Source organism: Streptomyces roseicoloratus, from assembly GCF_004117935.1.
Lineage (GTDB): Bacteria > Actinomycetota > Actinomycetes > Streptomycetales > Streptomycetaceae > Streptomyces > Streptomyces roseicoloratus.
In genome coordinates, this window is sequence record NZ_SDOY01000140.1 from 1 (window position 1) to 56,535 (window position 56,535).

The window sequence follows — 56,535 nt, forward strand, 5'->3', positions numbered from 1 at the left end:
GGGCGTCACACCCCGCCGTGCGCGCCCCGCACCCCCGCTGGGCGGTACGGGCGTCGCACACCTCCGTGTGGGCAATCGTCCCGCAGGGCGGGACGGGTGGGCACACGGGACGGCGCCCTCAGCGGCGCCTCCGCGCCCCGCGCCTGCCCGCAGCACCAGGGCGCCGCGCCGTATCGGTGACCGTCAAGGCGCAGGAAGCCTGGGCCCGGCAAGGGGCGTCGTCCCGTTGTGCCCACCCGTCCCGCCCCAGCGGGACGAATGCCCACAACGAGACGACGGGCAACGCGCGCCACCGCGTGACGACAGGCCACGCGCGTCACAACGAAACGACAGGCCACGAACCGCGCCGCGAAACCACAGGCCACGCACGCCACCACGAAACGACAGGTCACGATCGGCACCGCGAGACGAGGGCCACGCACGCCACCGCGAAACCACGGGCAACGCGCGCCACCACGAAACGACAGGCCACGCACGCCACCGCGAAACCACAGGCCACGAACCGCGCCGCCCAAGCGGGCAGGCGCCGCTTCGCGGGTGGGAGGTCGCTACGGCGCGGTGGCGACAGACCGGCTTCGGGTCGTCAGACCGCGTCCACCAATGCCAGCGAGCGGATGCGGTCCGGGGCCCCCGGGCGGGCGTAGTACCAGCCCTGGGCCGTGTCGCAGCCGAGGTCGCGCAACTGCTGGGCCTGCGCCCCGGTCTCGACGCCCTCGACGGTGACGGCCAGCTCCAGGCTGTGGGCGAGCTGCACGATCCCTTCGACGATCTTGAGGTCGACCGGGTCCACCGGATGCTGCTGCATGCCCTGGGTGAAGGAACGGTCCAGTTTGAGGACGCTCACCGGGAGCCTGCGCAGGTTGGCCAGGTTGGAGTAGCCGGTGCCGAAGTCGTCGAGCGCGATGTCCACGCCCATCTCGGCCAGCTGCCGCAGCGGCTTGAGCAGGTCGTCGTCCGCGCCGATCAGCGCCGACTCCGTCACCTCCAGGCACAGCGCGCCGGGTTCGAGGCCGGAGCGCTCCAGGACGTCGACCGTCTCGGCGACCAGGCCGGGATGGTGCAGCTGGGTCGGCGAGAGGTTGACGTTGATGCGAAGCGGCCCGGTGGCGGGGTGGCCGCCGGGTGCCTCGTCCTGCCAGAACCGGGCCTGGCGCACGGCCTCCTGGAGCACCCAGCGGCCCAGCGGCACGATGAGACCGGTGTTCTCGGCGAGCGGGATGAACCGGTCGGGCCCGAGCACGCCGTGCTGCGGATGGCACCAGCGGACGAGCGCCTCGGCGCCGTACACGCTGCCGTCGCCGAGGTGCACCAGCGGCTGGTACTCGATGAAGAACTCGCCGCGCTCCAGGGCCGCGGGCAGCGCGGTGGTCAGCCCGTGCCGGGTGATGGCCCGTGCGTCGGCCTCCTCGTCCGCGTACTCGAAGCGGTTGCCGCCGGCCGACTTGGCCCGGTACATGGTGATGTCGGCACTGCGCAGCACCTCGGCGGCGGTCCGCTCCCCGGCCGGTCCCTCGACCACGCCGACGCTGCCCCGTACGGTCAGTTCGCGGCCGTCGATGCTGATCGGGGTGGCGAGGGCGGCCAGCATCCGGTCGGCGAGCTCGGTGACCTGCCGCTCGCTGCCCGGCCCGGTGGTGAGGGCGACGAACTCGTCGCCGCCGAGCCGGGCGACCATCTCGCCGGGGGCGGTGACACAGCTCTGCAGCCGGTCCGCGACCTCGACGAGCAGCCGGTCGCCGGTGGAGTGGCCGAGGCTGTCGTTGATGACCTTGAAGCCGTCGAGGTCGAGGTAGGCGAGGCCGAAGCGGCTCTCGCCGCCGGGCAGCAGCGTCTTCTCCAGGCGTTCGAAGAACAGGGTGCGGTTGGGCAGGCCGGTGAGGGCGTCGTGGGTCGCCTCGTACCGCAGCCGCAGGTTGAGCAGCCGCCGTTCGGTGGTGTCCTCGAGCAGCGCCAGCTGGTACTGCGGGGCCCCTGCGGCGTCGCGCAGCAGCGAGACGGTGAGGTTGGTCCACAGGACGGTGCCGTCGCCGCGGTAGTACGGCTTCTCGACGCGGTACGACTCGCGTTCGCCGCGCACCAGCTCGTCGTACAGCCGCCAGACGTGCGGGCCGTCCTCGGGGTGGGACCATTCGAGGAGGTTCTTGCCGGTGACGGTGTGCTCCAGGCCGCCGAACATCCGGGTGAGGGTCTCGTTGACCTCCAGCACGTTGCCGTCGAGGTCGGCGATGCCGATGCCGATGGCGGCGCCGTCGAAGATCGCGCGGAAGCGGCTCTCGGTGGCGTGCAGGGCGAGTTCGGCGGCGCTGCGCGCCGACAGTGCGGAGTGCGCGATGGACTCCTGCTCGGCGAGCGTGCGTTCGCGCAGGGCCTGGGCGAAGCCGGCGGCCATGGCGTGCTGCAGCCGGGAGCAGCGGGCCCGCAGCTCCTCGGCGTCGGTGCCGCCCTCGTCGCCGCAGTACAGCACCAGGTACGCGTCGACGACGCCGAGGCTGCGCGAGAGCGCGTCCGGGTCGGTGCAGTGGGCGGCCACCAGGGCCTGGCCGACGCGGTGCGCGGGTGACGTGTCGAAGGGCCGGGCGTGCAGCGCGTCGCACAGCTCCCGCGCGGGCGGCAGCAGGTGCCGCTCGAACTCCTGACGGGTCATCGAGGTGGCGGTGACCGGGAACACGGCGCGGCTCCAGATGGTCACGAACCGCCTGAGTCTGTCCTCCGGTCCGTCGGCGTCTGCGCCGGAGCCGGCGGGCTGGGACGGCAGCTTCACGCCTTGCGCCCCACCCCTGCGAACCCGGAGAAGGAGTAGGAGTCCTCCTCCTCGTCCAGGCTCTCGGGCCGCCACAGCGGCATCGGCACGACACCCGGTTCGACGATCTCGGTCCCGTCGAGGAAACGCGTGATCTCCTCGCGGGAGCGCATCACGAGCGGGTTGCGGATGTCGCGGTAGACGCCGACGGCGCCGCCCGCCCGCTCCTCGGGCACCGGGATGCCCTCGTAGGAGGCGTGGGTGAGGATGACGAGGCTGCCGGGTGCCAGGCCGTCCAGCAGTTCGGAGACGGCGGCGTACGGCTCGTCCGCGTCCTCCAGGAAGTGGAGCACGGCGACGAGCAGCAGGGCCACCGGCCGGTCCAGGTCGAGCAGTTCGCCGACCTCGCGGCTGTGGAGGATCTCGCGGGGCTTGCGCAGATCGGCGGCGACCACGGCCGAGCGGCCGTCGCCCTCGAGCACGGCGCGGCTGTGGGCGACGGCGACCGGGTCGTGGTCGACGTAGACGACCCGGGCCTGGTCGCTGGCGGCCTGGGCGACCTCGTGCACGTTGCCGAACGTCGGTATGCCGGAGCCGATGTCGAGGAACTGGGTGACTCCCTCGTCCACGGCGTGCCGGACGGCACGGCGCATGAAGGCACGGTTCGCCTGCATGATCTTGGGGAGCCCCGGCAGGAACTCCATGGCCTTGCGGGCCGCTTCCCGGTCCACTTCGAAATTGTGCGAGCCGCCCAGATAGAAGTCGTACATACGGGACACGCTCGGCACCGAAATATCGATACCCGGCGGGGCCCAGGCGGGACGCTCCATCAAAGTCTCCAACAAGTCGCCACGGGGGTGCGGCCATGAGTGCGTGGCCTACGTTCGAGCTGAGGCTACTGATCGCCCGCCGAGAGAGCGAGTAGAAACGGAAATTAACGATCCGTTCTTGGTCACACGCCATTGGCACGTGCTCGGGGTAACGAAGACTTCACGCCTTCGGCCCGTGCACATTCACGTGCATTCGGCCGTGCGCCGCCGATGCGGGGACTCCGGCGCAGCCCGCAGGCCGCAAACGCGGTACGCCGGGCCCAACGGGCGGCGAGTATCGGCCAGTTCACGGATTCGACCCCGGACGGCACCTCGGCGGAATCCTTTATTCCGGCCATTCCTCGTGAATCCCCCGCAACGACCGGGGCGTTGGCGCGTTGGGCAGGCGTGAGACGACAGAGTCGGCGGAAACGTCAAACCACTGCACACCCGGATCCGCACCACCGGGGGAATCGGAGGCCGTTCCGGCCCGCCCTCGGTCTGCGCGTGATCACGCTGTTCGGCGTGTCCCTCCTGCCTCGGCACGGGTTGTCCCGCTGTCGGAAGCGGCTGGCGCGCCCGCTGGCGGCCGGGGCACTGGTGTGGCTGCTCGCCGCACCGGCGGCGCCCGTCGCCGCGGACGCGTGCGCCTGGGCGTCGACCGGCCCCGGCGGGTCGAGCGGCGTGGCCGTCGCGGGATCGGGCCGCTGCTTCCCGACGCATCCTCCGCACCCGACCCATCCCCCGCATCCCTCTCATCCCCCGCACCCGTCCAAGCCCCCCGAGCCGCAGCCGAAACCGACACCGAAGCCCCCGCCGAAACCGGCACCGCAGCCCGCGGAGCCTCCGCCGCCCGTGCGGACCGCTCCCCCGCCCCGGCCCGCCCCGGCTCCGGAGCCCGCGCGACCGAACCCCGCGCCGCCTCCGCCCGCCCCGGCACCGGAGCCCCGTGGTCCGTCCCCGGCGCCGGCGCCGCGCGCACGGCCCACCACCCCGGTGGCGCTGCCGCACTACCGGCGTACGGCCCGGGTCAAGCCGAAGAGCGCGCCGAACGTGCTCACCACGACCCTGCTGGTCACCGCCCCCGCAGTGCTCGCGACCGCGATCCTGCGCCCCCGCTCCCGCTGAGCCCGAGTCACCGGAGGAACTCCCTTGTCCGAATGGGTAGTGCTCACCCTCGCGATGGCCGCCGCGTGCGCCGTCGTGCTGACCATCGTCGTCATCAACCACCGGCGGATCCCCGAGGACGACGACCCCAACGAGACCCCGGACGTCATCGAGTACATGACGATGATGATCGGCGTGGTGTACGCCATCGTCCTGGGGCTCGCCATCGCCGGTGTCTGGGAGGCGCGCAGCGCCGCCCAGGAGACGGTCCGTCAGGAGGCCCAGGCCCTGCACGAGATCTCGGCGCGGGCCGAGGTGTATCCGCAGGCCACCCGGGAGCGGATCAGGGCCGACGTCGACGCGTACGTCAGGTACGTGGTCGAGGAGGAGTTCCCGTACATGGGGGAGCACGACGCGCTCAGCGAGACGGGCACCGAGCTGCTGGAGAAGGTGCGCCGGAGCGTGACCGACTACCAGCCGGCCAACGACTTCGAGGGGCAGGCCTACCAGCCGCTGGTCGACCAGGTCGCGGTCGTCGACGACGCCCGCGGGTCCCGCGGGCAGAACGCCGGGCCGACCATGCCGGGCGTGGTCTGGTTCGGGCTGATCATCGGCGCGCTGGTGACGGTGGGCCTGATCTTCACGCTGCAGATCCGGCGCACCGGGCGCGAGGTGCTGCTGGCCGGCCTGTTCAGCGCCCTGATCGCCTTCCTGCTCTTCCTGATCTGGGACTTCGACGCGCCGTTCAGCCGGGGCATCGCGGCCACCTCCGCCCCCTTCGTCGATCTGTTCCCGCAGGTCACGGGCTGAGCGGAGGTCCACGCGGGGGCCGCGAGCGGCCCCTTCGGCGGCCGTTCGGGTGACCCGGGTGCCCCATTCGCGCGCCTGGGATCGCGGCTGTGATAGAGGGCTCCTAGCGTTTCGGGCATCGAGGTGCATGTCCTGCCTTTTCGCGGACAGCCGTCCGCGACTGCGCCTCGGGGACCCGGAGGATCCACCATGCGCGCGATACGTGCCGCGTCCACCGCTCTGCTGGGGGCGGCCACCCTCGCCCTGGCCGCCCCCCTCGCCGTCGCCGTCGACGGCGTCCCCGCCCCGAACCCCAGGGCGCCCCGAGCGAAGCAGGTGGGCGACTTCGTCGTGTCTCCCGGGGTCGTCGCCCCCGGCGGCCGGATCACGCTCAGCGCGCCCGGCTGCCCGAGCACGGCCACGGCCTCGGCCGGCATCTTCGACACCGTCACCATCGCCCCGGGATCGGCGGCCACCGCCACCGTGGACGCCGACGCCAAGCGCGGCGCCGTGTACACGGTGTCGTTCAACTGCACCGGAGGCGTGCAGGGCACCGTCGACCTGACCATCAGCGGCGGCGTCACGGCCACCCCGACGGCCCGCTCGACCGTGCTCACCACCCCGCGCGGGGTGCAGGGCGGTCTGGGCGGCTCGTTCGACTCCACGGACGCCTGGACCCTCGCGGCCGGCGGCGGCATGGTGCTCGCCTCGGCCGTCGGCCTCGTCCTGGTGATCCGCCGCCGGTCGTCGTCCGACGGCCGGCGCCACTGACGGCGCGGCGGGGGTGCCCGCCCCCCAGGTCCGCGGAAAGCCCGTCGCCCCCGAGTCCCGGCCGGACTCGGGGGCGACGGGCGTTGCGGGCCGACCGGGAGGTTCGGCCGGTCAGGCCCCCGCGCCGGACACGCGGCGCCGGCGGGCGATGAACAGGCCACCGCCCAGCGCGGCCGCGGCGACGAGGCTGCCGCCCACCGCCATCTCGGTGGAGGTCGGGGCGAGCGATCCGCCCAGACCGCCCTGCGCGCCGCGGCCCGCGAGGACGCGGAACGGGTGGGTGACCACCTTGCTGTTGTCGCTGCACTTGACGGCCAGGTTGTAGCTGCCGGGCGTCGCGTTGTTGTAGACGCGGGCGATCGCGCTGGAGAGCCCGTTGGAGTTCACCGACAGGTTGGTCCCGGGGAAGGCGTTGGACGTGACGGTGCCTCCGTGACCGCAGCCCTTCGCGGTGATGGTGATCGTCGAGCCCGCGTGGACGTCGAACGGATTCACCTGGACATTGCTCGGCCCGTTGGTGGCGGTGGCGAGGGGGGCCGCGAGCCCGAGCGCCGCGAACGCGGTCGCCGTCACCGCCAGAGTGCGTGCAGCACGCATGGTTGAACCTCCAGTGGAAGACGCCCCAAAGCGGTGCTCCGGGAGATTCGACGAGTACGCCTTCCATGACGAACCATCACAAGTCGGGAAGGTGCCCGCACGTCGGGTTTGAGCCGGTCCGGTGACGGCCGGCACCGGCCGAACGGGGTGGGTTTCTGACGGACGCGCAGGTCACACAGCGTCAGGGCGATGATCTGACGATTACTCGGATGGCTGATCACCCGTTCCGCCCGGTCGGCGGCCGCCGGTGGCCCCGTCGGCGGCCAGGGGCAGCCGCCGGCCGCCGCACGGGGCGCCCGCGAGAGACCCGCGCGAGAAGTCACCGCCGGGGCCCGCGCCGGGGGCCCCGGGCACGGTCCCGCTCTCCGGGCCGCCACCCGTTCGCCCCGCCCGGCGCGCCGGATCGCGTGCGCGCCCTTACCGTTCCCGTGACGCCACCAAGGGAGAACCATGAGCCCCAAGGACTTCAGCCTGTTCGACGCCGCCAGGAGACGCCAGCCCTGGGGCGCCCTGGCTCTCGTCATGCTGTCCGGCCTGGCGATAATGCGCAACGGCGTCGGTTTCGAGTCCGGCCCGCCGCAGCCCACCGCCGCCGCGCGTCCGGTAGCCCGCCCCGTCGCGCCGCCCGCCGTGAGCACCGGCGTGGAGCCGCTGCCCTTCGCCCCGGCCTCGCGCATCCGCATCCCGGCCATCCGCGTGGCCGCCCCGGTCATGGACGTGGGACTGGACCAGAACGGCTGGATCGCCGCGCCGCCGCCGCAGGACGCCAACATCGCCGGCTGGTACCAGAACGGCATCGCGCCGGGTCAGCGCGGCACCGCCGTCATGGTCGGCCACGTCGACAACATGGCGGGCCCCGCGGTCTTCTACGGCCTCGGCTCGCTGCGGAAGGGCCAGCACGTCGAGGTCGACCGGTACGACGGCCGGGTGGCGGTGTTCGAGATCTACGGGGTCGAGGTGTACGCCAAGAACGACTTCCCCGGCGTGCAGGTGTACGCGGACACCGGCCAGCCCGAACTGCGCGTCATCACCTGCGGCGGCGGCTACTCGCGCGCCCACGGCTACGACGGCAACGTGGTCGTCTACGCCCGGCTGGTCCGTACCCGCTGAGGGACTCCGGCGGGACGAGCCGGAGGACGCGTCCGAGGGCCCCGGCACCGAGGCGGTGCCGGGGCCCGTCGCGTACCCGGGTGCCGGTCAGCGGCGCGGGACGGTGATGCTGTAGCCGAGGTCGAGCAGCTCGGGCAGATAGCGCTTGAGCGCGGCGACGCTGTGCGAGCGGTTGCCGCCGGCGTCGTGGTTGAGGACGACGACTCCGGGCCCCGCGCCGTCGAGCACCCGGCGGACGATGCCGTCGGTGGGCGGCTCCTGCCAGTCGAGGGTGTCGACGGTCCACGCCAGCGGCTCCATGCCGAGTTCGGCGCCGATCTCGAACGACAGCCTGTTCCAGGCACCGTAGGGCGCCCGGTACCACAGCGGCGGTGCGCCCAGGGCCTGTTCGATGACGTCGCTGGTGGATCCGAGCTCCTGGCGGATCAGCGAGGGCCGCAGCTTCGGCACGAGCGGATGGGACCAGGAGTGGTTGCCGACGACATGACCGTCCTCGGCCATCCGCTTGAGCAGGTCCTGGTTGTCGACCGCCATCTCGCCGCAGACGAAGAACATCGCCCGGCAGCCGTAGCGGCGCAGGGTGGCGAGGATCTCCGGGGTGTAGCGGGGGTCGGGGCCGTCGTCGAAGGTGAGCACCATCGAGCGCCCGACGCCCGTGAGGTGGAGGAAGGGCCGGGTCCTGACCGGCGGGACGGCCCGTCGGAAGGCGGGCGGCGCGTAGCCGGTCATCGGCTGGAGCCGGTACGCGGCGGGCCCCTGCCGGGCGGCCTGGGCCTCCGTCCGGGCCTGCGGCCCGGCGGCGCCGGACGTGGGTCGCGGGGACGGCCCGGCCGGGGGAGCGGCGCCGGTGGCGGGGCCGGCCCCGCCGTCCGTGCCGGCCAGGCGGTCCGTGGCGAAGACTCCGACGGCGGCGGTGGCCCCGAGGGCGGCGGCGAGCCGCAGCAACGACCGGCGCCCTGTGGTCGTCTCATCCTTTTTCATGACCAATGGTTCGTCCGGAGGACGGCGCGCGCGGCGCAGCGACACCGGCCGCCCGTCGGAATCCACCTGTTGAGCGGATAGCCTCGAGGGGTGAGTGGTTTCGAACGGGGCACGGACGGCCCGAAGGTGATCGTCGCCGGGGTCGACGGCTCGGCGTCCTCGCTGCGGGCGGCGGCCTACGCGGCCGGGCTCGCCCGGCGCCAGAACGCGCTGCTCGCCCTCGTCTACGTCCAGCCCGTGCTCGCGGCGGGCGCGGCGATGGGCGCCCCCGTCGCCGTGGCCACGGACGAGATCGCCGAGGGCCTGGTGGCCGAGATCCGGGAGTCCGCCGAGCGGGTCAAGGAGATCTTCCAGGTGCGCTGGGAGTTCCACACCTTCCGCGGGGACGCGTACGCGGGTCTGGTCTCGGCCGCCGACGAACTGAAGGCGGACGCGGTGGTGGTCGGGGCCTCGGAGTCGGCCGGTCACCGCTTCGTGGGTTCGGTCGCGGTCCGCCTGGTGAAGGCGGGCCGCTGGCCGGTCACGGTGGTGCCGTAGACCGCGAGGCCCCGGGGGGACTACTCCCCCGCCACCAGTCCGTCGCGGGCCGCGCCGCGGGCGAGGACCACCTCGCGGATGGCGTCGCGGGTCTCGGTGTACTGCGCCTCGCCCTTCCGGACGGCCGCGTTGAGGTTGACCACGCGGCCGCGCGCGGTGTCGAAGAACTGCGGGACGAACTCGGCCTTGCGCACCTCCCAGCGGCCGCCCGGCGCGGCGGGCGGGGCGAAGGTGAAGCGGGCGAGGGTGCCCTGGTTGCCGCGGCGGTCGTAGGAGCCCTCGTAGTTGATCATGTCTCCGGCGATCTGGTCGCCCATGCCGTAGACGATCCAGGTGCCGTTGACCTTCTCGTAGGCCTGGGGCACATGGGCGTGCGTGCCGATGATCAGGTCGATGTCGGGGCGGCCGCCGGTGCGGGAGGCGGTGAGGGCCTTGCCGAGGGAGAGCTGCCGCTCGTCGGGCGCGGTCTGCCACTCGGTGCCCCAGTGGACCGACACCACGACGACGTCGGCCCCCGCCTTGCGGGCGGCGCGGGCGTCGGCGACGATCCGCTGCTCGTCGATGAGGTTGACGGCCCAGGGCTGTCCCGCGGGCAGCGGGTAACCGTTGGTGTCGTAGGTGTAGGCGAGCTGGGCGACGGTCGCGCCGCCCGCCTTGAGGAGGGTGGGCCGGGCGGCCTCCTCGGCGCTGCGGGCCGAACCGGCGTGCCGTACGCCCGCCTTGTCCAGGGCGTCGAGGGTGCGGCGCAGTCCGGCGGCGCCGTCGTCGAGGGTGTGGTTGGAGGCGGTGGAGCAGGAGTCGTAGCCGGTCTCCTTGAGCGCGACGGCGACCTCGGGCGGCGACTTGAAGGCCGGGTAGCCGGTGTAGGGGCCGCCCTCCGCCCCGTACACGGTCTCCATGTGGCAGATGGCGAGGTCGGCGGCGGAGACCACGGAGCGGACGCCGGCGAGCATGGGCCGGAAGTCGTAGCCCGCGCCACCCGCGTCGGCGGCGGCCTGCCGGATGATCGAGTCGTGCGGCAGGACGTCGCCGGAGGCGACGAGGGTGAACGGTGCCGGGCGGGAGGAGGCCGCTCCGGGCGCGGCGGGCGGCTGGGAGGCCGTGCCCGGTGCGGCGGGGCCGCGGGCCGAACGGTCCGCGGCGGCGCAGCCGGTGGCCGCGGCGAGCAGGAGGGCGGCGAGGGCCGCCGCGCCGGTTCTGGTGCGTGGGGTCATCTGCCGAACTCCGCTGCTTCATAGGATGAACATCTGTTCATGCGAATTCACAGCGGACGAAGCCCCCAGTCAAGGGTCAATGCCGCACACCGCATGAAACCCCGCTGAATCGGACGCACCGCTTCCGCCCGAGCGCACCCGGGCGCCGGGCCCCTCGCCCGCCCGCCGGTCCCGGGCCGCTCGCCGACCGTTCGCCGGACCGTTCACCGCGCGGTGCGACCGTTCGTCGCAGACCGGCGTCCGCTCCCTGTGCGCCGTCGTCCGGATGCGTTCGGATACGGCACCATGACCACGGCACTGACGGCAGCGGCGACCACCGACGAGCGGGCCCTGAGGGAACTCCAGCGCGAGCACGGCCCGGCCCTGTTCTCCTTCCTGCTCGGCCTGACCCAGGGCGACCGGCAGCGCGCCGAGGACCTGGCGCAGGAGACCCTGGTCCGCGCCTGGCTCCATCCCGAGGCCTTCGACTCCGCGTACGCGTCCATGCGGCCCTGGCTGTTCACGGTGGCCCGGCGGCTCGCCATCGACGCGCGCCGTTCCCGGCTCTCCCGGCCCGCCGAGGTCGGCGACGAACTGCTCGCCGTGACCGCGGACCCGGCCGACGCCACCGAGTCGACCGTCGCCGCGCTCGACGTCCGGGCGGCGGTACGCGGGCTGCGCCCGGAGCACCGGGCCGTCCTCGTACGGCTCTACTTCCACGGACTGACGGTCAACGAGGCCGCGGCCGAGCTCGGCATCCCGGCCGGCACCGTCAAGTCCCGCTCCCACTACGCGCTTCGTCAGCTCGGCCACCGGCTGCCGGGCTACCGGCCGCCGCGCCGCACGGCCGTTGCCCGGCCCACGGCCGGCGCCCCACAATGACGGGCGTGACGCTGACTCTCATCGCCGCCGAAAAGGTCCTCTCCGACAACTTCGCCCCCTGGGTGCTCGATCTCGGCCTCTCGGTGGCCTCGGTCGAGGCCCACGAGGCCGTCCTCCGGCTCCCCTGGTCCGACCGGCTGGCCCGGGAGGGCGGCGGCCTCTCCGGCCAGGCGCTGATGGCCGCCGCCGACACCGCCACCGTGATCGCGGTGGCCGCCGCCCGCGGCGGCTTCGTCCCGATGACCACCGTGCAGCAGTCGATCAGCTTCCAGCGGCCGGTGGTCGGCACGGACGTCCTGGTGCGGGCGCGGCTGACCAAGGCGGGCAAGCGGATGGCCTTCGCCGACATCACCATGACGGCCGAGGGCACGGAGGAACCGGCCGCGCACGCGACGGCGGTCTACGCACTCCTCGGCTGAGCCGCCCGCGTCCCGCGCTTCACCCTCGCCACAGCGCTCCCACCAGCACCGATGTGGCGAAGAAACGTATCCGAAAGCGGCCGGGCCAGTTGAGCGAACTGGCCCCGCGGACGCCCTTCTCGGAGGAGGCTCGTCCCCGGGGGCCTCGTCCAGGACGTCCGGGAGAAGGTGGGATCGGTGCTGCCCGAAAGCACGAACGGAGGCGGCGGGGGCGGACTCGCCGTCCCGATGGACTGGCTGTGCGCCGAGTACGTCGCCGACGAGGTGATGCGCACCGGCGGACTCGTCGCGCCCGGTTCACTGGAGTTCCGGGCCGGGATGCGGACCCTCGCCCTCACGGTGCTGCTCGACGGCCGCGGCCCGGACGGCTGGCTGCGGCGCACCGCGTACGACCATCCCTGGTCGTCCTGGGTCGGCGGACGCCTGGCGGCGTCCGTTCCGCACACCCCGGCGCCCGACCTGGCGCTGGCCCGGGACACCTGGCGGCGGCTGCGGGCCACCGAGCTGCGCGCGGCCGACCTCGCCGGGATCGCCGGGGCCCGCACGGTCGACGAGGACCGTCAGGTGTGGCTGCCCGCCTGGCGGTTGGGCACCGCCCTGGCCCATCTCGCGCTGCACCTGTACTGACGCGTCCCGGCCCCGCCGCGCCGGCCGGCGGCGCGGCTCGGCGGCGCGGCTCAGCGGCGGGCGCGGCGCATCAGCAGGTCCCGCAGCTGGCGGGCGTGGCGCCGGGAGACGGCGAGGACCGCGTCGCCGACCCGGACCGAGGTGGCGCCGCCGTCGAGCCGGAGCTCGTCGATGCGGCCCAGGGCGACCAGATGGCTGCGGTGGATGCGGACGAAGCCGCGGTCGGCCCACCGCTCCTCCAGCACGGACAGCGGGATGCGGACGAGGTGGCTGTCCTGGTCGGTGTGGAGGCGGGCGTAGTCGCCGTGCGCCTCCACGTACGCGATGTCGTCGACGGACACGAAGCGGGTGACGCCGCCGAGCTCGACCGGGATCTGCTCGGGCAGCGGCTGTGCGGGCACGTGCGCGTGCACGAGGTCGTGGACCCGGCGTACGGCCTCGGCGAGGCGTTCGCGGCGTACCGGCTTGAGCACGTAGTCGACGGCCTCCAGGTCGAAGGCCTGGACGGCGAAGCCCTCGTGGGCGGTGACGAAGACGATGTGCGGCGGGCGGGCGAAGCCGGCGAGCAGCCGGGCCAGGTCGAGCCCGCCGAGGCCCGGCATGTGGATGTCGAGGAAGACCACGTCGATGCCCTCGTCGCCGTCCGGTCCCGCCTCCACGGCGCGCCCGATCCTGCGCAGCGCCTCGGTGGCGTCGCCGGCGCCCTCGGCGGTGCGCACGCGGGGGTCGGCGCGCAGCAGGTAGAGCAGTTCCCCGAGGGCCGGCGCCTCGTCGTCGACGGCCAGTACGCGCAGCATGCGCGGGAGTCTATTTCAGGAGTCGCGACATGCGGCGGTCGGCGAGCGGTCTGCCGCCGGTCTGGCAGGTGGGGCAGTACTGGAGGGAGGAGTCGGCGAAGGACACCTCGCGGACGGTGTCGCCGCAGACCGGGCAGGGCTCGCCGGCGCGGCCGTGGACGCGCAGCCCGCTCTTCTTCTCCGCCTTCAGCCGGCCCGCGGCGACTCCGTGGGAGCGTTCGACGGCCTCACCGAGGGTGGTGCGCATCGCCTCGTACAGGGCGGCGGTCTCCTCGCGCGTGAGGTTCTGGGTGGGTTTGAAGGGCGACATCCTGGCGGCGTGCAGGATCTCGTCGCTGTACGCGTTGCCGATGCCCGCGATCAGGCTCTGGTCGCGCAGGGCGCCCTTGATCTGGCGGCGTTCGCCGGAGAGCAGTGCGGTGAAGGCGGCCAGGTCGAAGTCCTCGGCGAGCGGGTCGGGCCCCAGGCGGGCCACGCCCGCCACCTCCTGGGGGTCGCGGACCACGTACACGGCGAGCCGTTTGGTCGTGCCCGCCTCGGTGAGGTCGAAGCCGTCGCCTCCGGTGAGCGCGGCCCGCAGGGCGAGCGGGCCCTTGCCGGGCTTCGGGAATCCGGAGGGCAGCACGTCCTTCCACTGCAGCCAGCCGGCCCGGGCGAGGTGGGTGACCAGGTGCAGTTCGCCGGCCGGGCCCTCGGTGGCGACGTCGAGGAACTTGCCGTGGCGGGCGACCCCCGTCACCCGCGCGCCGTCGAGGGCGCCGGGCGGCGGGTCGTACGTCTTGAGCACGCTGATCGCGACGGGCAGCACGCGGGCGATCTCCTTGCCCACGAGATGCTCGTCGAGGAAGGCGCGAAGGGCTTCGACCTCGGGCAGCTCGGGCATGCCCCCACCTTGCCGCACCCGCGTGACCCGCGCCCGTCGGACCGGACGCACGGCGGGGCGGGGCGGGGTGGGCCCGGGCAGGCCGGTCAGCAGGGCCCGCCTGGACGGGCCGACGCGGCCCGTCGGGACAGGCCCGCCGGCGGCGGCCGGGATGGGCCCGTCGGCCGGGGCGATCCCGTCGGCCGGCGGCGGCCGATCGCGGCCGGGTCAGAGCAGCCCGGTCCACTCCCCCGTCAGTTCGCCGCTGCGGTCCGGGGTCCACTCCGGGGGGCGTTCGGTCACGAACTCGCACCACACGCACTTGCCGCCGCCGCGCGGCTCCACGCCCCACAGGTCCGAGATCCGGTCGACCAGGAGCAGTCCGCGGCCGGAGACCCCGGCGTCGCCGGCCTCCCGGCGGCGCGGCAGCGCGCTGGAGCGGTCCTCGACCTCGACGCGCAGCCGCCGGTCGGGCCCGGCCAGCATCCGCAGGGTGACGATCGCGCCGCCGTCGGTGTGCATCAGGGCGTTGGTCACCAGCTCGTCGGCGACCAGCTCGATCTCGTCGGACCGCTCGCCCGCGCCCCAGGCGCGTACGGCGGCGCGGATCATGTGGCGGGCGGAGCGGAGCGCCTCGGGATCGTTCTGGCCGACGTGCTGCTGGAGCCGGCCGCCGGTCTGCGGCGGGTGCGCGTCGGCGCGGCGCAGCAGCAGGACGGCGACGTCGTCCTCGCCGCCGCGTTCGTCGACGACGTCGCAGAGGTGGTCGGCGAGCTGGTCGAGGTCCCGCGGCCCGCGCTTGACCAGGGAGGAGAGCCACTGCAGGCCCTCGTCGAGGTCGGCGCCCGGTTTCTCGACGAGGCCGTCGGTGTAGAGCATCAGGGTCCGGCCCGGGTCGAGCTCGACCGCGGTGACGGGGTAGTCGAGCCGGCCGAACTCGGCGGAGAGGCCGAGCGGGAGGCCGCCCTCGACGGGCAGCCGGTGCGCGGTGCCGTCCCGGTCCTGGATCATCGGGTCGACGTGGCCGGCGCGGACGATCTGGACGAGCCCCGTGGCCGGGTCGGCCTCGGCGTAGGTGCAGGTGGCGAAGCGGTCGGTGTCGAGCTCGTGGAGGAAGACAGAGGCCCGGGCCATCACGGTGGCGGGCGTGTGCCCCTCGGCGGCGTAGGCGCGCAGCACGATGCGGAGCTGTCCCATGACGGCGGCGGCGTGGGTGTCGTGGCCCTGGACGTCGCCGATGACGGCGCCGAACCGGCCGCCGGGGAGCGGGATGAGGTCGTACCAGTCGCCGCCGATGTCGCGGCCGAGCCGGGCCGAGCGGTAGCGGACGGCGATCTGGGCGCCGGGCACGTCGGGGATGCGGCGGGGCAGCATCGCCTGCTGAAGGCCCTCGGCGAGGTCGTGCTCCTGCTCGTACAGCACGGCGCGCTGGAGGCTCTGGGCGATGGAGCTGCCGAGGGCGACGAGCAGGTTGCGTTCGTCGGGGCTGAAGCCGGTGCGGTCGCTGTAGAGCAGGCCGAGGGCGCCGATGGGGCGGGCCTGGGCGATGAGCGGGAGGTAGGCGGCGGAGGTGATGCCGAGCCCGCTGATGTGGGGCCACAGGAGGGGGTAGGACTCGGCGAAGTCCTCGGGGGACTCGATGAAGCGGGGCCGCAGGGTGCGGATCACCTCGCTCATCGGGTACGGCTCGTCCACGCGGGTGAAGCGGGTGCCGGGCACGAAGGCACCGTCGGGGCCCTCGGCGACCAGGTGGATGCGTCCGGACTCCATGAGGCCCATGACGAGGCTGGCGGCGCCGAAGTGTTCCAGGCCCTGGGAGTCGTTGAGCAGCCCGATGATGTCCTGCACGGTGCGGGCGTGGGCGAGGGCGGCGGTCATGCCCTCGACGACGCTGGTGCGCCGGCGGCGGCCCTCGTCGAGGCCGAGCCGTGCCGCGGACTCGGAGAGCTCCTCGGAGGCGTCCCGGACGATGCCGACGATACGGACGGGGCGGCCGTCCGGCTCGCGGCGGACGACGCCCTGGGTGTGGGTCCAGCGCTGGACGCCGGCGCGGGTGCGGATGCGGAAGTAGGCGCCGTAGCGCTCGCTGCCGTCCTTGAGGGCCTGGGCGACCAGGGCGTCGAGCCGGCGGGCCTCGTCGGGCAGGACGCGGGAGCCGAGGGTGGCGGGGTCTCCGTCGTAGTCGGCGGGGTCCATGTCGAAGACGTTCAGGGCGCCGTCGTCCATGACCATCCGGCCGGTGAGCAGGTCCCAGTCGAAGCCGCCCATGCGGAACTCGTGGCCGAACTCGTGGAGGAAGCAGCAGTCCTGCCCCTCCGGTCCCGCCGTGCAGCGGCACCGTCCGGCCGCCTCCCCGCCCCCGCTGCCCGCAGTCATGGGGCCACGCTAGGCGCAGCACCGCCCGTGCGCACGGGGAAGATCGGCACAGATTCGCAACAACCCGCGCTCGGACCGGCGGCGGGGCACGGCACGGACATCATCAGCCCTCGAAGGTCTCCGGCTGGTCGGGCACGGTCTCGGCCGGGAACGCCTCTTCGAAGGAGGGCGGTGGCTCCGGCACGGGCTGTTCGCCCGGGCCGTCGGGCACACCCGGGACGTCCGGCTCCGCGGGTGCGTCCGGGGTGGGGACGGTGGTGCCGCCGTCGGGGGCCGGCGGGGCGACGGGCTCGTCGTGCGGAGCGGGTTCCCCGGGCGCCTCCGGGGTGGCCGGCGAGGGCCGGTCGGAGGGGCCGGTGGGGCGGCCCGGGCCGGGCGGGCGGGTGGTGGCCGGCGGGTCGGCCGGGGCGGGGCCGTCGGGCAGCGGTGCGGGCGGGTCGGCGACGAGGTCGCAGGAGGCGGGGGCGCACGGCGGCAGGACGTCGGGCCTGCGGTCCTGCTCGCCGTCGCTGCCGGTCCTGCGCTCCAGCCAGGTGTTGTCGGCGGCGCTGGCGATCACGAGGCGGGTGACGACGGTGCTGGTGGGGGTGATGACGACGACGCGGTCGGGGCGGTAGCCGGCCCAGGGCTCGCCGGTGTGCCGGGCGTCCCGGGCGTCGGCCGGGGAGCGCAGCGGGTTGCCGCAGGCGCAGCGCACCCGCGGCGTGCCGTACTGGTCGACGAGGACGGCGGTGCCGGCCTGGAGCACGGACTGGTAGGCGGTGGCGCGGCCGTCCCGGTAGCCGTGGCTGGTGACCCGGGTGTCGGCGCGCAGCAGGACGGGGGTGAGGCCGCGCAGCCAGCCGGCCAGGTTGCCCTCGGGGATCCCGGCCGACTCGGCGAAGGCGCGGGCCTTGGCCGGCTCGGCGGTGAGGTAGGCGGCCTGCTGCTCGACGTTGCAGCTCGCGAGGGCGCGGGTGCCGCCGTAGAGGCCGGGCGTGGCGCCGGTGAGGGAGTGGCCCTCGGGCGCGGGGGCGGCGACGTCGGTGACGGGCGGGGCGTCCTCTCGCACGGGTGCGCCCTCCTGTGCCGTGGACGGCGTGAAGGGCGCGGGACCCTGGGCGCCGGCGGGCTGGAGCAGGACCTCGCGGGCGGGCGACGCGGCGGTCTCCTCGGCTCCGGGCTCGCCGGGGTCCGCGGTGGAGCAGCCCGCGAGCAGCGCGGCGGAGGCGAGTGCGGCGAGTCCGTACGCGGTGGGCCGCGGGGACTTCCGTCGCGAGGGCATCCGTCGCGAGGGCCGTCGTCTGGATGCGTCGCGCACTGGATCTCCCACCTGTCGCCCCGGTTCGTTCCTTCATGTCTGCCGCAGGCCCCGGAGGGCTGCAATCCCAGCGCGTCCATCCGGCCGCGCACCCGCACCCGACCCGCCACTTGAACGCGTTCAAGGAAGACCCTACGCTCACCCATGAAGCGTTGAACACGTTCAACGCCCTGATCCAGGGGGTGCAGTGCCGTGTCCGTGCTCGTCGGACTGATCGTGATGCTGGGCATGCTGGTCGTCGTGCCCGCCGGGCTCCGGCTCGTCGACGGACCGCAGCCCGCCACGCTGCGGCTGCTGCGCCGCGCCTGGCCCCTGCTCGCCCTGCCGGGCGCGGTCTCGCTGTGGCTGCCGCGCTCCCCGCTCGCCGTCGCCCTCGCCGGCTGCTACGCGCTCGCCACCGTGGCGCTCGCCCTGCACGCCCCGGCGCGGCTCGCCCTCACCCGCTCCCTCGCTCCCGCCGAGGTCGCGGTGCTCACGGCGCTCGCGACCCCGTCCGTCGCGGGACTCGCCCTGGTCGCAGAGCGCGCCGGACACGAACTGTTCGGCTTCGGCCTCGACATCCTGGCCCTCACCGTGCCGCACTTCCACTTCGCGGGCTTCGCCGCCGCCCTGGTCGCCGGACTCGTCTGCCGTACGGCCGACGGCCGGGCCACCCGCTTCGCGGCCCTCAGCGTCCCGCTCGGCACCCTGCTGGTGCTCCTCGGCTACTTCGTCGACGACTGGGCCGAACTCGCCGGCGCCCTGGTCCTCACCGCCGGAATGTGGGCCGTCGCCCTCGCCGTCTGGCGCGAGCCGCGCGCCACCGCACCCGACCGGCTCACCCGCGCCCTGCTCGGCACCTCGGCCGCCGTGCTGGTCGCCACCATGCTGCTCGCCCTGAGCTGGGCACTCGGCGAGGCCACCGGCATCCCGCACCCGAGTCTGACCTGGATGGCCGCCACCCACGGCCTCGGCAACGCCCTCGGCTTCGCCCTGTGCTCGCTGCTGGCGTGGCACCGGCTCCGGCCGGGCGCCGCAGGCGTCTCCCCCGGCCTCGCTCCTCCCACTCCGGCCCCCGCCGGCACCACCCCCGCGGTCCCCACAGACCCTGCGGTCCTGTAGCCCCCGCTGTCCCCCGGACCCTTCCGCCCCCACTGTCCCCGCTGCCCCCGCTGTCCAGCAGTCCCCGAAGACCCGTAGTCCCTGCTGACCCCACAGACCTTCCGCCCCCGCTGTTCCCGCGCACCGAACGGAGCTCCCGGCATGACCCGTCTCCTCCGCAGCCTCTCCGGCTCCCCCGCCCGCCCCTCGGGCCCGGCCGACGGGCCGAACTACCCCGAGGTCGGCGCCACCCGCACCGGGCCGCTGCCCGCCGGCTACCACCACCTCCACCACACCGTCCGGATCGGCACCGGCCGGGCCGTCTACGAGGCCGCGGGCGCCGCCGTCACCACCTGGGCCATGCACCGGGCGACCGGCGCCCGGGTGGAGAGCGCCGCCGGGCGCGCCGAACCCGGCGTGACCCTCACGGTGTCGCTGGGCCTCGGCCCGGTCCGGTTCACCGCGCCCTGCCAGGTGATCTGGACGACGTCCACACGGACGCGGACCGGCTTCGCGTACGGCACGCGCGTCGGCCACCCCGAGTGCGGCGAGGAGTCCTTCCTCGTCGACCTGCACGAGGACGGCTCGGTCTGGTTCACGGTCACCGCGTTCAGCCGCGCCGCCGTCTGGTACACTCGGCTCGGCGGACCCGTCGTCCGGGCACTCCAGCACTTCTACGCCCGCCGGCTGGGCCGCGCGCTCACGGGTCTCGCCGCCGGCCGATGAGAGTTACGCTCCTTCTGTACTCCTCCCGCACGCATCCGTGCGTCCTCTGAAGGAGGCGGCCATGAGCATGAGCAGCCCGTACGACGAGTACACCAACCCCTCGCAGGCCGAGGGCGAGCGCCTCGACGAGGACATGGACGAGCAGCAGAAGGCGCATGTCCACCCCCAGGTCACCCGCACCACGCCGTCCCAGGCGGAGGGCGAGCGGACGGCCGAGGACGACGGAAAGAGCTGACCACCGCCGCGGCCCGCACCGCCGGACGCGATGGACTGGTTCACCGCACCCGACTACTGGCTGAGCCGGATCGTCTTCCAGCGGGGGCTCGCCGGGCTGTACGTCCTCGCGTTCCTCGCGGCGGCGCTGCAGTTCCGGGCGCTGATCGGCGCCCGCGGCATGCTGCCGGTGCCCGACTTCGTGCGGGCCGTGCCGGCCCGGCGCGCACCCAGCCTGTTCCAGTGGCGCTACTCCGACCGGCTCTTCGCGGCCGTCGCGTGGGGCGGCGCCGCGCTCGCCCTCGCGATGGCGGCGGGCGCCGGTGACGCGGTGCCGCTGCCGGTGTCGATGCTGCTGTGGCTGCTGCTGTGGGCGGCGTACCTGTCGATCGTGAACGTGGGGCAGACCTGGTACTCCTTCGGGTGGGAGTCGCTGCTCCTGGAGACGGGCTTCCTCGCCGTGTTCCTCGGCAACGACGACACCGGCCCGCCCGTCCTGGTCCTGTTCCTGCTCCGCTGGCTGCTGTTCCGGGTCGAGTTCGGCGCCGGGCTCATCAAGATCCGCGGCGACCGGTGCTGGCGGGACCTGACCTGTCTCTACCACCACCACGAGACGCAGCCCATGCCCGGCCCGCTGAGCTGGTTCTTCCACCACCTGCCGAAGCCGCTGCACAAGGTCGAGTGCGCCGCCAACCACGTCGTCCAGCTCGGCGTGCCCGTCCTGCTCTTCGCTCCGCAGCCGGTGGCCACGGTCGCGGCGGGCCTGATGATCGTCACCCAGCTGTGGCTGGTGCTCTCCGGCAACTTCGCCTGGCTCAACTGGATCACCATCGTCCTCGCGCTGTCCGCCGTGGACGGCTCGCTGCTCGGCGGCGACGACCGGTCCCGGCCCGGGGCGCCGCTCTGGTACGTGGTGGTGGTGTGCGCCGTCACCGCCCTGGTGCTCTTCCTCAGCCGGGGCCCGGTCCGCAACCTGCTCTCCCGGCACCAGGCGATGAACCGCTCCTTCGACCCGCTGCACCTGGTCAACACGTACGGCGCCTTCGGCACGGTCGGCCGGGTGCGGGACGAGATCGTGGTCGAGGGGACCGACGATCCGGACCCGCGTCCGGGCACCGTGTGGCGCGAGTACGGCTTCAAGGGCAAGCCGGGCGACCCGTGGCGGCTGCCGCGCCAGTTCGCCCCGTACCACCTGCGGCTCGACTGGCTGATGTGGTTCGCCGCGCTCTCCCCGGGCTACGCCCGCGACTGGTTCGGCCCCTTCGTGGAACGCCTCCTCGAAGGCGACCGGGACACGCTGCGGCTGCTGCGGCACAACCCGTTCCCGGACGCGCCGCCCGTACACGTCCGGGCCCGGCTCTACCGCTACCGCTTCACGACCTGGGCGGAGCTGCGGGCGACGGGCGCGTGGTGGCACCGGACGCTGGTGCGCGAGTACATGCCGCCGGTGCGGCTGCGGGCCTCCGCCACATGACCGTGCCCCCGGCCGGAGGATGCGGCCGGGGGCACGTGGGGTCGAGCCGGTATCTCAGTCGACGCCCTGCAGGATGTGGGGTTCGGCGAGGTCATCCTCGTAGCCGGCGAGCCGGATCGGCGCCGAGCGGGCCCACACTTCGAGGCTGCCCAGCTCTCCGGACCGGCGCGTCCGCTCGGTCGGTTCGGCCGGACGGTCTTCCTGCGTGGTCGGTTCTGGTGTCACCGCGCACTCCTTCGTGTCGCGTGTCAATGGGTTCAGGTCCGATCGGTCGCGGTGGCGCCGTTCTGCGGGCGGGACCGCGGCCTTGGTGTCAGGCCTGTCCCCAGGGCGGCCGTGAGGGTTCGGTGAAACCCCCGAAGGCCGACCGTGGACATCAGACTAACCAGATGAGCGCCCCAGCGCTCTATGGGGCGCGAAAGTGTGACGCGATCGAGTGACAGTGGCCTGTTTCCCGAGGTCAGCGCGCGATTATCGATCGTTTCGGCCGTCCCGGACCCACCGTCTGCACCGACCGTCCAGCAGGTACCGGCCGTCCGACAGGTACCGGCCGTCCGACAGGGACCGACCGTCCGGCAGGCACCGACCGTCCGGCAGGCTCCGCCACCACCGCCGCCGCCGACCGCACGGCCGGCCGACCGCGCCGGCGCTCGCCGCCTACCACTTGCCGGGCGCGTAGTCCTTCAGGAAGACGCCGTACAGGTCCTCGCCGTCCTCGCCGCGCACGATCGGGTCGTAGACCCGGGCCGCGCCGTCGACCAGGTCGAGCGGGGCGTGGAAGCCCTCCTCGGCGAGCCGCAGCTTGTCGAAGTGCGGGCGCTCGTCGGTGATCCAGCCGGTGTCCACCGAGGTCATGAGGATGCCGTCGGACTGGAACATCTCCTGCGCGCTGGTCCGCGTCACCATGTTGATCGCGGCCTTGGCGGCGTTGGTGTTCGGGTGCCCGGCGCCCTTGTAGCCGCGCTCGAAGACGCCCTCCATCGCGGAGACGTTGACGACGTACGCGCGGCCGCTCTTCGCCTTCGCGGCGGCCTCGGCCATCGAGCCGCGCAGCTTGCTGATCAGGATGAACGGCGCGGTGTAGTTGCACAGCTGGGTCTCGAGGAGCTCCACCGGGGAGATCTGCTCGATGGTCTGCACCCAGGTGTTGGACTCGACGACGTCCGGGACCAGACCGCCCGCGTCGATGGCGGTGCCGTCGAGGTGCCGGGCGACGCTCGCGTTGCCGGCGACCAGGGCGAGGTCGGCGACCGCCTGCGCGTCGAGCTCGCTGACCCCGGCCGGCAGCGCGGCCGCGCCGCCGAGCTCGCCGACGGCGCCGGAGTTGAAGGCGCCGATGACGTGGTGCGCGGGGAGCTCACCGGCGGGCAGCGGCGCGTTCTCGCCGTCGACGAGGGCGGCGTACGCGGAGGGCAGCCGGCGGACGGTCTGGGTGGCGTTGTTGACCAGGATGTCCAGCGGTCCGGCCTCGGCGACCTGGTCCGCGAGGGCCACGGCCTGCGCGGGGTCGCGCAGGTCGATGCCGACGACCTCCAGGCGGTGCATCCAGTCCGCCGAGTCCTCCATCGCCCGGAAGCGGCGGATGGCGTCCTTCGGGAACCGCGTGGTGATCGTGGTGTGCGCGCCGTCGCGGAGCAGCCGCAGCGCGATGTACATGCCGATCTTGGCGCGGCCGCCGGTGAGCAGCGCGCGCTTGCCGGTGAGGTCGGCGCGGGCGTCGCGGCGGGACCGGTTCAGGGCCGCGCACGGCGGACAGAGCTGGTGGTAGAAGTAGTCGACCTCGACGTAGCGGGTCTTGCAGGTGTAGCAGGAGCGCGGGCGCTGGAGTATGCCGGCGATCTTCCCGGCCTCGGTGACCGAGGAGGGCAGGATGCCCTCCGTCTCGTCGTCGATGCGCTGCGCGGAACCGGTCGCGGTCGACTCGGTGACCGCCTTGTCGTGCGCGGTCTTCGCGGCGCGGCGCTCCTGGCGGCGGCGCTGCTTCACGGTCCGGTAGATGCCGGCGGTGGCCCGGCGGACGGCGATCGCGTCCGGGTGGTCCACCTCCAGCTTGTCGAGCTCCTCGAGCACGCTCAGGCAGACGGCCAGGCGCTCGGGGTCGATGCCCGGCCCGTATTCCTGGGTCTCTTCAGTCACCGTCATGGCCTTCGTCGTTCCTCGATCGCTCGTGCCGTCGCAGCGGGTTGCCGTTTCGAAGACGCAACTTTACGGAGCGGGAGGCCGCCGCTCCAAACCCGTACGGGGAGGGTGGTCGAACACACAGTCGCCGCACAGTCCTCCGGACGGGCAGCGGTAGTAGAGGCAGCAGCTGGTGCGGCGCAGGGCCGGGCCCGTGACCGTGCGGGCCAGGTCGGGATGGTCGAAGAGGCCCTGGACGAGCGCGGCGGCGCGTTCGGCAGCCTCGGGACGGTCCTCGGCCCGGGCCCAGCGGGTCAGCTCGCGCAGCGCCCCGGCGAGCGCGGAGCCCGCGTTGCCCCACAGCAGCCGCGGAGAGATCCGCCCGTCCCGCGCGAAGGCCGCGTGCAGCGGCACCAGATGGGCTTCCTGGACCGCGGCGCGCAGTTCGGCGACGGTGCCGGGGCGCGTACCGGAGCCGGACCACCACAGGTCGTCGGGCGAGGTCAGCGCGCCGTCCCAGTGGAGGGTCCGCGGCGCGAGGTCGGGGAAGCGGCCGTACAGGGCGGCCGGGCCGAGGGCGGTGGACCACAGGCGCGCGGCGAGGCCGAGGTGGGCGACGGAGGCGCCGACCCTGCGCTCGGGAGCGCCGAGGCGGCCGGCGACCCGGTCGACGCGGGCGCTCAGCGGACCGTCGTCCTCACCCGCGTACACGCGCGCGAGGGGCACGTGGGCGTGGCCGGCCGTCGCGGGCGGGCTGGTGCGCAGGGCGAAGAAGCCTCCGACGCGGGCGCATTCGTCGAGATCGGGTTCCATCCGACGCACAGTACGGGCCAATGTGGACCGGGCCCGCGGCGCACTGGCTCGGAATGGGCGGCGGCGAGGGGGCTCGACGCTCGGCGGGCGTGCGGCCGGGACGCCGGAAAGATCCCGTTCCACCCGTGCTGACCTGCGCGGAGTACATCCTGAGGTGTACGCGGGCGCGGCGTACTCCGTCCGCGGTATGCCCGATCGCGTTCCCAGGTACGACGACGCGAGCGCCCGGAAGAGAGATCGTGGAGTCATGAGCCCCCTCGTGCTGTCCGTGCTCCTCGCCCTCGTCTCCGCGGTCGCCTACGCCGCCGCGGCGATCGTGCAGGAGCGGGTCGCGGCCTCGGCCGACGGCCCCCGTTACGCGCCGCTGCGCCGCCCGGCGTGGTGGGGCGCCGTGCTGCTCAACGGCCTCGGGGCGGCGCTGCACGTCGCGGCACTGGCGTACGGCCCGCTGAGCCTGGTCCAGCCGCTGGGCGCCCTCACGATCGTGTTCGCGCTGCCGATGGCGGCGCTGTTCGTGGGCCGGCGGGTGGGCCGTACCGCCTGGCGCGGCGCGGTCATGGCGACGGCGGGCCTGGCCGGGCTGCTGAGCCTGACGGACGGCACCGGGACAAGGGTGCTTTCGGACGCCGACCGGCACCTGCTCGCCGCGGTGACCTTCGGGACGGTGGCCGCCCTGTTCTTCCTGGCGCGCGTGGTGGGGCGCTCGGTGCTGCGCAGCGTGGTCCTGGCGGCGGCGGCCGGGGTGGCGTTCGGCATCGCCTCGGTCTTCACCAAGGCGGTGGCCGAGGAGTGGACGGCGGGCACGCCGCTGGCCGAGTGGACCAGCGTGCTGACGCTCTCGGCGCTGGCGATCACCGGGCTGCTGCTGTCGCAGGCCTCGTACCGGGGCGCGGGTCTCGCCGCGCCGCTGGCCACCGTCACGGTGGTCAATCCGGTGATAGCCGCCGCGGTCGGCCTCACCTTGTTCGGCGAGTCGTTCCGTTACGGGACGGCCGGCACCGTGGCGGCCCTGCTCTGCGGCGCGGTCGCGGCGGGCGGACTGGTGCAGCTGACCGTCGACCGGCTGACGCGGCCGGAGGACTCCCCTGCGGTGTCAGCCGGAGCGGCGCGGCCGGGACCGGCGCCGGAAGGCCCGGCGCGGTCGAGCGGCTCGGACCGGTCCGGCCGTGCGGCCCGGGACTCAGATCGAGACGCCGCGGGCGCGCAGATACGCGAGGGGATCGATGTCGGACCCGTACCCGGGACCCGTGCGCACCTCGAAGTGGAGGTGCGGCCCCGAACTGTTGCCGGTCGATCCTGACCGCGCGATCCGCTGCCCGGCGTTGACGCGCTGGCCCTCGCGGACGGTGAGCGCCGAGAGGTGGGCGTACTGGCTGTAGCGGCCGTCCTCGTGCCGGATGACGACCTGGTAGCCGTAGGCGCCGCCCCAGCCGGCGGAGACCACCTTGCCGTCGGCGACCGCCCGTACGGAGGTTCCGGTGGGGACGGGGAAGTCGACGCCCGTGTGGTAGCCGCTGGACCAGGACGAGCCGGTCTTGCGGTAGCGGGTGCCGATGTCGGCGTCGGCGACGGGCGAGCTGTAGCCGGCCCGCGCGGGAGCCGGCTTGGGCGCGGGTTTCTGTACGGGCCTGGGCGCGGGCTTCTGCGCCGGCTTGGCGACGGGCCGGGCGGCGACCGGCTTGGTGACGGGCCTGGGCGCGGGTTCGGCGGAGGGCTTCGGTGCCGGGCGGGCGCCGGGCTGCGCGGCGGAGGGCACGGGATGGGGCCTCGCCGGGGCCCGGCTCGCGGGCGGCGCCGGGGTGGGCGGGGTGACCGGGCCCTTCGCGCTCGGCGGCTTCGGGACGGCGGGCTTCGCGGACGGCTTCGCCTCCGGTCTCGTCCCGGGCCTGGTCGTCGCGGGCTTGGGCTTCGCCTGCTGCGGCGGGACGGCGGGGGCCGCGATGCGGAGCGTGAGGCGCTGGCCGGGGAGGATGAGATCGGGGTCGTCGCCGACGACGCCGCGGTTCGCCGCGTAGAGGCGCGGCCAGCCGCCGCGGACGTGCTCGTCGCGGGCGATCTTCGACAGGGAGTCGCCGGGAGCGACGGTGTACATCTCGCGGACCGTCGGCACCGTCGTCGGGCTCGCCTGCACACCGTCGGACGGGCGGCTCCGCTGGTCGGGTAACGCGGCCTGCCGGGCCTGCGGCGCCTCGGACAGCGGGCGCGTACGAGTGGTCTGGGCGGTGACTCCCGGCTCCTCGCCGCCGCGCCGGAGACCCGCGCGCGGAGCGCAGCCGGGCCAGGCGCCGGGGCCCTGGCCCTTGAGCACGCGTTCGGCGACGGCGATCTGCTGGTCCTTGGAGGCCAGGTCGGCGCGCGGCGCGAAGTGCGTCCCGCCGTACCGCTCCCAGGTGGCCTGGGTGAACTGGAGGCCGCCGAAGTAGCCGTTGCCGGTGTTGATCTGCCAGTTGGACGAGGACTCGCAGGAGGCGAGCTTCTCCCAGACGTCGAGGGAGGCGGCCTCCACCGTGCCGGCGCCGATCAGCGGCAGCGCCATGCCGGCGCTGCCGACGGTGACCGTGAGCGAGGCACGGTTGATCAGGCTCGGCTGGTGGCGACGGTGTTTCCCGCGTGTTCCGCGCACGGCCATGGGCCCCCCTCGAACGCATCGGCAGTCGCCCACGGTAGGGGCAGGCAACCGTGCGTGACAAGGGCTTCGGCCCGATCCCCCGCCCCGTCCGTCACACCGCGGCGCCGACCGGCGTCAGACCCTCGCGGGCCCGGGCTGTGGCTGCGGCTCGGGGTCCGGCGGCACGGGCGCGGGGTGGGGCGGCGGCACGGGACTGGGCGGCACCGGAGGAGGCGGCACGGGCGTCGGAGAGGGCGGCGGGAGCGGATCGGGTACGGGCGGCTGGGTCATGGAGGACTCCAGGGCGTGAGGGTACGTGGACAGGAGGCGGCCGAAGCACGCTCGGCTTCAGCGTCCCCCGGTCCGTCTGCCCCCGCGCGCGATGCCCATGCGTTCGGGTGGCGCGGAAACCCTCGCTGCGGGTGCGCGGAAACCCGCGCACCGCGCCAGCCGCCGATTCCGCTCCCGCCGCCCGGGCCGCCCCGGCTTCCGGGCGGCAGGCGGGGTCAGACCTGCGCGGGAACGGCGTGCGGCGGGCGCACCGTGTCGCTGCCCGGTACGGGCGCGGAGGCGTCGCCGCCGAGCTCCACGATCCGGTTCTCGGCGTCCACGTGCACGACACGCGGCACGAGCGCGCGCGCCTCGGCGTCGTCGACCTGGGCGTAACTGATCAGGATGACCAGGTCACCGGGGTGCACCAGGTGCGCGGCGGCACCGTTGATCCCGATCACACCGGATCCACGCTCGCCCTCGATGACGTACGTCTCCAGGCGCGCCCCGTTGTCGATGTCGACGATGTGCACGAGTTCGCCGGGCAGCAGATCGGCGGCGTCCATCAGGTCGGCGTCGACGGTGACGGAACCGACGTAGTGGAGATCGGCCTGGGTCACGGTGGCACGATGGATCTTGGACTTGAACATGGTGCGCAGCATCGAGGTACTCCTGAATCTCGGCTCCCTGCCTGCGTTTTTGCAGGTCAAGGGCTATTTTCATACCCTACAACGACTCGCGGGTCCGGGCAGCTGTCCGCCGGTTTCGCAGGTCTCTCGCCGACCCTTCGCCGACTCTTCCGACGTATCGTCAGGCGCTGCTCGAGAGCGGCGCCCGCTCTTCCCGCCCCACCGCGACGACCCGACGAGCGTACGCAGCGCTCTCCCGAGATCCTTCGTGACCGCCGTCACTCCGGCGATGCGGCGGTCCCGGGTCGGGGCCGGGCACATCGGCGCGCCTGGCGCAGATCGACCGGGTTCGGCCGTGAGGGGTCGTCCTCGGGATGCTCTCCTCGGCGGTGTTCCGGCTGCCGGCACCCACGGGACCGCGTGACGGCGGTCCGGGCCGGGGATCTGCGGAGATCGCCGGGTGCCGCCCGCCCCATCGGCTCGGGGTGATACACACCTGAAACAAAGCCGTGGGGCGCTCGAAGCGGTGGGCGCGTCGGCTGGAAGTGTGTGCGCGTGACTCTGTGCCCGTACCCGAATCGCGGTGTACGTGACCCGGAGGCCGTAGTCATGTTGAGCACTCCCCACCGTCCCGGTTCCGCCATCGGGACCGGGCCCGCCGAACCGTCCCGGGACGGGGGTGAGGCGGATGAAGCGCGCGGCCGTACGAGGCGTCGTGGGTGGCTGATCGCCGGGTTCGCGCTCTGCTCGGCCCTGCTGATGGCGCTGCACGACCGGATTCCCAACCGGGTCGGCCAGCTCGGCAGCCTGGTCGAGACGTTCCTGCCGTGGGCCGGGCTGAGCGTTCCGGTCCTGCTCGTCCTCGCGCTGGTGCGGCGTTCCCGGATCGCGGCCGTGGCCGTGATCGCGCCCGCGGTCGTCTGGGGCTCGCTCTTCCACGGCGTGGTGGCCGACAAGAGCTCCGGGGGCGGGGACCTGATCGTGGTCACGCACAACGTGGACGAGGCGAACCCTGATCCCGAAGGCACCGCGCGTGCCCTGGCCCGTTCCGGGGCGCACGTCATCGCGCTGGAGGAGCTGTCCTCCTCGAGCACACCCGTGTACGAGCGTGAGCTGGCCGCGGCCTACCCGTACCACTCGGTGCACCTCGGTGTCGGGCTGTGGAGCACCTATCCGCTGCGCCGGACGGAACCCGTGCCGATCATGCCCTGGACCCGTGCGGTACGGGCCACGGTCGACACACCGCGAGGGCCCGTCGCCGTGTTCGCCGCTCACCTCGCGTCGGTACGGGTGACGCCCCTCGGCTTCGCCACCGCCCGCCGCAACGAGGCGGGACGGAAGCTCGCCGAGGCCGTACGCGCCGAGCGGCTCCCCCGCGTCGTCGTGATGGGCGACTTCAACGGGACGACCGGGGACCCCGCACTCGGCGCGCTGACCTCACCGCTGCGCTCCGCGCACAGCGAAGCGGGCGCCGGCTTCGGTCTCACCTGGCCCGCGTCGTTCCCGCTGGTGCGCATCGACCAGATCCTCGTCAGGGGAGTCAGCCCCGCCGCCGCCTGGTCGCTCCCGGCCACGGGCAGCGACCACCTTCCCGTCGCGGCCTCCCTGCGGCTGTGACCGGCCACCCGGCCCCTCTGACTACGATGACGAGGAACCCATGCCCGCCCCTGAGCAGATCGGTGGTACGTCGGCCATCCGAGCACCAGGTCCCGTCAGCGTCCTCGTCGTCGAGGACGACGCCGTCATCCGCCGTGCCGTCCAGCTCTTCCTGGAACGCTACGGCTACCAGGTCGCCGTGGCCGCGGACGGCCTCTCCGGTCTGGAGGCGTTCCGGGCCGGCTCCCACGACCTGCTGATCCTGGACGTCATGCTGCCCGAGCTCGACGGCATCGGGCTGTGCCAGCGCATCCGGGAGGAGAGCCTGGTCCCGATCCTGATGATGTCCGCCCGCGGCGACGCCCTCGACGTCGTCGCCGGCCTGGAAGCGGGCGCCGACGACTACGTCGTCAAACCCGTCGACACGGCCGTCCTCGTGGCGCGCATCCGCATGCTGCTGCGCCGCGCGAGCTTCGGACGACCCGAAGGTGCCGGGAAGCCGCCGACCCGCTCCGCGGACACGCCCGTACGCGCCCAACCGGGTGCCGTGGCCCCCGGTGTGCTGGTCTTCGGTGACCTGACCGTGGACACCGTCGGTCTGGAGGTGCGCCGCGACGGCCGGCCCGTCCCGCTGACCCCCACCGAACTCCGCCTCCTCCTGGAGTTCGCCGCGGCACCCGGCATCGTGCTGGACCGCCGGCGGCTGCTCCGCGACGTATGGGACTACGGCTGGGAAGGGGACTCCCGGGTCGTGGACCTGTGCGTCCTGCGCCTGCGCAAGAAGATCGGAACCGGCCGGATCGAGACCGTCCGCGGCTTCGGCTACAAACTCGTCCGCGACTGAGGGACCGAACCGGCCCATGGCACTCCTCAACCCCCGCGCCCTGCGCTGGAAGATCGCCGCCCTGACCGCGGCCGCCTGCTGCGCGGTGGCCGCGGTGATCGGCGTGCTCGTCCACCGCGCCATGTCCGAACGCGGCGACCGCACCGGCGAGCAGCGCGTCGCCGCCCGCCTGGCCGCGGCGGAGCGCGAGTACGCCCGCACGGGCACGACGCCTCTCGACGTCGAGATCAGGTCCCCCCGGCAGCTGGAAGCGCCCCTCGCACGCGCGCTGGCGGACAAGGACCCCCACGCTCTGTACGTGACCTGGTACGACCGCAAGCCTCCCAACTGGTACTGGCTGTGGGCCGCCCAGCCCGTGGCCGGCGACCGGGTGCTCGTCGCGCGGACGGACATGAGTGCCGAGGTGCGCGGCCTCCAGCTCCTGGACCGCAGCATCGTCACCTCCGTCCTCGCCGCCCTCGTCGTCGTCGTGCCGCTCGCCGCGCTGGCGACCGAGCCGATGAACCGCCGCCTGCGCCACGGTTCCCGCACCGCCCGGGCCATCGCCGGCGGCGACCTCGACGCCCGGATCGGCTCCCGCGGCCGGGCACGCGACGAGATCACCGAACTGTCCGCCGCCGTGGACGTGATGGCCGAGGCCCTGCAGCGCAAGCTGGAGAACGAGCGGCGGTTCACCGCGGACGTCGCCCATGAACTGCGCACGCCCCTGATGGGCCTGTCCACCGCCGCGGGACTGCTCCCGCGGGACGACGAAGCGGCGGAGCTCGTACGCGACCGGGCCCTGGCGCTGAACGGCCTGGTGGAGGACCTCCTGGAGATCTCCCGGCTCGACTCCGGCGCCGAACGGGCCCGGACCGACGTCGTGCCGCTGGGTGACCTGGTCGCCGACGTCGTGCGCCGGACCGGCACACGGACCGCCGTCACGGCCAGGGACGCCGGGGTCGTCGAGACCGACCCGCGAAGGGTGGAGCGGATCGTGGTCAACCTGGTGACCAACGCCCACCGGCACGGCGCCACCCCCGTCGAGGTCACCGTCGCCGGCACGCGGATCGTCGTACGGGACCACGGACCCGGCTATCCCGCCACGCTCCTCGCCGAAGGACCGCAGCGCTTCCGTACCGGAACCTCCGAGCGGGGTCGCGGCCACGGCCTCGGACTCACCATCGCGCTGGGGCAGGCCGATGTCCTCGGAGCGCGGCTGACCTTCGCCAACGCGCCCGACGGAGGCGCGACCGCGACCCTCGTCCTGTCCCCGATCCGGTCTGAAACGACATCGCAACACGACCCCGCGGCGACGGAAACAGGGGCTCAAGGGAGCGGAAGCACCGCCCCTCCAAGGTGAGTTCAGGTGCGCATCCGCACCAGACCCGCCTGGGAGGTACCCATGTCCGACAGCCCTCGCCGTTACCGTGCCCGTCTGCGCCGGCCCGCCGTCCTGTACCTGTCCGCCATCCTCCTCGTGAGCGGCACGGCCGGCTGGTACGCCGTCGGGGGCGACGGCCCCGGACCGGAGTCGGCCGGCCTCGGCATCGCCGGCAGCGGACCTGACACCGCCCTCGGCCGGGCGATGGACCTGCCGTGGCCGACGGAAGGGCAGGCGAGCGCGGAGGTCGAAGGCATCGGAAGCCTGGGAACCACCGGCGAACAGACACCGGTGCCGATCGCGAGCATCACCAAGGTCATGACCGCGTACGTGATCCTCACCGAGCACCCGATGCCGGCGGGGGCGCCGGGCAAGACCGTGATCGCCGACCGGCAGGCCGCGGACGAGTCGTTCTCCTCGAGCGAATCGACCGCCCCCCTCGTGGCCGACCGCGCGTACACCCAGCGCCAGCTCCTGGAGCTCATGATGCTGCCGTCCGGCAACAACGTCGCCCGGCTGCTGGCCCGCTGGGACGCCGGAAGCCAGGAGGAGTTCGCCAAGAAGATGAACAAGGCCGCCGCGAAGCTCGGCATGGACCGCACGGTCTACACGGGAGCCTCGGGCATCGAGCCCAGCACGCGGAGCACGGCGACCGACCAGCTGAAGCTGGCCCGCGCCGTCATGAAGAACGAGGCCTTCCGCCGGATCGTCGCCACGCCCGCCGTCACGGCACCCGGCGTCGGCGTGCGGATCGCCAACAGCAACCGGCTCCTCGGACAGGACGGTGTGATCGGTCTGAAGACCGGCTCCTCCACTCCGGCCGGCGGCAACCTCATGTGGGCCGCCACCCAGGAGATCGAAGGAACCTCCCGCCTCATCCTCGGTGTCGTCCTCCACCAGCGGGCCGGCACCAACCCCACCCAGGCCATGGCCGCCGCCTTCGACGCGAGCCGCACCCTGATCACCGCCATTCGCTCCGCCCTCCCCCGGGACCTCGCGGCCCCGCACCGGATCAACTGACGTACGCTGTCGCCGTTCCGGGTCTGGACGCGGGGGAGGAAACGCGCGATGAGGAGTCATGCCGCACGGCGGCTCGTGGTCGGTGGAGTGGCGGTGCTCCTGGCGCTGTCGACGGGCTGCTCGTCCGGGGAACGCCCTTCGCGTGACGACGGCGTCGCGTCGCCGACCCCCTCCGGGCCGGCATCCGTGATCTCACGGGCCGAGGCGGAGCGGGTCTTCGCGCGGTACGACCGTACCAACGCGGCCGCTGACGGCGCCCTCGACGACACGGCCATACGCGAGGTGCAGACGGGCGTCCTCCTCGACGAGTCGCTCGCCGCCTACGACATCCACCGCAGGGCGAGGACCAGCGACAGGGTCACCCGCTTCACCCAGGCCCGGTTCCTGATCCCGGCCGTCGATGCCGCGCGGCCGTACCCCCGCTACTTCGCCGTGCTGAGCAAGCGGAAGGGACTCGAGGACGATCGCTCCTCCCAGCTCTTCTATTTCACGCAGACGGAGGAGAAGGGTCCCTGGAAGGCCACGGCGGCCACGTGGGCGGTGACCGAGCCGCCCCGGTCCCCGTCGCCCTCGGAGAGCACGCCGCCGCCCCCGACCGGGAACGACAAGGTGGTGCGTCTGCGGCCCAAGGTGCTCCCCGGGATCGGTGAAGACGCCTCGGGGGCCGCTCTGTTGTCGCCGACGGAGCAGGCCGACCGCGCCGTGTGCGCGGCTTTCGCCGACTACCTGAGCTTCTCCCCTCCACAGGGCCGGCCGGTCGACGACCGTTTCGCGCCCGGTGGCTTCACCAGCGACCTGGTCCGGCACTTCAACGGCTGGGCGAACAAGAACCTTCAGCGCAGCCTGTCCTACCGGACGACGGGAGCGGACCTTCCCGTGTTCCGGCTCTCCGACGGCGGCGCTCTCGTCGCCTGCACCTACCGCCGCGAGTTCCGCAGCGCGGGCGCGAGCCCCACGGGCACGGTCCGGTTCGAGAAGGGCTCCGACACGGACGTCCTCCTCGGAGGCGGCGGCCGGGAATGGCGCAGCGTCCTGCAGTTCAGCAGCGTGACCGCGCTGGTCGAGGTCCCGGCGAAGAAGGGTGCGCCCGCCACCGTCCTGGCGTGTGACTGCTACGCGCCGCAACCGCTGTCGGCGACCGGCACCCGCCCCTGAGGCCGGTGCTCCGCTGCGGGGGTCAGCCGGTGCGGCGCAGGGGCGGCGGGGTCCAGTCGCCGGTGAGGGCGGGGCGGCGGGGCCAGTAGAGGCGGAGGAAGACGTTGAAGCTGCCCGCGGGTGCCGGGAGCCAGTTGCTCTCGTGGTCGGGGTCGGGGCTCTCGTGCCGGACGTGGATGTCCAGGGAGCCGTCGGGGTTGGTCCGCATGCCGCTGCGGTCGCCGATCGCGTAGCGGTTCAGCGGGTTGTCCGCGAAGAACTGGCGCTCGTTCATCATCGTGAGCGACCAGAAGCCGTCCACGGGCGGGATCCGGTCGGCCTCGAAGTGCAGGACGTAGGTGTGGGCGCCGTCGAGCGGGCGCCCTTCCGCGTCGGTGGTGGCGTGCGGGTAGAGGGCGTCGGCGTCGAGATTGGCGCCGTACCCGAACCGCGTGATGAGCGCGCGCTTCCCGTAGTCGGTTCCGTAGTCGCCCAGGCCCCGGTGCACGGCCCAGCCGCCGGTCTTCGCCGACTCGGCCCGGGCGAACAGGTCGTGCAGGATCTGCGGGCCGCGGCGCGTGGCCGTGTCCAGGACGGCGAGTTTGTCGGCGGACAGGCCGTCCAGGCTCGCGCCGGGCGCGATGCCGAGTCCGGCCAGGCGGTCCAGGAGCGGGGCGTCGGCGGGGGCGGGCGGGTTGTCGGCCATCATCCGGTTGAGAAGGGTGAAGTACGCGCGGCCGTCGAGCGCGTGGACCCGGTCGACGGGTGCCGTCGTGGTGTCGGCGTCGGCGGGCACCGGGACGTCGGTGGGGGGCGCGTAGTCCGCGGGGTCGCCGGTCCACTCGGACAGCGGGATGAGCCGGGTGGCGTCCTGGAGGCGGTTGACGGCCGGGAAGTCCTCGGGGCCGCTCGTCGCGTACCGGGCGATGATCCAGTTCACGGCGGTGGGCGACGTCAGCAGGGTCAGGCCGGCGGGGGTCGGGCCCGACCAGGACGGGCCGGCGATCAGGAACGGGCCGGCGGACGGGCCGTTCCCGCGCCGGCCGACGACGGCGCAGACGTTCGACCAGGCGTCGAGGATCGGGACCATCCAGAACCGGTCGCCGAACTCGGGCAGGGCCAGCACCAGGGGCTGGTCGGAGAGATCGAGCCAGGCGCTGGAGTACAGGGTGTCGGCGTTCGGCGAGACGACCTCGGTGAAGGAGGCGTCCGGGGTGGCGCGCATGTAGCAGAACTGGTTGACCGGAGCCTTCCTGCGCGCGTCGTCCCGGGCCGGGACCGCCGTCATGGTGTCCATCGTGACGGCCGCCGTGACCAGCGGGTATCCGTAGAGCCACGCCTCCGTGGCCAGCTGTTCCGTCGACTCGTCCGTCATCGGCTTCTCCCAGGTGCTGTGCGATACCCGTTCCGGCCCGACGTTACGAGCGCCGTCCGGGACCCGCGCGCCGGAGCCGCCGAGCGGGTCATTCCGGAGTCGCCGGACCGGGAGAGCCGGTGGCGCGGGCAGGCGCGGGTCCGAGGAGGACGAGGGCGTCGCCGGGCCTGGGGGCGTTCCCGCGGTGCTCGGTGACCGGGTCCAGCCGGTGGTCGGCCCGTACGACGAAGAGCGTGTCGTGGTCCGCCGGCGGGGGTTCGGCCGCCGGGAGCACCATGAACCGGGCGCCGCGTGCGAAGCGCTCCGCGATCACGTGGCGGACGATCGAGCGGCCGAAGAGGATGCTCTCGCCGGTGTACGGGGCGACCACGCCGTGGCTGTCGTGCGGCGGGCCCACCCGGTAGACGGGCCCGTCGACGTTGTCCTGCATCACGATCGTGGCGAGCGCGTTGAAGTCGTCGTCGTCGGTGGCCAGGACGACCGCCGTGACGCCCTCCAGACGCGCTCCGGGGTTGACGGCCGTGGCCAGTAGATCGCCCTTGGCCAGGTCGAGGCCCGATTCCCGGACCCGCTCCCGTTCCTCGTCGAGTCCCGCCCACACCAGCACGTCCAGGCCGGCCGAGCGCAGTGCCCCGCCCAGGTCGATCACCCAGGGTGCGGCGCCCACCAGGAGGACCCGCGTGCCCGCCGCCTTGACGACGCCCAGTCGTCCGGCCACCGGCGCCGCCGTCAGCGCGTACAGCAGGACGGTTCCCACGATGACCAGGAAGGTCACCGGAAGGATCTTCGTCGCTCCGGCCACTCCCTGTTCGACCAGGCCGGCGGAGAAGGCGGACGCCGTGGACGCGGCGACGATGCCGCGGGGGTCCATCCACGCGACGAAGGCGCGCTCCCCCCGCGAGAGGTCCGTGCGCGCCGTCGCGCCGAAGGCCACGAGGGGGCGGATCACCAGGACGAGGATCGCGATCAGGCCGAGGGCGGGGAGGAGCACGGGCACCACGGACGCCGGGGTGACCGTGGAGGAGATGGAGATGAACAGCAGTCCGATGATGAGCTGGACGAGCGTCTCGAAGAAGGGCCGGCGCGCCGGCATGTCGAAGGCGGGCATGTTGGCGACGGCGAGTCCCGCCACGATCGCGGCGATGAGCCCGGTGTCGTCGCGGACGATGTCGCAGCCCGCCGCGATGCCGATCACGACGGCGAGTTGCGCCAGCGTGCCCAGGGTCTCGCCGAGCCGGAGGACGCGCAGGCAGAACCAGAGCAGCGCGATGCCCACGATTCCGCCGCCGAGCCCGACGGCCAGGCTGAGGAGGAACTGTCCCAGCTGGTAGCCGCGGCCGATGGCGACGTGACTCGACGAGACCACCGCGTGGAAGGTCAGCGCGCCGAGGATGCCGCCGATCGGGTCGGTGAGCGTCCCCTCCCAGATCAGGATGCGCCGCACCTTGTCGCTCGGCCGGACGAAGTCGAGCAGCGGTCCCACGACCGTGGGGCCGGAGACGACGAGGATCACGCCGAGCATCGCGGCCACGGCCAGTTCCATGCCGAACATCGCCGGTGCCACCGCCGTGACGACGAGGGCGGTGAGCAGGACGCCGTACACGAGCAGCCTGACCACGACGCCGCGGGTGTGGTGGACGAACTTGCGCAGGTCGAGGCCCAGACCGGCGTCGTAGAGGATCACCGCCACCGACAGCGACACCAGGCCCGAGAAGTCCGGGCCCAGCAGCTTGTCCGGGTGGATGACGTCGGTCACGGCCCCGGCGGCGAAGCCGACGGGAAGCAGGATGATCAGGGCCGGTACGCGGATCTTGTGCGCCAGGATCTGCGAGCCGGTGGCGAGGACCACCGTCAGGGCGAGGCCGAGAAGGATCTCGTCGTCGGTCACAGCGGCTTCCTCCGTCGGGGGCCGGGCGCGAGGGGGGGATGTCCGGTCGGGGCGGGACGGGGCGGGGCGGGACGGGGCGGGCGGTCAGCCGTCGCGCACCGTTCCGTCGCCGTCGGTGCCGCGTCCTCCGCGCAGCTCGGAGTCGGTGAGCTCCTCCAGTTCGCCGTGGGTGTCCAGCCAGTAGAGGAGGAAGACGGCCGGCATGACGAGCAGCAGGGCCACCAGGGTCACGACCGCCAGCCAGGTCAGCGTGGCGGGCGCGCCCGCGGCGTCGGCGACGGTCAGCGAGGTGGGGAGCAGGTACGGGCGCTGGGCCGTGCCCCAGGCGACGACGGCGGACCCGACGACGCCGACCGCCGAGACGCGCAGCCACGTTCCCGGTGTGCGCGGCAGCAGCCAGGCGGTCAGGAGCGAGGCCACGCCGGCCAGGATGACGAAGAACAGTCCCAGGCCGTGGGTCAGGCCGTGCCACACGTGAGGCGAGTCCTCGTGGGTGACGAAACCGGTGATCACCGCCAGGACGGCGAGCGCGGCGAGGCTGCCCAGAGCCCGCCGTCTGAAGTGCCCGACCAGATCGGGGGCTTCGAACCTGTGGGCGTCCCCGGTGAGGAACACCGCCCCGAGGAACGCGGTGGTCGTGACGGCGACGACTCCGAACACGATCGACGTCGGGCCGGTCCAGACGTGCGCCGAGGCGTCGGTTCCGGGAGCCACGCGTTCCGACGCGACTCCGCCGACGGCGGCTCCCAGGAAGAACGGCGTGACGACGGAGGCGAGGGCGAACACGGCACCGTACAGGCGCCGGCCGGCGAGCCGCTGCGAGGGTTTGCGCAGGGCGAAGCCGGCGCCCCGCAGGACCATGCCCACGGCGGCGAGGGCGAGCGGGAGCCACATCGCGGAGAACACGGTCTGGAACAGGACGGGGAATCCGGTCCACATGACGACGAGGACGAAGATCAGCCAGACGTTGTTCACCTCCCATACCGGAGCCATGGCGTGATCGATGAGCCACCGCGGCCGCCGGCCGCGCTCGGTGCCGCCGGACGTCAGGTCCCAGAAGCCGGCCCCGTAGTCGGCGCCTCCGGCGCAGGCGTACGCGGTCACGGCCAGGAGCAGCACCACCGCGATCAGGTCCGCGGTCACGGGCCGTCACCCCCGGCTCGGCCGTCTCCCCCGGCCCGGCCGGCCCCGGGGCGGGCGGCGGGCACGTCGCCCGCGGGGACGGGGGCCCGCGGTCCGTAGGGGATGTCGGTCTCGGGCGCGAGGCCGCCCGCCGCCGTGGCCTGCTGCTCGTCGGCGAGCCGCCAGCGGGTCCGCATCCTCAGGAGGACGACGAGGAACGAGCCGAAGAGGAACACGTACACCACCGCCACCACCCCGAACATGATCCACAGACTGGTGGAGCGGGTCGAGGTCACGGCCTCGGCGACCCGCATGTTCCGGTAGACGATCCAGGGCTGGCGTCCCACCTCGGCGGCGATCCAGCCGCACTCGACGGCCACGACGGAGCCGACGCCGGCGCACGCCGCGGCGCGGTAGAACCAGGGCGAGGCGGGCAGACGGCGGTGTCGCAGCCACACGAGCCCGTACCAGAGGGCGAGCAGGACGAGGACGGACCCGATGAGGACCATGATGTCGAAGGCCCAGTGGGCGATGGTCGCCTGAGTGGCCGTCGGCCGCTGATCGGCCGGGACGGAGGTCAGGCCGACGACCTCGGTGTCCGCGCTGAACCCGGCGAGGAACGAGTCGAGCAGCGGGATCCTGATGCCGCCGGAGACGGTGCCGTCCTCGTTCAGTCGCCCGAAGAGGTACTCCGGTACCCGCGTGTCGGTCTTCCAGACGATCTCCATCGCGGCGAACTTCACCGGCTGCTCGTGGAACACCGACCGGGCGATGGAGTCGCCGAGGACGAACTGCACCGGTGCGGCGACGGCCGCGATGGTGAACGGGACGGCGAAGCCGAGCCGGTGGTAGCGGTCCCGGCGCCCGCGCAGCCAGCCGGTCGCGTAGACACCGGCGACCACGAAGCCCGCGGTGAGCACCATCCCCACGACGAAGTGCCAGTACTGCGGGCCGAACATCGGCGTGAAGATCGCCTTCCAGACGTTCACGTCGACCGGCTTGCCCGCGGAGTCGAGGGAGAAGCCCCGGGGCGTGTTCATCCAGGAGTTGGCGGCCAGGATGCCGAACGCCCCGAGCAGCGCGGCGAACGGGAGGGGCAGTCCGAGGAGGAAGTGCGTCCACGGCTTGAGCCGTCGCCATCCGTACAGGTAGACGGCGATGAGCACGGCCTCCAGGAAGAAGGCCCAGGCCTCGACGCCGAATCCGACGCCGAAGACGTCACCCCACCGTCCCATCAGGCCGGGCCACAGCAGGCCGAACTCGAAGGACAGCACCGTGCCGGTGACGATGCCGAGCGCGAACTGCACGGCCATGACCGCCGACCAGCGCCGTGCGAGGAGCAGCGCCGTGGCGTCGCCGCGGCGCAGTCCGCGGTGGTGCATCACGAGGGTGATGAGGGGGAACGCCACGCCGAGCGGGACCAGGATGATGTGGGCGGCCAGAGTGAAGGCCATGAGTTCCCGGGCCGGCAGGAGTTGGGCCGGGGCATCCGCCAGCAGGTGGAGCGAGGTGGGCATACGCGCCTTCGTCGTCGCGGTGGGTGGAGGGCCGGGTGCGGGTCATCCACCGGTGGCGAATCCGGGGAAGAGCGTCATGCCGCCGTCGACGTACAGCGTGGTGCCCACCACGTAGTCCATGAGGTCGGACGCGAGGGCGACGACGGCGTGGGCGATGTCGTCGGGGTCGCCGATCCGGTCGTACGGGATGAGCCGCAGGAGGTCCTTGCGCGCCTCGGGCGTCTCCCAGGCGGCGCGGTTGATCGGCGTCCTGATCGCTCCCGGGGCGACGGCGTTCACCCGGATCTTCTCCGGGGCGAGCTCCTGGGCCAGGGTCTGCATCATCATCTGTACGCCGCCCTTGGACGACGCGTAGTTCACGTGTCCCGCCCAGGGAATGACCTGGTGCACCGAGCTCATGCAGATGATCTTCCCGGCGGCGCGGGACACCTCGGGGACCACGCCGCGGCGCCGGAACTCCTTGGCCGCCTCCCGTGCGCACAGGAACTGGCCGGTGAGATTGACGTCGATGACCTTCTGCCACTGGGCCAGCGTCATCTCCGTGAACGAGGCGTCGCGTTGCAGCCCCGCGTTGGCCACCAGGATGTCGACGGTGCCGAACTCCCGCACCATGCGGTCGGTCATGGCGACGACCTGGTCCTCCTGGGAGACGTCCGCCTCGTACGCCGCCGAGCGGACCCCGAGCGAGGTGATCTCCGCGGCCACCTCCTCGGCGGCCTCGCGGTCGGCCACGTAGTTGACGACCACGTCGGCGCCGGCGCGGCCCAGCGCGATGGCGGTGGCCTTGCCGATGCCCGAGTTGGCGCCGGTGACCAGGGCCTTCTGACCGTGCAGCAAGCGCGCCGGGATCACACCCCGCGGGGCTCCCACCGTGGAATCCATGCCGTCCTGCCTCCTCGCTGCGCGGTCGCGCCGATCCGGCCGTACCCGGGTCCGTCCGGCGGACGGGCCCCGGGCCGTGGCGTCCGGATCACGACCGGACGCCACGGCCCGGGCACGGGCATCGTCACGCAACCATCGCGAGAGGCGGTCGGCATCTCCGCGAAATCGCCGTTGGGCCGTTGGGTCCAGCGTCTTCGCCCGGACGGAGCCCTGCTGCACCACGACGGCGCGCTGGTCACGCCGGGCCGGCGGTTGGCCTCGGAGTGGAACTCGTCCGCGTCCCGGTACGGCCCGCCCAGCCGCTCGGCGAGGAGCCGGCCCACGGTCGACTTGCCCGATCCGGCGACACCGACGACGAGCACGAGCCGCTGCGGCGTCCCGGTCTCCGTGTCGAGTGCCACGGGCGCCGGTGCCGTGCGTCAGACCCGTTCCGGCCGGGGAGCGACGCACAGCCCCCAGATGATGAGCGCGTCGATGGCGATGAGCAGCAGCGCCCACCACGGCGTGTACGGCAGCCACATGAAGTTGGCGATCATGCTGAGCCCGGCCAGGCCCACGCCGACCACCCTGGCCCAGGTGGCGCCGGTGAACAGGGCGATACCGGTGAGCGTGATCACGATGCCCAGGATGAGATGGATCCAGCCCCAGCCGGTGAGGTTGATCTGGTAGACGTAGTTGCGCGTGGCCAGGAACACGTCGTCCTTGGCGATGGCGGAAATACCTCCGAGCAGCGCCATGATGCCGCTGAAGACCATGATGACGGCGGCGAACACCAGCCATCCGCTGGTGTGCGTCTCCCCCTGCCGACCGGCCGAGCTCGTGTGGGTGGTCATGACACGCTCCTCCGCGTCGACCGCCGGAACGGTTCCGTCCCGGCGGATCGGATATCTCCAATCTGACGCCCGTCGCCCCCCGACGCATGTCGGCGGGACGTGGAGGCCCGTCTCGCGGGTCCCTGCGCGGCTGCGGAGCCGGCAGGGTCAGGCGGCCGTCGTCGCGCCCGCGGGAAGGGACATGACGATCTCCTCGTCCTCCCGCTCGCCGGTCGGGCCGAAGCCGAGGGAGCGGTAGAGGCGCTCGGCGGAGGTGTTGGCCGGGTGACAGGAGAGGCGGATCTCGCGGCAGTCCGGGAGTGCGGAGAGGCGGGCGATCACGGCGCCCATGGCGGCGCGGCCCACGCCGCGGCCCTGTTCGGCCACGTCGATCATCATGCCGCCGACCCAGTGGCTGCCGTCCTGGTCGTCGTGGGCCCACATCACGTGCCCCACGACCGTGTCGTCGGCGCGGACGGCGAGGGAGGTCCAGGTGTCGCCGCGGTCGGAGAGCAGAAGGTATCGGGCCGCCAACGCGGGGACGTGGTCCCGCTGTTCGTCGGCGGGTGCCACGTCGGCGACGGCGCGCCAGTTCTCGTCCGTGATCTCCTCGAGGGTCACGGTCCTGCCCTGGCGGTCGGTGAAGCGGTGTGTCATGGACTTCCTGTGTCTGTCTGTGGTGGGTCGTGCTGAGGTGGGACGCGGCAAGCTTCGGCGGCGGTGCGGTGTTTGTCGAATCGCTTTGCCGGGGGCGGCCGTCGGGGCGCCGGGCGGTGCGGTGCTGGGGTGCGGTGCTGGGGGTGCCGGCGGCGCGGTGCTGGGGGTCGGCGCTGGGGGTGCCGGCGGCGCGGTGCTGGGGTGCGGTCTCGCGCGGGCACCATCGCCCGGTTCCCCGGCAGGCTCGGTCGCCGGCCGGCCTCGACGGGTCGTGTCGCCGGCCGGCGTCCCGGGCACCCCGGCGGCCTCCTCGGCGCCGCCCGCGTCCTTATCCTTGTTCTCCAGTTCACGAGAGCCAGGGGGACCTCCAGCGGTGCAGGACACGACGGAGACGCAGACGACCTTCCTCGAGGGATACGGCCGGATCATCGCCGAGGCGTCGACCACCGGCCGCCGGCTGACCCGGGCCGAGCTGGAGTCACGCCGCGCGCTGGGCGCCCGGGCCGCCGAGGCCGGGCACGGCTGGCGCGGCCTGGTCCGCGCGCACCTCGCGGCCAGTCGCGTCGGCCGGGGCGGAGCGGCGGACCTGGACAGCGTCCTCAGCGCCGTCGAGCAGGCCGTCGACGCCTTCGCCGAGGGGTACGAGCACGCCCAGCGGCTCGTCGTGCGGAGGGAGGAGGCAGCCCGTCGCGAGTTCATCGACGACCTCCTCCACGGCCGCGGCGACCCGGGCCAGCTCGCCGCCCGCTCCGAGAGGTTCGGGCTGCGTCTGTCCCGTACGCACGCGGTCGCGGTCGCCGAGGGCCCGGCCGCGTACGACGAGACCGACCCGGTGCCGAGGGAGGTGGAGGCCGGGCTCTTCGCCCGGTTCGAACGGCGGCGCATCCTCTTCACCACCAAGGACGGCCGCATGGTGTGCATCGCGCCGGCCGAACAGGACGAGGTCCTCGTCCACTTCGCCAAGCACGCGAACGCGGCGACCGACGGCGGCCAGGTCGCGATCGGACGGCCCCGCCGGGGCGCGGGCGGCATCGGCCACAGCTACGAGGAGGCGCTCAACGCGCTGGACGTCGCCCGCCGCATGGGCTTCGAGGAGCCGCTGCTGCGCGCCGCGGACATGCTGGTCTTTCCCGTTCTGGCCCGTGACCGGCAGGCCCTGGTGGACTTGGTGGACAACACGCTGGGGCCGCTGGAGCAGGCCCGGGGCGGTGCGCAGCCGATGATCCGCACCCTGATCGCCTACTTCGACACCGGCTGCGTCGCCACCGAGGCCGCGCGGCGGCTGTCGCTGAGCGTGCGGGCGCTCACGTACCGCCTCGAACGCATCCACACGCTCACCGGCCTCAACCCGAACGACCCGCTGCACCGCTACACGCTGCACACGGCGGTCATCGGCGCGCGGCTGCTCGACTGGCCTGCCCGGCGGACCTGACCCCCGGCTCCGGCCCCGTCCGCCGACCGTGCGCGGGCGGGCTCGGGCGGGCGTGCGAGGAGCAGGCGCGGGAACGGCGTCGAGGGTGCGGCAACGCTGCCGGGGACCGGCAGTGACCGCCGGTACGCGCCGATGCGACGATGCGGACGGGAAGGGGGTGGTGCGTCGTGATGCCTCAGCAGGAGGCGTACGGGATCCGGGGCGGGCACATGGTGGTCTGCGGCGACGACGGGCTGGCACACCGGCTCGCGGCCGAGCTGCGGGACGTCTACCGCCGCCGGGTCGTCCTGGTCGTTCCCGGCGACCGGGAGGAGGAGCTGCCGGACCCGCGGCCGGTTCCGCGGTTCCCCGCGGCGGGGCTGCGGGGCAGGTTCGGCGGGGCGCTCGGGGCGCGCGGCGGCTCCACGCCGGCAGAAGGGGACGGCCGGGGGGCGGGGTCGCGTTCGTTACCCGAGGAGTTGCTGGCTGCGGCGCCCACCGAGGAGGTGCTGCTGCGGGCCGGCACGGACCGGGCGACGGCCCTGGCGTTGCTGTACGAGGACGACGAGACGAATCTGCGGGCCGCGCTCGCCGCCCGTCGGCTGAGTCCGGGGCTGCGGCTCGTGGTGCGGATGTACAACCGGAAGCTGGGCCAGTACCTGGAGGAACTCCTCGACCAGGTCGTCCTGATGGCCGAGCCCGGGATCGACCGGGCGGCCCTGGAGGCGTCCACGACGGTGCTGTCCGACGCGGACACGGCGGCGCCCTCGCTCGCGGCCACCGCCGTCGCGGGGACGAGCAAGGTCCTCCAGGCGGACGGCGTGCTGCTGCGGGCCGCCGAGCGGACCCCGCCGGAGCGGGGCGCGGTGTCCGAGCCCGGCCTCTGCACCCTGGCCCTGCTGTCCTCCACCACGTCCGATCCCGCGGGCGCCGAGGGCTCGGACTCCAGCGGCCCGTCGGGGCCCGAGCTCCTGCCGGACGACCGTGCCGTGGAGAGCGCGGTGGGGCGCGGCAGCATCGTCCTGGAGACCGTCCGTCACTCCGGGCCGACCCTTCCGCCCCGCCGGCTGGCCCGCCGCGGCGCTCCGCTGGGCGAGTTGCTCTCCGCGCGGCTGCGCTGGGCGCTCGCGGGCATCGTCGGCTGTGTCCTCGCGCTGAGCGTGACCACCACCGTGCTCACCGACGCAGATCCCGTGCACGCCGCGTACGTGACGCTGCTGGACCTGTTCTCCATCAACGACCCGGCCGTCGGCGAGTCCACCACGCGTCAGGTGCTGCAGCTGCTGTCGGGGCTCGTGGGCCTCGCCCTGCTGCCCCTGCTCGTGGCCGGTGCGCTGGAGGCGCTGGGCACCTTCCGGGCCGCCGGGGCGCTGCGCCGGCCGCCGCGCGGTCTGTCCGGGCACGTCGTCCTGCTCGGTCTGGGCAAGATCGGCACCCGCGTCCTCGTCCGGCTGCGGGAGCTCGACATCCCGGTCGTCTGCGTCGAGGAGGACCCCGACGCCCGGGGCGTTCCCCTCGCCCGCGGCCTCGGCGTGCCCGTCGTCCTCGGCGACGTCACCGACGAGGGCGTGCTCGAAGCGGCGAAGGTCCAGCGCGCGCACGCCCTCCTCGCCCTGACCAGCTCCGACACGACCAATCTGGAGGCCACCCTCTACGCCCGCACGCTCAAGAACGACCTGAGGGTGGCGCTGCGGCTGTACGACGACGCGTTCGCCACCGCCGTCCACCGCACCCTGCGCACGGCGCACCCGGACGCCCTCACCCGCAGCCGCAGCGTCACCCATCTCGCCGCGCCGGCGTTCGCCGGGGCCATGATGGGCCGCCAGATCCTCGGCGCCGTCCCCGTGGAGCGCCGGGTCCTGGTCTTCGCCGCCCTCGTCGTGGCCGGGCACCCGCAGCTCGAAGGCCGTACGGTCGCCGAGGCGTTCCGGCCGGGGACCTGGCGCGTCCTGGCGCTCGACACCGCCGAGCCGGCGGCCCGCCGCCCGGACCTGGCCAACCCCGACGTCACCGGTGAGCAGCCGCAGCTGCTGTGGGACCTCCACCCGGGCTACGTGCTCCGCCCGCAGGACCGCGTCGTCGTCGCGGCGACCCGTCAGGGCCTCGCCGAACTCCTCGGAACCGCGCCGTCCGACCGGCCGTCCCCCCGTCCGGCCCGGCCGTGACGCCCGGCACGCGGACCGCCGGCCGGGGAGGCCGGGCGGTCACGGTTCGATGAGGCCGGCGCGGATGGCGTAGCGGGTGAGTTCCAGGCGGTCGCGCAGACCGAGCTTCTGGAGCAGGTTGGCGCGGTGGCGTTCGACGGTCTTGGCGCTGATGACGAGGAGGTCGCCGATCTCCTTGGAGGTGTGGCCCTCGGCGACGAGTTTGAGGATCTCCTCCTCGCGTTCGGTGATGGGGCGGGCGGGCAGCGGGTCGCCTCTGCGGGCGCGGTCGAGATAGCTGCGGATGAGGGTGGTCTCGACGCCGGGGTAGATGAAGGGCTCGTCGCGCAGGGCGGAGCGGCAGGCCTCGACGAGGTCGCGGTCGGCGACGGACTTGAGGACGTAGCCGGAGGCGCCGGCCCGGAGCGCTTCGAAGAAGTACTGCTCGTTGTCGTACATCGTCAGCATCAGGGTGCGCAGGTCCGGGCGGATCCGGGCGAGTTCGCGGGCGGCCTGGAGGCCGGTCCGGCGCGGCATGGCGATGTCGAGGATGGCCAGGTCGACGTCCTGCTCGCGGGCCTGGGCGACGGCCTCGGACCCGTCGGCGGCCTCGGCGACGACGGTGAGGTCCGGTTCGGCGTCGAGGATGAGGCGTACGCCGCGGCGGACCAGGGCGTGGTCGTCGGCGAGCAGGATGCGGGCCGGTCCGGTCATCGGGCGTTCTCCCGGGAGTGTCGTTCGGTGGTGCTGTTCGTGACGTCGAGTCGTACCTGCGCGCCGCCGCCCGGTCCGGCGCCGATGCGGAGTTCCGCGCCGACGAGCAGGGCGCGCTCGCGCATGCCGCGGATGCCGGCGCCTTCCGGCGCCCGTCCGATGCCCCGGCCGTCGTCGCGGACCAGCAGGCCCACTCCCCCGCCGGGCAGGGTGCGCAGGTGGAGCTCGACCGCGCGGGCGCCGGAATGGCGGGCGGTGTTGGTGAGCGCCTCCTGGGCGATGCGGTAGAAGACCAGCTCGGTCGCCGGGTCCAGCTGCGGCAGGCCGGGCGTGATGTGGGTGGTCACGCTCAGTCGGGAGGTGGCGAACTCGGCGGCGAGGGCGCGCAGGGCGCTGTGGAGGCCGAGTTCCTCGAGGACTCCCGGGCGCAGGCGGCGGGCGATGCGGCGGATCTCGTCGAGGCCGGCGCGGGTGGTCTCCTGGGCCTGCAGGAGGTCCTCGCGTACGGCCGCGGGGGCGTGGTCGGCCGTGTGCTTGAGCTGGAGCAGTACGGCGGTGAGGGTCTGGCCGACCTCGTCGTGGAGTTCCTGGGCGATGCGCCGGCGTTCGGCCTCCTGCGCGGACAGGACCCGGCCGGAGCTGGCGGCCCGTTCGGATTCGAGGCGGGCGAGCATCGCGTTGAAGGTCTTGGTCAGTTCGGCGATCTCACCGGTGCCGCTGACGGCGGCGCGCTGGCCGGGGTGCAGCAGGTCCGCCGTGGCCATGGCGCGGGTGAGGCGCTGGAGCGGGGCGAGGCCGATCCGGAGCAGGACGGCGTTGGCGATCAGCATGGCCACCAGTCCGGCGACCAGGACCAGGCCTTCGGCGAACGCCACGGGGGTGGAGACGGTGACGGGTCCGAAGAGCAGCAGGACGGCCGCGATCAGGACGGCGGCGTTGAGGAGGAAGATCCGCCAGTACAGCGACATGTCCGTGCCTTTCTCGGTGGGCTCCCACCTTCACTGTCGCCGCCGTGCAGCCGTGCCGTCATCCGGGGCCCGACCCGCGCCGGCGCAGACTGCCCCGCACCAGCCTCGCGCCTGGTGGCACGGCCTGTCCATCCGTGGCGACACCCATGTCCGGGCCGTTCGCGCACCTGGCACCATGTTTCTGGCCGCGCCGGATCATTGTCCGATTTTCGCGGCACATCGCACCACCAATCATCGAGAGATCGACGGAACAGAAGGGGATGGGCTGTGCCTGCTCCACGGATGAGCACCACGCCGCTGCCCGGCATCGGCGTGCAGTACGACCTCACGACACGGGAACACCAGCATCTGTCGGTGATCGCTCACCTGGACGGGACGCGTACGGTCAACGTCTACCGCTCGGACGACCCGGACGCCTGTGCCCAGTCGCTGCACCTGACGAACGGCGAGACGGCCGCGCTGATCGACGCGCTGATGCCCGCGCACCACAGCCCGAACCTGCTGTCGACGACGGGCCTGGGTCTGGTCGCGGAGCGCATCGAGCTGTCCTCGACGTCGCACTGGAACGGCCGGACCCTGGGTGAGACGCGGATGCGGACCGAGACCGGCGCGTCCCTCGTGGCCGTGCTGCGCCGGGCGGAGGCGATCCCGTCCCCCACTCCGGCGTTCCGGCTGGCCGGCGGGGACACCCTGATCGTGATCGGCACCCGCGAGGGCGTCGAGGCGGCCGCCGCGATTCTCGGACGGGAGTGACGTGCACTCCTCCGCTCTGTTCCTGATCGAGTTCGGTGCCATCATCCTCGGACTCGGTCTGCTGGGGCGCCTGGCCGGGCGCCTCCAGTTCTCCCCCATACCCCTGTACCTGCTGGCGGGTCTCGCGTTCGGCGAGGGCGGTCTGCTGCCGCTCGGCGCGAGCGAGGAGTTCGTCGCGATCGGCGCCGAGATCGGCGTCATCCTGCTGCTCCTGATGCTGGGCCTGGAGTACACGGCCAGCGACCTGGTCTCCAATCTCAAGACGCAGTACCCGGCGGGTCTGGTCGACTTCACCCTGAACGCCGTACCGGGCGCGCTGGCCGCGCTGCTGATGGGCTGGGGACCGGTGGCGGCGGTCGTGCTGGCCGGCGTCACCTGGATCTCGTCGTCCGGCGTCATCGCCAAGGTGATGGGCGATCTGGGGCGCCTCGGCAACCGTGAGACGCCGGTCATCCTCAGCGTCCTGGTCCTCGAGGACCTCGCCATGGCGGTCTATCTGCCCATCATCACCGCCCTGCTGGCCGGTGTGAGCCTGGCGGCCGGCAGCGCCACCCTGGCGATCGCGCTCGCCGTGGCCGGGGCGGTCCTGTTCGTCGCCGTCCGCTACGGGCGTCTGATCTCCCGGTTCGTGTCCAGCGACGACCCCGAGAAGCTCCTTCTCGTGGTCCTCGGTCTGACGCTGCTGGTGGCGGGCATCGCCCAGCAGCTGCAGGTCTCCGCCGCCGTCGGCGCGTTCCTGGTCGGCATCGCGCTGTCGGGCGAGGTCGCGGAGGGCACGCACACGCTGCTGAGCCCGCTGCGTGACCTGTTCGCCGCCGTGTTCTTCGTGTTCTTCGGCCTGCACACCGACCCGGCCAGCATCCCGCCCGTGATCCTGCCCGCGCTCGCCCTCGCCGTCGTCACCGCCCTGACGAAGATCGCCACCGGCTACTGGGCCGCCAAGCGCGCCGGCGTCGGCGTGAAGGGCCGCTGGCGGGCCGGCGGAACCCTGGTCGCGCGCGGCGAGTTCTCCATCGTCATCGCCGGCCTCGCCGTCAGCGCCAGCGTCGAACCGGCGCTGGGCCCGCTGGCCACGGCGTACGTGCTCGTCCTCGTGGTGATCGGTCCGCTGACCGCCCGCTACACCGAGCCCGTCGCCGCGTGGATCGCCGAGCGCCGCAACCCCGGCGGGCCGGACGCCGTGGTGCCGGCCGCCCCGGCGCGGGCGGTCCCGGACCAGGACCCCGCCGGCCGCGTCTGACGCGGAAGGACCCGGGTCCGTCCTGACGGACCGGAGGCGGCGGTGACCGGTACGCGGAGCGTGCCGGTCACCGCCGCTTCGGCGTCCGGCCCGGTGTCCGCTCAGGCCGCGGGAGGCTCGAGGTGGCCGTGCTCGCCGAGCCAGCGGGCGAGTTTGCCGCGCCGTCCGATGGCGCGCAGGCGCCGCTCCGCGGCTTCCCTGACGCCCGGTGTGGTCACCAGGAGCAGCTGGTCACCGGTCCGCAGCACGGTGTCCGGGCGGGGCACGAGGGTGACGCCGTCGCGGACGACGAGCGTGATCACGGTCGGCGGCGGCAGGCGCAGCTCGGTGACGGTGACGCCGTGGAGCCGTGACCCCGGCGGGATGGCGACGGTGAGGAGGTCGGCGTCCAGGACGTCCAGCGGCGCGGCTTCGACCTGGATCTCGCGCAGCGCGCCGTACCGGGTCAGCCGCAGCAGGCGCGCCGCGGCGGGCAGGGTGGGGCCCTGGATCAGGGTGAAGACCACCACCAGCACGAAGACGATGTTCAGCAGGTGCGGGGCGCCGTCGACGGCCGCGACGATGGGGAAGGTCGCGAGGACGATGGGGACGGCGCCGCGCAGACCGGCCCAGGAGACGAACGCCTGCTCCCGCCACGGCGTACGGAAGAAGGCCAGGCAGGCGGCGACCGACACCGGCCGGGCGACGAGGAGCAGCACGAGGCCGACGGCGAGGGCGGGCAGGACCGCGGAGGGGAGTTCGCTGGGGTCGACGAGCAGGCCGAGCATGACGAACAGGCCGATCTGGGCGAGCCAGCCGGTGCCCTCGGCGAACGAGCGGGTCGCGGCCCGGTGCGGGAGCCGCGAGTTGCCCAGGACGAGCCCGGCCAGGTACGCGGCGATGATGCCGCTGGCGTTCGCGGCGCCGCCCGCGGCGAAGGCGATGACGCCGAAGCCGACGGTGGCCAGTGGGTAGAGGCCGGTGGCGGGCAGCGCGATGTGGCGGAGGGCGGCGACGCCGATCCGGCCGATCAGCAGGCCGAGCAGGCCGCCGGCCACCAGCTGGTAGAGGACGTTCCCGGCGATGACGGCCGGCGCGGGCAGGTCGGCCGTGGCGGTGGAGAACACCAGCACCAGGATGATCGTCGGGGCGTCGTTGAAGCCGGATTCCGCTTCGAGCAGTCCGGTGACCTTCCGGGGCAGCGGCAGCGAGCGCAGCACGGCGAACGTGGCGGCGGCGTCGGTGGAGGACACGATCGCGCCGAGCAGCAGGGCCAGGTGCCAGTCCATGCCGAGGAGGAGGTGCGCCCCGGCGCCGGTGACGACCACCGAGACGGCGACGCCGGCGGTGGCGAGGACTCCGGCCGGTGCCAGCAGGCGCCGTACGTCGGCCCAGCGGGTGGTCAGTCCGCCCTCGACGAGGATGACCGCCAGGCCGGCGGTGCCGAGGGACTGCGCGAGCCGGACGTCGTCGAACTCGATGCCGACGACGTCCTCGCCGGCGAGGACGCCGACGGCCAGGAAGAACAGCAGGCTGGGCAGGCCGATCCGGTGGGCGGCGCGGGCGGCGGCGATGCTGGCCATGAGGACGCTGCCGCCGACCAGCAGCACCGGGTACAGCTGCTGCAGCGTCACCGTCGCTCCCGGCGTACGGGCCAGGGCGGAGTCATGACCCGGGCGGCCGGGGGCGCCGCCCGGGGGCGGATTCGAAGAGCCTCACCGCCAGCGCGGTCATGACCAGGCCGGCCGCGAGCAGCAGTCCGTGGGGCAGGACCGCGCCGGCGACGAGCACGGCCGCCGCGGCCGCCGCGGCGAGCCAGGCGCGGCCCCGCCGGTTCGGTCGGTGCCGCTGGTTCGGTCGGTGCCGCTGGTGCGCTCGGCTTGGCCGGTACGGCTGGTGCCGGGCGTCCGGTCGGTGCCGCCGGCGGGGTACGTGCCGTGTGTACGGTCGGTGCCGCGGGTGCGGTCGGCGTCGCCGGTACGGCCGGAGCCGCCGGTACGCGATGCGGGGCAGGGCAGTCATCGGCGCGGACTCCGTTCGTGCCGTGGCCACGAGCACCCGGCTGCCCCGGCGGCGCGCCCTTCAATCTGCGACCAAAAGGGGCATAAGGGGTGCTCCTCCCCTTCACCATCGCCCGCCCCACCTGTCCCGTGCATCGGGGCCGGCACCCATCTTCCACGCGCCCGGCCGTCTCAGGTCCCGGGGAGTGCCCGGATGAGCAGCAGGGCGATGTCGTCGTGGCGGGGCGCGGTCGCGGTGGCGTGGTCGAGGAGGGCGTCCGCGACCTCGTCCATCGTCCGGCCCTCGGCCCGGGCGAACTGGCGGGCGAGGTCGGCCGTGGTGTCCTCGATGTCGAGTCCGGCGATCTCGACGAGCCCGTCGGTGTAGAGGGCGAGGGCCGTGCCGGGAGGCAGCGGCATCTCGGTGGTCTCGTAGGCCGCGTCGGCGTCGATGCCCAGCAGCAGGCCCGGGGTGACGGGGAAGACCTCGGTGCGCCCGTCGGGCCGGCGCACGATCGGCGGCGGATGACCGGCGGTGGCGAGGTGCGCGCGGTGCCCCGCGAGGTCGATGTGGGCGATCAGGCAGCTGGTGAAGAGTCCCGGGTCGAGGTCGATCAGGAGGCGGTTGGTGCCGGCGAGGGCCTTGCCGGGAGGCGTGCCGGCGGTGGCGTGGGCGTGGACGGCGGTGCGGACCTGTCCCATGAGGGCGGCGGCGGTGACGCTGTGGCCCTGGACGTCGCCGATGGCGACGGTGACGGTGGTGTCGTCGCGGCGGATGAGGTCGTAGAAGTCGCCGCCGATGTCCATGCCGCGGCCCGCGGGGAGGTAGCGGGCGGCGACGTCCAGGCCCCGGACGCGCGGGAGGGTGTGGGGCAGCAGGGCGGACTGGAGGGTGTGGGCGAGTTCGTGCTTGGTGTCGTAGAGGCGGGCGCGGTCGAGCGCCTGGGCGACGAGGCCGGCGAGTGAGGAGAGGACGGCGCGTTCGCCGGGAGGGAAGGGGTGGGCCTGGTCGTAGCCGAGGACCAGGGTGCCGACGACGCGGCCGGTGGCGATCAGCGGCAGGAACGCCCAGGAGGCCATGCCGTCGACGTGCACGGCTGCGGGGTAGTCGCGGCGGAGTTCCTCGAAGCTCGCGTAGAAGCCGGGCTCTCCGGTGTTCAGGACCTGCACGGCCGGTGTGCGGGAGGTCAGCGGCTCGGCGTCGAAGCGGTCCATGAGCTCGTCGGTGTAGCCGCGGTGGCCGACGACGTGGAGCCGGCCTTCCTCGGCCGCGAGCAGGGCCAGGGCCCGCGGTCCGAAGGCGGGCACGATCTGGTCGCCGACGAGGTCGACGACCTCCTTCACGCCGACGGTCTCCGTGAGGGCGGCGGCCAGGTGCATCAGGTGGTAGAGCGAGGCCACCCCGGCCAGCTCCGCGAACGGCGGCGGAGGCCGGTGCACTTCCGGCCGTTCGGAGGCCGCGGTGGGGGCGATGTGGACGCTGATGCCGGAGGCGTCGGGGTAGAGCTGGAAGGACAGCCAGGTGTCCGGTGGGCGCAACGCGGTGAAGGCCGTGGGCCGGCGGCTCACCACGGCCTCCCGGTAGTGGTCCTCGAAGACGGGCTCGCGCATCCACGGCAGCACTTCCCAGGGCCGGGCGCCCCGGAGGAAGTCGGCGTCGGCGCCGACGAGTTCGGTCGCGGCGGCGTTGATGTACGTGACGCGGCCGTCCAGGTCCATCGCGCAGCAGCCCACGGGCAGGCGTTCCGCGAAGTCCACCGCGGCCAGGGCTTCGTCGCCTTCGGCGGCGCCCGAGGCGGGTGGGGGCAGCACCCGCGGTTCCTCCGCGGGCGGTGTCGGCCGTCCGCCGTCGCCGGCCTGCCGCAGAAGGGCCGCGGCGGTGCGGCAGAAGCCGTCGATCGCGTCGCGTTCCGCCCGGCTGAGTTCGGACGGGCGGAACACGGGCCACAGGAGGACGAGGCCGCCCCACGCGGCGGTGGCGCCCGGGATCGGGGCGGCGGCGAGCATGAAGTCGTACGGCAGGACGAGCCCGAGCCGGGGGTAGCGCCGCGCGACCTCCTCGCGGCCGCCCAGCCATACGAGGCGGTCGTCCCGGATGGCGTCCGCGACCGGGATCGACTCGCCGAGGTCGATCCGCGCCCACGGAGCGGTGATCCGGCCGGGTGCGCCCGACACCACGGCGAGGTGCAGGACGCGTTCGCCCGGCGGCAGGCGATAGACGAGGGCGACGGAGGCCCCGGTGGCACGGACCACGTCGCCCACGGCGGCGTCGAGCCGCTCCAGGCCGTGCCCGGTGGAGGAGTCGGCCGGATCCCGCATGGCCTAGCACCCCTCCGCGATGATCCGGGCGCACGGGGCGGGTACGGGCCGGAGGACCGGGCTCGGGGCCGGTACGGGCCGGAGGGCCGGCTCGCGTGCGGCTGCGCAGCGGCCGCGTGCCGCCCGTCCGGACCGCCCGTCGGCCGTCCCGGGCTGCCGCGGCATCCGAGTGCCGCACCCGTCGTACCGGCCGTCGCGCATACGGCGACCATATGCCCGCCGTGCGGCGGTGGCACCTCGGACCCGGACCGCCGGGAGCCGGCCGCGAAGGGGCGCCGAGGTGCGGCGGGGCGGGTGGCGCCGTGAGGCGACACCCGCCCGGGCGGTGTCCGTACGCGCGCTTCATCCGGTCACCGCTGCCGGCGCTCCCCGTGGTACCGCTGGGCGAGCCGTGCCAGCGCGACGGCGCCGAGGAGCAGTCCGAAGTCGCGGAGGGCCACGTCGTAGTGGCCGGGGATGGTCAGCAGGTTGACGATGATGCCCGCCAGCCATCCCGCCACCAGCCAGCCGCCGAAGCGGGGGGCCAGTGCCACGGCGACGCCGGCCACGATCTCGATCACGCCCACCGCGTACATGGCCGCCTGGGCGCTGCCGGGAACGATGTCGTCGATCCACGGCGCCAGGTAGGAGGGCCAGTCGACGAGCAGGTTGGCGAATTTGTCCAGTCCGAAGAGGATCGGCGCCACGGTGAATCCGGTGCGGAGGATGACGAACGCCTGGTAGCCGGGGTCGGCGAGCGCCGCCCGCCGCGTGCCGGGGGTGGTGGTCGTGGTGCGTGTGGTTGCGGAGGACATGGCCCTCTCTCCTTCTATCAGCAAGGTTCATTTCCCATAGAAGACCTCTCGGGCTCTTTAGTCAATGGCTGTGGGTTTTACACTGGTGTTCGTGGACGCCCCCAAGGAAGTACGCGACGCCGCCGGCCCGGAGACCACCGCCGGCTCCGGAGTTCCGGAGACCTCCGCCGTCTCCGCCGTCTCCGACGTCTCGGCCGTCGCCGCGCTCGACGAGCCCACCCGCAGGAGGCTGTACGAGTTCGTCGTGCGCCGCCGGAAACTGGTCGGGCGTGACGAGGCGGCCGACGCGCTCGGGCTGGCCCGGAAGACCGCGGCGTTCCATCTGGACCGGCTGGCCGACGAGTCGCTGCTGGACGTCGTCTTCGAGCGCCGCAGCGGGCGCTCCGGGCCGGGTGCCGGAAGGCCCGCGAAGCTCTACCGCCGCTCGGCGCGGCAGGTCGCCGTCAGCCTCCCCGACCGCCGCTACGAACTGGCCGGACGACTGCTGGCGCAGGCGGTGGAGGAGTCCGACGCGACCGGCGAGCCCGTGCGCGCGGTCCTGCACCGCAAGGCCGGGGAACTCGGCACGCAGCTGGGCCGGCAGAGCGGGACGGACGTCTTCGCGCTGCTGGAGCGGTACGGCTTCGAGCCGCGCCGCGAGGAGGACGCCATCGTCCTGGACAACTGCCCGTTCCACGCCCTGGCCCAGGAGCACACACAGACCGTGTGCGGCATGAACCTCCACCTGCTCAGGGGCGTCCTCGACGGCCTGAACGCCTCTGACCGGGACGCGCCGGGCGAGGACGCGACGGACGGCGACACGTCGGCAGGCGGCGATCCGGTCGGCGACCTGACGAGAGGGGCCGCGGCCGATCCGGCCGCCGCCGGACTCGAGGCGTGCCTGGCCCCCGGCCCCGGACACTGCTGCGTACGCCTCCGGCCGGCGGCCTGAGGGAAACGACCGGACGGGTCGACACGCCTGGCGGACGCGGGCGGCCGACGGGGTCGGGCGGCCGACGCGGGCGGCGCGACGCGGGCGGGCCGCGCCGGGCCCCCGCGCCCAGAAGTGGCTGAGCACGCGGGGCGTCGCGATGATGAGCAGAGGGGCCGAGGCTCGATCGCGGCCGCTGCTGCGCCGTGAGCCCTCCGCGGGATCCTCCCCGGTGGGACCGGGCCGGTCCCGCGCCCGTACGAGGACGCTCTCGTCCCCGTCGGGCGCCGAGAACGCAGGAGGCGCGGTGAGCGAGTACCCCCCGATCGCGGACCACGGCATCGTCGGCGACCTGCAGACGGCGGCCCTGGTCGCCGCCGACGGCACGGTCGACTGGTGGTGCACGCCACGGTTCGACTCCCCCAGCGTGTTCGCCTCGCTGCTCGACAGCGACCGCGGCGGCTTCTGCCGCCTGGCGGCCGACGTCGGTGACGACGCCACCGTGCGGCAGCTCTACCTGCCCGACACCGCCGTCCTCATGACCCGCTTCATGGCGCCGGGCGGGGTCGGCGAGGTCGTCGACTTCATGCCGCCCGACCCCTCGTCGACGCCGTCGGCCCGGCACCGGCTGATCCGGGTGGCCCGGGTCGTGCGGGGAAGCCTGCCGTTCGAGCTGACCTGCCGGCCCCGCTTCGACTACGGGCGCGCACCCCACGGGCTCACGCGGACGGACGACGGGTCCGTGCTGTTCCGGGGCCCCGGAACAGATCTGCGCCTGCAGGCCACCGCGCCGGTCGAACTGCACCCGGACGGCACCGACGTCTCCGCCCGCTTCACCCTCGAAGCCGGTCAGAGCGCCGCCGTCGTCCTGACCTCCGACAGCGGCGGCGCGGGCGGTGCCGACGGCCCCGGCGGTCCGGCCGACGGCGGGACGCCGAGCCTCGACGGGATCCTCGCCGACTTCCGGGCGTGCACCCGCTTCTGGCTGGAGTGGCTGCGCTCCTGCCGCTACCGGGGCCGCTGGCACGAGATGGTCGTCCGCTCCGCGATCACCCTCAAACTGCTGACGTACGCGCCCACGGGCGCCCCGATCGCCGCCGCCACCATGGGCCTGCCCGAGCAGGTCGGCGGGGAGCGCAACTGGGACTACCGCTACACGTGGGTGCGCGACGCCTCCCTGTCGGTGCGGGCCCTGATCGACCTCGGCTTCACGGCGGAGGCGAACGCCTTCCGCCGGTGGCTGCGCGCCCGCCTGGACGCGGGCG

Annotated in this window: 50 protein-coding genes and 1 pseudogene (1 of these 51 only partly in view); 24 read left to right on the forward strand and 27 right to left on the reverse strand. The window is 73.7% G+C overall.

The genetic code is table 11. The annotated features are described in order from the left end of the window. Nucleotides 1–583: 583 nt before the first annotated feature. Complete coding sequence (locus tag ESG85_RS21870) at nt 584–2,761, reverse strand: putative bifunctional diguanylate cyclase/phosphodiesterase (RefSeq protein ID WP_128981841.1); 2,178 nt, start codon at nt 2,759–2,761, stop codon at nt 584–586. Beyond that, entirely contained in the window at nt 2,758–3,570 is an 813-nt protein-coding gene (locus ESG85_RS21875; protein WP_128981843.1) for an SAM-dependent methyltransferase, read from the reverse strand. The genes ESG85_RS21870 and ESG85_RS21875 overlap by 4 nt, the downstream gene beginning before the upstream one ends. A 975-nt stretch (nt 3,571–4,545) precedes the next feature. On the opposite strand from ESG85_RS21875, the gene ESG85_RS36680 reads away from it, so the two are divergent. The 3 genes from ESG85_RS36680 (at nt 4,546) to ESG85_RS21890 (ending at nt 6,216) form a co-directional block, all read left to right on the forward strand. Further along, nucleotides 4,546–4,677 (forward strand): hypothetical protein, encoded by a 132-nt coding sequence (locus ESG85_RS36680; RefSeq protein WP_281288070.1) that lies wholly within the window; start codon nt 4,546–4,548, stop codon nt 4,675–4,677. Nucleotides 4,678–4,701: 24 nt separating this feature from the next. Further along, nucleotides 4,702–5,466: a bestrophin-like domain gene (locus tag ESG85_RS21885; protein WP_128981847.1), complete on the forward strand. Its 765-nt coding sequence runs from the start codon at nt 4,702–4,704 to the stop codon at nt 5,464–5,466. A gap of 189 nt (nt 5,467–5,655) precedes the next feature. Then, on the forward strand, nt 5,656–6,216 hold the full coding sequence (locus tag ESG85_RS21890) for a hypothetical protein (protein WP_128981849.1): 561 nt from the start codon (nt 5,656–5,658) through the stop codon (nt 6,214–6,216). 111 nt (nt 6,217–6,327) lie between these two features. Here ESG85_RS21890 and ESG85_RS21895 read toward each other — a convergent pair whose 3' ends face one another. Next, nucleotides 6,328–6,813, reverse strand: a complete 486-nt coding sequence (locus ESG85_RS21895) for a hypothetical protein (protein WP_128981851.1) — start codon at nt 6,811–6,813, stop codon at nt 6,328–6,330. A 450-nt stretch (nt 6,814–7,263) separates the two neighbouring features. Between ESG85_RS21895 and ESG85_RS21900 the strand changes: the two genes are divergently transcribed. Further along, a complete protein-coding gene (locus ESG85_RS21900) occupies nt 7,264–7,923 on the forward strand; it encodes a class F sortase (protein ID WP_128981853.1) in 660 nt (219 codons plus the stop codon). A gap of 87 nt (nt 7,924–8,010) precedes the next feature. Here the strand turns inward: ESG85_RS21900 and ESG85_RS21905 are convergent, their stop codons facing one another. Further along, entirely contained in the window at nt 8,011–8,904 is an 894-nt protein-coding gene (locus tag ESG85_RS21905) for a polysaccharide deacetylase family protein (protein WP_128981855.1), read from the reverse strand. Between the two features lie 90 nt (nt 8,905–8,994). Between ESG85_RS21905 and ESG85_RS21910 the strand changes: the two genes are divergently transcribed. Then, nucleotides 8,995–9,441, forward strand: coding sequence for a universal stress protein (locus tag ESG85_RS21910; RefSeq protein ID WP_128981857.1), 447 nt, complete (start codon nt 8,995–8,997; stop codon nt 9,439–9,441). 20 nt (nt 9,442–9,461) lie between these two features. Here ESG85_RS21910 and ESG85_RS21915 read toward each other — a convergent pair whose 3' ends face one another. Continuing rightward, nucleotides 9,462–10,655 carry a CapA family protein gene (locus tag ESG85_RS21915; protein ID WP_128981859.1) on the reverse strand — a complete coding sequence of 398 codons (1,194 nt, stop codon included), beginning with the start codon at nt 10,653–10,655 and terminating at the stop codon, nt 9,462–9,464. A gap of 285 nt (nt 10,656–10,940) precedes the next feature. Between ESG85_RS21915 and ESG85_RS21920 the strand changes: the two genes are divergently transcribed. The 3 genes from ESG85_RS21920 to ESG85_RS21930 all read left to right on the forward strand — a co-directional run bounded on the left by ESG85_RS21920 (nt 10,941) and on the right by ESG85_RS21930 (nt 12,562). Beyond that, nucleotides 10,941–11,516, forward strand: a complete 576-nt coding sequence (locus ESG85_RS21920) for a sigma-70 family RNA polymerase sigma factor (protein WP_128981861.1) — start codon at nt 10,941–10,943, stop codon at nt 11,514–11,516. 5 nt (nt 11,517–11,521) lie between these two features. Further along, nucleotides 11,522–11,935, forward strand: a complete 414-nt coding sequence (locus ESG85_RS21925) for a PaaI family thioesterase (protein ID WP_128981863.1) — start codon at nt 11,522–11,524, stop codon at nt 11,933–11,935. A gap of 177 nt (nt 11,936–12,112) precedes the next feature. After that, nucleotides 12,113–12,562, forward strand: a complete 450-nt coding sequence (locus tag ESG85_RS21930; protein ID WP_128981865.1) for a hypothetical protein — start codon at nt 12,113–12,115, stop codon at nt 12,560–12,562. 50 nt (nt 12,563–12,612) lie between these two features. Here the strand turns inward: ESG85_RS21930 and ESG85_RS21935 are convergent, their stop codons facing one another. The 4 genes from ESG85_RS21935 to ESG85_RS21950 form a co-directional block, all read right to left on the reverse strand. After that, nucleotides 12,613–13,359, reverse strand: coding sequence for a LytR/AlgR family response regulator transcription factor (locus ESG85_RS21935; RefSeq protein ID WP_128981867.1), 747 nt, complete (start codon nt 13,357–13,359; stop codon nt 12,613–12,615). A 10-nt stretch (nt 13,360–13,369) separates the two neighbouring features. Then, nucleotides 13,370–14,242 carry an Fpg/Nei family DNA glycosylase gene (locus tag ESG85_RS21940; protein ID WP_128981869.1) on the reverse strand — a complete coding sequence of 291 codons (873 nt, stop codon included), beginning with the start codon at nt 14,240–14,242 and terminating at the stop codon, nt 13,370–13,372. A gap of 207 nt (nt 14,243–14,449) precedes the next feature. Then, nucleotides 14,450–16,597: a SpoIIE family protein phosphatase gene (locus tag ESG85_RS21945; protein ID WP_128981871.1), complete on the reverse strand. Its 2,148-nt coding sequence runs from the start codon at nt 16,595–16,597 to the stop codon at nt 14,450–14,452. A 103-nt stretch (nt 16,598–16,700) separates the two neighbouring features. Next, nucleotides 16,701–17,861: a DUF6777 domain-containing protein gene (locus tag ESG85_RS21950; RefSeq protein ID WP_128981873.1), complete on the reverse strand. Its 1,161-nt coding sequence runs from the start codon at nt 17,859–17,861 to the stop codon at nt 16,701–16,703. 228 nt (nt 17,862–18,089) lie between these two features. On the opposite strand from ESG85_RS21950, the gene ESG85_RS21955 reads away from it, so the two are divergent. The 4 genes from ESG85_RS21955 (at nt 18,090) to ESG85_RS21965 (ending at nt 21,390) form a co-directional block, all read left to right on the forward strand. Next, nucleotides 18,090–18,998, forward strand: a complete 909-nt coding sequence (locus tag ESG85_RS21955; RefSeq protein ID WP_128981875.1) for a YndJ family protein — start codon at nt 18,090–18,092, stop codon at nt 18,996–18,998. 141 nt (nt 18,999–19,139) lie between these two features. Next, entirely contained in the window at nt 19,140–19,703 is a 564-nt protein-coding gene (locus ESG85_RS21960) for a DUF1990 domain-containing protein (RefSeq protein WP_128981877.1), read from the forward strand. A 61-nt stretch (nt 19,704–19,764) separates the two neighbouring features. Further along, nucleotides 19,765–19,938, forward strand: a complete 174-nt coding sequence (locus ESG85_RS35085; protein WP_164986291.1) for a hypothetical protein — start codon at nt 19,765–19,767, stop codon at nt 19,936–19,938. 30 nt (nt 19,939–19,968) lie between these two features. Next, the gene (locus ESG85_RS21965) at nt 19,969–21,390 is read left to right on the forward strand and encodes a lipase maturation factor family protein (protein ID WP_128981878.1); all 1,422 of its coding nucleotides are present in this window, start codon (nt 19,969–19,971) and stop codon (nt 21,388–21,390) included. 54 nt (nt 21,391–21,444) lie between these two features. Here the strand turns inward: ESG85_RS21965 and ESG85_RS35090 are convergent, their stop codons facing one another. The 3 genes from ESG85_RS35090 to ESG85_RS21975 form a co-directional block, all read right to left on the reverse strand. Beyond that, nucleotides 21,445–21,615, reverse strand: a complete 171-nt coding sequence (locus ESG85_RS35090) for a hypothetical protein (RefSeq protein ID WP_164986292.1) — start codon at nt 21,613–21,615, stop codon at nt 21,445–21,447. A gap of 432 nt (nt 21,616–22,047) precedes the next feature. Next, the gene (locus tag ESG85_RS21970; RefSeq protein WP_128981880.1) at nt 22,048–23,532 is read right to left on the reverse strand and encodes an SDR family NAD(P)-dependent oxidoreductase; all 1,485 of its coding nucleotides are present in this window, start codon (nt 23,530–23,532) and stop codon (nt 22,048–22,050) included. Nucleotides 23,533–23,595: 63 nt separating this feature from the next. Continuing rightward, nucleotides 23,596–24,321, reverse strand: coding sequence for an IucA/IucC family C-terminal-domain containing protein (locus ESG85_RS21975; RefSeq protein ID WP_128981882.1), 726 nt, complete (start codon nt 24,319–24,321; stop codon nt 23,596–23,598). A gap of 247 nt (nt 24,322–24,568) precedes the next feature. Between ESG85_RS21975 and ESG85_RS21980 the strand changes: the two genes are divergently transcribed. Beyond that, complete coding sequence (locus ESG85_RS21980) at nt 24,569–25,621, forward strand: DMT family transporter (RefSeq protein ID WP_128981884.1); 1,053 nt, start codon at nt 24,569–24,571, stop codon at nt 25,619–25,621. On the opposite strand, the gene ESG85_RS21985 is transcribed toward ESG85_RS21980, so the two are convergent. Continuing rightward, a complete protein-coding gene (locus ESG85_RS21985) occupies nt 25,502–26,950 on the reverse strand; it encodes a peptidoglycan DD-metalloendopeptidase family protein (RefSeq protein WP_128981886.1) in 1,449 nt (482 codons plus the stop codon). The two genes, ESG85_RS21980 and ESG85_RS21985, sit on opposite strands and share 120 nt — an antisense overlap. 485 nt (nt 26,951–27,435) lie before the next feature. Continuing rightward, nucleotides 27,436–27,861, reverse strand: coding sequence for an aspartate 1-decarboxylase (gene panD / locus ESG85_RS21990; RefSeq protein WP_128981888.1), 426 nt, complete (start codon nt 27,859–27,861; stop codon nt 27,436–27,438). Between the two features lie 576 nt (nt 27,862–28,437). On the opposite strand from panD, the gene ESG85_RS21995 reads away from it, so the two are divergent. The 5 genes from ESG85_RS21995 to ESG85_RS22015 are packed head-to-tail and all read left to right on the forward strand — an operon-like array spanning nt 28,438 to nt 33,806. Next, nucleotides 28,438–29,445 carry an endonuclease/exonuclease/phosphatase family protein gene (locus tag ESG85_RS21995; protein WP_246095213.1) on the forward strand — a complete coding sequence of 336 codons (1,008 nt, stop codon included), beginning with the start codon at nt 28,438–28,440 and terminating at the stop codon, nt 29,443–29,445. Nucleotides 29,446–29,485: 40 nt separating this feature from the next. Continuing rightward, a complete protein-coding gene (gene cseB / locus ESG85_RS22000; RefSeq protein WP_128981890.1) occupies nt 29,486–30,268 on the forward strand; it encodes a two-component system response regulator CseB in 783 nt (260 codons plus the stop codon). A gap of 16 nt (nt 30,269–30,284) precedes the next feature. Continuing rightward, entirely contained in the window at nt 30,285–31,610 is a 1,326-nt protein-coding gene (locus ESG85_RS22005; RefSeq protein ID WP_128981893.1) for a sensor histidine kinase, read from the forward strand. Between the two features lie 42 nt (nt 31,611–31,652). After that, the gene (locus ESG85_RS22010) at nt 31,653–32,651 is read left to right on the forward strand and encodes a D-alanyl-D-alanine carboxypeptidase family protein (RefSeq protein ID WP_128981895.1); all 999 of its coding nucleotides are present in this window, start codon (nt 31,653–31,655) and stop codon (nt 32,649–32,651) included. A gap of 48 nt (nt 32,652–32,699) precedes the next feature. Next, nucleotides 32,700–33,806, forward strand: coding sequence for a DUF8094 domain-containing protein (locus tag ESG85_RS22015; protein WP_128981897.1), 1,107 nt, complete (start codon nt 32,700–32,702; stop codon nt 33,804–33,806). A gap of 22 nt (nt 33,807–33,828) precedes the next feature. Here the strand turns inward: ESG85_RS22015 and ESG85_RS22020 are convergent, their stop codons facing one another. The 8 genes and pseudogenes from ESG85_RS22020 to ESG85_RS22055 form a co-directional block, all read right to left on the reverse strand. Next, a complete protein-coding gene (locus ESG85_RS22020; protein WP_128981899.1) occupies nt 33,829–35,160 on the reverse strand; it encodes a DUF1254 domain-containing protein in 1,332 nt (443 codons plus the stop codon). Nucleotides 35,161–35,248: 88 nt separating this feature from the next. Next, on the reverse strand, nt 35,249–37,048 hold the full coding sequence (locus ESG85_RS22025) for a cation:proton antiporter (protein ID WP_128981902.1): 1,800 nt from the start codon (nt 37,046–37,048) through the stop codon (nt 35,249–35,251). Between the two features lie 84 nt (nt 37,049–37,132). Beyond that, nucleotides 37,133–38,191 (reverse strand): cytochrome d ubiquinol oxidase subunit II, encoded by a 1,059-nt coding sequence (locus ESG85_RS22030; protein ID WP_128981904.1) that lies wholly within the window; start codon nt 38,189–38,191, stop codon nt 37,133–37,135. Next, nucleotides 38,188–39,687 (reverse strand): cytochrome ubiquinol oxidase subunit I, encoded by a 1,500-nt coding sequence (locus tag ESG85_RS22035; RefSeq protein WP_128981906.1) that lies wholly within the window; start codon nt 39,685–39,687, stop codon nt 38,188–38,190. Before ESG85_RS22035 ends, ESG85_RS22030 begins: the two co-directional genes overlap by 4 nt. Nucleotides 39,688–39,729: 42 nt before the next feature. Then, nucleotides 39,730–40,569, reverse strand: a complete 840-nt coding sequence (locus tag ESG85_RS22040; protein WP_128981908.1) for an SDR family oxidoreductase — start codon at nt 40,567–40,569, stop codon at nt 39,730–39,732. Nucleotides 40,570–40,820: 251 nt separating this feature from the next. After that, nucleotides 40,821–40,970: pseudogene (locus ESG85_RS36125) on the reverse strand (shikimate kinase); the annotation flags it as partial. An 18-nt stretch (nt 40,971–40,988) separates the two neighbouring features. Next, complete coding sequence (locus ESG85_RS22050) at nt 40,989–41,402, reverse strand: DUF7144 family membrane protein (RefSeq protein WP_128981912.1); 414 nt, start codon at nt 41,400–41,402, stop codon at nt 40,989–40,991. Between the two features lie 147 nt (nt 41,403–41,549). Beyond that, complete coding sequence (locus ESG85_RS22055; protein WP_128981914.1) at nt 41,550–42,038, reverse strand: GNAT family N-acetyltransferase; 489 nt, start codon at nt 42,036–42,038, stop codon at nt 41,550–41,552. Between the two features lie 373 nt (nt 42,039–42,411). On the opposite strand from ESG85_RS22055, the gene ESG85_RS22065 reads away from it, so the two are divergent. Continuing rightward, nucleotides 42,412–43,470, forward strand: coding sequence for a PucR family transcriptional regulator (locus ESG85_RS22065; RefSeq protein ID WP_128981918.1), 1,059 nt, complete (start codon nt 42,412–42,414; stop codon nt 43,468–43,470). Nucleotides 43,471–43,679: 209 nt separating this feature from the next. Next, the gene (locus ESG85_RS22070; RefSeq protein WP_128982035.1) at nt 43,680–45,614 is read left to right on the forward strand and encodes an NAD-binding protein; all 1,935 of its coding nucleotides are present in this window, start codon (nt 43,680–43,682) and stop codon (nt 45,612–45,614) included. 39 nt (nt 45,615–45,653) lie between these two features. Here ESG85_RS22070 and ESG85_RS22075 read toward each other — a convergent pair whose 3' ends face one another. Beyond that, nucleotides 45,654–46,307, reverse strand: a complete 654-nt coding sequence (locus ESG85_RS22075) for a response regulator (RefSeq protein WP_128981920.1) — start codon at nt 46,305–46,307, stop codon at nt 45,654–45,656. Further along, nucleotides 46,304–47,275, reverse strand: coding sequence for a HAMP domain-containing sensor histidine kinase (locus ESG85_RS22080; RefSeq protein WP_128981922.1), 972 nt, complete (start codon nt 47,273–47,275; stop codon nt 46,304–46,306). Before ESG85_RS22080 ends, ESG85_RS22075 begins: the two co-directional genes overlap by 4 nt. A gap of 282 nt (nt 47,276–47,557) precedes the next feature. Between ESG85_RS22080 and ESG85_RS22085 the strand changes: the two genes are divergently transcribed. Together ESG85_RS22085 and ESG85_RS22090 are read left to right on the forward strand one after the other, a co-directional pair. Beyond that, complete coding sequence (locus ESG85_RS22085; RefSeq protein WP_128981924.1) at nt 47,558–48,028, forward strand: cation:proton antiporter regulatory subunit; 471 nt, start codon at nt 47,558–47,560, stop codon at nt 48,026–48,028. Nucleotide 48,029: 1 nt separating this feature from the next. Continuing rightward, a complete protein-coding gene (locus tag ESG85_RS22090; RefSeq protein WP_128981926.1) occupies nt 48,030–49,268 on the forward strand; it encodes a cation:proton antiporter in 1,239 nt (412 codons plus the stop codon). Nucleotides 49,269–49,369: 101 nt separating this feature from the next. Here the strand turns inward: ESG85_RS22090 and ESG85_RS22095 are convergent, their stop codons facing one another. The 3 genes from ESG85_RS22095 to ESG85_RS22105 all read right to left on the reverse strand — a co-directional run bounded on the left by ESG85_RS22095 (nt 49,370) and on the right by ESG85_RS22105 (nt 54,360). Then, complete coding sequence (locus ESG85_RS22095; protein ID WP_128981927.1) at nt 49,370–50,881, reverse strand: potassium/proton antiporter; 1,512 nt, start codon at nt 50,879–50,881, stop codon at nt 49,370–49,372. A gap of 558 nt (nt 50,882–51,439) precedes the next feature. After that, nucleotides 51,440–53,566, reverse strand: coding sequence for a SpoIIE family protein phosphatase (locus ESG85_RS22100; RefSeq protein ID WP_128981929.1), 2,127 nt, complete (start codon nt 53,564–53,566; stop codon nt 51,440–51,442). A gap of 350 nt (nt 53,567–53,916) precedes the next feature. Beyond that, nucleotides 53,917–54,360, reverse strand: a complete 444-nt coding sequence (locus ESG85_RS22105) for a hypothetical protein (RefSeq protein ID WP_181019083.1) — start codon at nt 54,358–54,360, stop codon at nt 53,917–53,919. Nucleotides 54,361–54,445: 85 nt separating this feature from the next. Here ESG85_RS22105 and ESG85_RS22110 point away from each other — a divergent pair, with 85 nt between their 5' ends. Together ESG85_RS22110 and ESG85_RS22115 are read left to right on the forward strand one after the other, a co-directional pair. After that, on the forward strand, nt 54,446–55,291 hold the full coding sequence (locus ESG85_RS22110; protein WP_425471264.1) for a helix-turn-helix transcriptional regulator: 846 nt from the start codon (nt 54,446–54,448) through the stop codon (nt 55,289–55,291). Nucleotides 55,292–55,577: 286 nt separating this feature from the next. Then, nucleotides 55,578–56,535, forward strand: the 5' portion of a protein-coding gene (locus ESG85_RS22115; protein WP_128981931.1) for a glycoside hydrolase family 15 protein. The gene runs 899 nt beyond the window's last position; only the first 958 of its 1,857 coding nucleotides appear in the window; the start codon lies at nt 55,578–55,580; its stop codon lies off the right edge, out of view.

Coding starts and splice junctions, on each gene's coding strand:
- ESG85_RS22105 (WP_181019083.1), bottom strand. CDS start 54,360: ATGTCCTCCGCAACCACACGCACCACGACCACCACCCCCGGCACGCGG.
- ESG85_RS22040 (WP_128981908.1), bottom strand. CDS start 40,569: ATGGATTCCACGGTGGGAGCCCCGCGGGGTGTGATCCCGGCGCGCTTG.
- ESG85_RS21960 (WP_128981877.1), top strand. CDS start 19,140: ATGACCCGTCTCCTCCGCAGCCTCTCCGGCTCCCCCGCCCGCCCCTCG.
- ESG85_RS22100 (WP_128981929.1), bottom strand. CDS start 53,566: ATGCGGGATCCGGCCGACTCCTCCACCGGGCACGGCCTGGAGCGGCTC.
- ESG85_RS22020 (WP_128981899.1), bottom strand. CDS start 35,160: ATGACGGACGAGTCGACGGAACAGCTGGCCACGGAGGCGTGGCTCTAC.
- ESG85_RS22080 (WP_128981922.1), bottom strand. CDS start 47,275: ATGTCGCTGTACTGGCGGATCTTCCTCCTCAACGCCGCCGTCCTGATC.
- ESG85_RS21905 (WP_128981855.1), bottom strand. CDS start 8,904: ATGAAAAAGGATGAGACGACCACAGGGCGCCGGTCGTTGCTGCGGCTC.
- ESG85_RS21935 (WP_128981867.1), bottom strand. CDS start 13,359: ATGCTGCGCGTACTGGCCGTCGACGACGAGGCGCCGGCCCTCGGGGAA.
- ESG85_RS21895 (WP_128981851.1), bottom strand. CDS start 6,813: ATGCGTGCTGCACGCACTCTGGCGGTGACGGCGACCGCGTTCGCGGCG.
- ESG85_RS21975 (WP_128981882.1), bottom strand. CDS start 24,321: ATGGAACCCGATCTCGACGAATGCGCCCGCGTCGGAGGCTTCTTCGCC.
- ESG85_RS35085 (WP_164986291.1), top strand. CDS start 19,765: ATGAGCATGAGCAGCCCGTACGACGAGTACACCAACCCCTCGCAGGCC.
- ESG85_RS21900 (WP_128981853.1), top strand. CDS start 7,264: ATGAGCCCCAAGGACTTCAGCCTGTTCGACGCCGCCAGGAGACGCCAG.
- ESG85_RS21995 (WP_246095213.1), top strand. CDS start 28,438: ATGTTGAGCACTCCCCACCGTCCCGGTTCCGCCATCGGGACCGGGCCC.
- ESG85_RS22085 (WP_128981924.1), top strand. CDS start 47,558: ATGAGCACCACGCCGCTGCCCGGCATCGGCGTGCAGTACGACCTCACG.
- ESG85_RS21890 (WP_128981849.1), top strand. CDS start 5,656: ATGCGCGCGATACGTGCCGCGTCCACCGCTCTGCTGGGGGCGGCCACC.
- ESG85_RS21970 (WP_128981880.1), bottom strand. CDS start 23,532: ATGACGGTGACTGAAGAGACCCAGGAATACGGGCCGGGCATCGACCCC.
- ESG85_RS21920 (WP_128981861.1), top strand. CDS start 10,941: ATGACCACGGCACTGACGGCAGCGGCGACCACCGACGAGCGGGCCCTG.
- ESG85_RS21945 (WP_128981871.1), bottom strand. CDS start 16,597: ATGACTGCGGGCAGCGGGGGCGGGGAGGCGGCCGGACGGTGCCGCTGC.
- ESG85_RS22035 (WP_128981906.1), bottom strand. CDS start 39,687: ATGCCCACCTCGCTCCACCTGCTGGCGGATGCCCCGGCCCAACTCCTG.
- ESG85_RS21915 (WP_128981859.1), bottom strand. CDS start 10,655: ATGACCCCACGCACCAGAACCGGCGCGGCGGCCCTCGCCGCCCTCCTG.
- ESG85_RS21940 (WP_128981869.1), bottom strand. CDS start 14,242: ATGCCCGAGCTGCCCGAGGTCGAAGCCCTTCGCGCCTTCCTCGACGAG.
- ESG85_RS21980 (WP_128981884.1), top strand. CDS start 24,569: ATGAGCCCCCTCGTGCTGTCCGTGCTCCTCGCCCTCGTCTCCGCGGTC.
- ESG85_RS22075 (WP_128981920.1), bottom strand. CDS start 46,307: ATGACCGGACCGGCCCGCATCCTGCTCGCCGACGACCACGCCCTGGTC.
- ESG85_RS22070 (WP_128982035.1), top strand. CDS start 43,680: ATGGTGGTCTGCGGCGACGACGGGCTGGCACACCGGCTCGCGGCCGAG.
- ESG85_RS22050 (WP_128981912.1), bottom strand. CDS start 41,402: ATGACCACCCACACGAGCTCGGCCGGTCGGCAGGGGGAGACGCACACC.
- ESG85_RS22055 (WP_128981914.1), bottom strand. CDS start 42,038: ATGACACACCGCTTCACCGACCGCCAGGGCAGGACCGTGACCCTCGAG.
- ESG85_RS21875 (WP_128981843.1), bottom strand. CDS start 3,570: ATGGAGCGTCCCGCCTGGGCCCCGCCGGGTATCGATATTTCGGTGCCG.
- ESG85_RS21965 (WP_128981878.1), top strand. CDS start 19,969: ATGGACTGGTTCACCGCACCCGACTACTGGCTGAGCCGGATCGTCTTC.
- ESG85_RS21950 (WP_128981873.1), bottom strand. CDS start 17,861: ATGCCCTCGCGACGGAAGTCCCCGCGGCCCACCGCGTACGGACTCGCC.
- cseB (WP_128981890.1), top strand. CDS start 29,486: ATGCCCGCCCCTGAGCAGATCGGTGGTACGTCGGCCATCCGAGCACCA.
- ESG85_RS22015 (WP_128981897.1), top strand. CDS start 32,700: ATGAGGAGTCATGCCGCACGGCGGCTCGTGGTCGGTGGAGTGGCGGTG.
- panD (WP_128981888.1), bottom strand. CDS start 27,861: ATGCTGCGCACCATGTTCAAGTCCAAGATCCATCGTGCCACCGTGACC.
- ESG85_RS22010 (WP_128981895.1), top strand. CDS start 31,653: ATGTCCGACAGCCCTCGCCGTTACCGTGCCCGTCTGCGCCGGCCCGCC.
- ESG85_RS21985 (WP_128981886.1), bottom strand. CDS start 26,950: ATGGCCGTGCGCGGAACACGCGGGAAACACCGTCGCCACCAGCCGAGC.
- ESG85_RS22005 (WP_128981893.1), top strand. CDS start 30,285: ATGGCACTCCTCAACCCCCGCGCCCTGCGCTGGAAGATCGCCGCCCTG.